Annotated in this window: 56 protein-coding genes (1 of these 56 running past the window's edge); 26 read left to right on the forward strand and 30 right to left on the reverse strand. The window is 71.7% G+C overall.

Going from position 1 to position 54,650, the window contains the following annotated elements; all coding sequences use genetic code 11:
• Positions 1–308 (forward strand): zinc ribbon domain-containing protein (locus AB0A94_RS32030; RefSeq protein WP_361749534.1); only part of this gene is annotated, 308 nt, incomplete at its 5' end.
• 30 nt (positions 309–338) lie between these two features.
• On the opposite strand, the gene AB0A94_RS32035 is transcribed toward AB0A94_RS32030, so the two are convergent.
• Positions 339–1,532: a histidine kinase gene (locus AB0A94_RS32035; protein ID WP_361749535.1), complete on the reverse strand. Its 1,194-nt coding sequence runs from the start codon at positions 1,530–1,532 to the stop codon at positions 339–341.
• A 153-nt stretch (positions 1,533–1,685) separates the two neighbouring features.
• On the opposite strand from AB0A94_RS32035, the gene AB0A94_RS32040 reads away from it, so the two are divergent.
• Both AB0A94_RS32040 and AB0A94_RS32045 read left to right on the forward strand, forming a co-directional pair.
• Complete coding sequence (locus AB0A94_RS32040) at positions 1,686–2,270, forward strand: hypothetical protein (protein WP_361749536.1); 585 nt, start codon at positions 1,686–1,688, stop codon at positions 2,268–2,270.
• The gene (locus AB0A94_RS32045) at positions 2,267–2,464 is read left to right on the forward strand and encodes a DUF5708 family protein (protein ID WP_361749537.1); all 198 of its coding nucleotides are present in this window, start codon (positions 2,267–2,269) and stop codon (positions 2,462–2,464) included. Before AB0A94_RS32040 ends, AB0A94_RS32045 begins: the two co-directional genes overlap by 4 nt.
• A gap of 3 nt (positions 2,465–2,467) precedes the next feature.
• Here the strand turns inward: AB0A94_RS32045 and AB0A94_RS32050 are convergent, their stop codons facing one another.
• The 3 genes from AB0A94_RS32050 to AB0A94_RS32060 are packed head-to-tail and all read right to left on the reverse strand — an operon-like array spanning position 2,468 to position 4,596.
• Positions 2,468–3,040, reverse strand: coding sequence for a cob(I)yrinic acid a,c-diamide adenosyltransferase (locus tag AB0A94_RS32050; RefSeq protein ID WP_361749538.1), 573 nt, complete (start codon positions 3,038–3,040; stop codon positions 2,468–2,470).
• 13 nt (positions 3,041–3,053) lie between these two features.
• On the reverse strand, positions 3,054–3,803 hold the full coding sequence (locus tag AB0A94_RS32055) for an ABC transporter permease (protein ID WP_361749539.1): 750 nt from the start codon (positions 3,801–3,803) through the stop codon (positions 3,054–3,056).
• 10 nt (positions 3,804–3,813) lie between these two features.
• Positions 3,814–4,596 (reverse strand): ATP-binding cassette domain-containing protein, encoded by a 783-nt coding sequence (locus AB0A94_RS32060; protein ID WP_361749540.1) that lies wholly within the window; start codon positions 4,594–4,596, stop codon positions 3,814–3,816.
• Positions 4,597–4,687: 91 nt separating this feature from the next.
• Here AB0A94_RS32060 and AB0A94_RS32065 point away from each other — a divergent pair, with 91 nt between their 5' ends.
• Positions 4,688–5,323 carry a TetR/AcrR family transcriptional regulator gene (locus tag AB0A94_RS32065; protein WP_361749541.1) on the forward strand — a complete coding sequence of 212 codons (636 nt, stop codon included), beginning with the start codon at positions 4,688–4,690 and terminating at the stop codon, positions 5,321–5,323.
• Positions 5,324–5,356: 33 nt separating this feature from the next.
• Here the strand turns inward: AB0A94_RS32065 and AB0A94_RS32070 are convergent, their stop codons facing one another.
• Positions 5,357–6,019: a 1,4-alpha-glucan branching protein gene (locus tag AB0A94_RS32070; RefSeq protein WP_361749542.1), complete on the reverse strand. Its 663-nt coding sequence runs from the start codon at positions 6,017–6,019 to the stop codon at positions 5,357–5,359.
• A gap of 228 nt (positions 6,020–6,247) precedes the next feature.
• Between AB0A94_RS32070 and AB0A94_RS32075 the strand changes: the two genes are divergently transcribed.
• The 3 genes from AB0A94_RS32075 to AB0A94_RS32085 all read left to right on the forward strand — a co-directional run bounded on the left by AB0A94_RS32075 (position 6,248) and on the right by AB0A94_RS32085 (position 10,485).
• The gene (locus AB0A94_RS32075; protein ID WP_361749543.1) at positions 6,248–7,096 is read left to right on the forward strand and encodes a 3-hydroxyacyl-CoA dehydrogenase family protein; all 849 of its coding nucleotides are present in this window, start codon (positions 6,248–6,250) and stop codon (positions 7,094–7,096) included.
• 157 nt (positions 7,097–7,253) lie between these two features.
• Entirely contained in the window at positions 7,254–7,577 is a 324-nt protein-coding gene (locus AB0A94_RS32080) for an STAS domain-containing protein (RefSeq protein ID WP_217131069.1), read from the forward strand.
• Between the two features lie 520 nt (positions 7,578–8,097).
• Positions 8,098–10,485 (forward strand): ATP-binding protein, encoded by a 2,388-nt coding sequence (locus AB0A94_RS32085; RefSeq protein ID WP_361749544.1) that lies wholly within the window; start codon positions 8,098–8,100, stop codon positions 10,483–10,485.
• 65 nt (positions 10,486–10,550) lie between these two features.
• On the opposite strand, the gene nucS is transcribed toward AB0A94_RS32085, so the two are convergent.
• Positions 10,551–11,222 (reverse strand): endonuclease NucS, encoded by a 672-nt coding sequence (nucS, locus tag AB0A94_RS32090; RefSeq protein ID WP_073932513.1) that lies wholly within the window; start codon positions 11,220–11,222, stop codon positions 10,551–10,553.
• Between the two features lie 289 nt (positions 11,223–11,511).
• Here nucS and AB0A94_RS32095 point away from each other — a divergent pair, with 289 nt between their 5' ends.
• On the forward strand, positions 11,512–11,904 hold the full coding sequence (locus AB0A94_RS32095; RefSeq protein WP_361749545.1) for an SCO5389 family protein: 393 nt from the start codon (positions 11,512–11,514) through the stop codon (positions 11,902–11,904).
• A gap of 86 nt (positions 11,905–11,990) precedes the next feature.
• Here the strand turns inward: AB0A94_RS32095 and AB0A94_RS32100 are convergent, their stop codons facing one another.
• Complete coding sequence (locus AB0A94_RS32100) at positions 11,991–13,019, reverse strand: LLM class flavin-dependent oxidoreductase (protein WP_361749546.1); 1,029 nt, start codon at positions 13,017–13,019, stop codon at positions 11,991–11,993.
• 240 nt (positions 13,020–13,259) lie between these two features.
• On the opposite strand from AB0A94_RS32100, the gene AB0A94_RS32105 reads away from it, so the two are divergent.
• Entirely contained in the window at positions 13,260–13,592 is a 333-nt protein-coding gene (locus AB0A94_RS32105) for an ATP/GTP-binding protein (protein WP_361749548.1), read from the forward strand.
• Positions 13,593–13,598: 6 nt separating this feature from the next.
• On the opposite strand, the gene AB0A94_RS32110 is transcribed toward AB0A94_RS32105, so the two are convergent.
• From AB0A94_RS32110 to mce, 7 genes are all read right to left on the reverse strand, one after another.
• A complete protein-coding gene (locus AB0A94_RS32110) occupies positions 13,599–14,471 on the reverse strand; it encodes an ABC transporter permease subunit (protein ID WP_361749549.1) in 873 nt (290 codons plus the stop codon).
• A complete protein-coding gene (locus tag AB0A94_RS32115; protein WP_361749551.1) occupies positions 14,468–15,787 on the reverse strand; it encodes an ABC transporter ATP-binding protein in 1,320 nt (439 codons plus the stop codon). Before AB0A94_RS32115 ends, AB0A94_RS32110 begins: the two co-directional genes overlap by 4 nt.
• Before the next feature lie 120 nt (positions 15,788–15,907).
• A complete protein-coding gene (locus AB0A94_RS32120) occupies positions 15,908–16,681 on the reverse strand; it encodes an ABC transporter permease (protein WP_361749552.1) in 774 nt (257 codons plus the stop codon).
• Between the two features lie 5 nt (positions 16,682–16,686).
• Positions 16,687–17,649: an ABC transporter ATP-binding protein gene (locus tag AB0A94_RS32125; protein WP_361749554.1), complete on the reverse strand. Its 963-nt coding sequence runs from the start codon at positions 17,647–17,649 to the stop codon at positions 16,687–16,689.
• 73 nt (positions 17,650–17,722) lie between these two features.
• Positions 17,723–18,661 (reverse strand): cellulose-binding protein, encoded by a 939-nt coding sequence (locus AB0A94_RS32130; protein ID WP_217131061.1) that lies wholly within the window; start codon positions 18,659–18,661, stop codon positions 17,723–17,725.
• 187 nt (positions 18,662–18,848) lie between these two features.
• The gene (gene scy, locus AB0A94_RS32135; RefSeq protein WP_361749555.1) at positions 18,849–22,793 is read right to left on the reverse strand and encodes a polarized growth protein Scy; all 3,945 of its coding nucleotides are present in this window, start codon (positions 22,791–22,793) and stop codon (positions 18,849–18,851) included.
• Positions 22,794–23,022: 229 nt separating this feature from the next.
• Entirely contained in the window at positions 23,023–23,463 is a 441-nt protein-coding gene (gene mce / locus AB0A94_RS32140) for a methylmalonyl-CoA epimerase (protein ID WP_361749556.1), read from the reverse strand.
• Between the two features lie 147 nt (positions 23,464–23,610).
• Here mce and AB0A94_RS32145 point away from each other — a divergent pair, with 147 nt between their 5' ends.
• The gene (locus AB0A94_RS32145; protein WP_361749557.1) at positions 23,611–24,843 is read left to right on the forward strand and encodes an acetyl-CoA C-acetyltransferase; all 1,233 of its coding nucleotides are present in this window, start codon (positions 23,611–23,613) and stop codon (positions 24,841–24,843) included.
• Positions 24,844–24,893: 50 nt separating this feature from the next.
• Positions 24,894–25,883: a methylmalonyl Co-A mutase-associated GTPase MeaB gene (meaB, locus tag AB0A94_RS32150; RefSeq protein ID WP_361749558.1), complete on the forward strand. Its 990-nt coding sequence runs from the start codon at positions 24,894–24,896 to the stop codon at positions 25,881–25,883.
• 87 nt (positions 25,884–25,970) lie between these two features.
• Here the strand turns inward: meaB and AB0A94_RS32155 are convergent, their stop codons facing one another.
• Positions 25,971–26,627, reverse strand: a complete 657-nt coding sequence (locus tag AB0A94_RS32155; protein WP_361749560.1) for a PepSY domain-containing protein — start codon at positions 26,625–26,627, stop codon at positions 25,971–25,973.
• 115 nt (positions 26,628–26,742) lie between these two features.
• Between AB0A94_RS32155 and AB0A94_RS32160 the strand changes: the two genes are divergently transcribed.
• A complete protein-coding gene (locus tag AB0A94_RS32160) occupies positions 26,743–27,408 on the forward strand; it encodes a response regulator transcription factor (RefSeq protein WP_361749561.1) in 666 nt (221 codons plus the stop codon).
• Positions 27,405–28,850, forward strand: coding sequence for a HAMP domain-containing sensor histidine kinase (locus tag AB0A94_RS32165; RefSeq protein ID WP_361749562.1), 1,446 nt, complete (start codon positions 27,405–27,407; stop codon positions 28,848–28,850). The genes AB0A94_RS32160 and AB0A94_RS32165 overlap by 4 nt, the downstream gene beginning before the upstream one ends.
• A gap of 6 nt (positions 28,851–28,856) precedes the next feature.
• Here the strand turns inward: AB0A94_RS32165 and AB0A94_RS32170 are convergent, their stop codons facing one another.
• The 4 genes from AB0A94_RS32170 to AB0A94_RS32185 all read right to left on the reverse strand — a co-directional run bounded on the left by AB0A94_RS32170 (position 28,857) and on the right by AB0A94_RS32185 (position 31,515).
• Positions 28,857–29,333: a MarR family transcriptional regulator gene (locus AB0A94_RS32170; protein ID WP_085571453.1), complete on the reverse strand. Its 477-nt coding sequence runs from the start codon at positions 29,331–29,333 to the stop codon at positions 28,857–28,859.
• 97 nt (positions 29,334–29,430) lie between these two features.
• On the reverse strand, positions 29,431–30,234 hold the full coding sequence (locus tag AB0A94_RS32175; protein WP_217131053.1) for an AIM24 family protein: 804 nt from the start codon (positions 30,232–30,234) through the stop codon (positions 29,431–29,433).
• The gene (locus AB0A94_RS32180) at positions 30,231–30,881 is read right to left on the reverse strand and encodes an AIM24 family protein (RefSeq protein WP_361749563.1); all 651 of its coding nucleotides are present in this window, start codon (positions 30,879–30,881) and stop codon (positions 30,231–30,233) included. Before AB0A94_RS32180 ends, AB0A94_RS32175 begins: the two co-directional genes overlap by 4 nt.
• Position 30,882: 1 nt before the next feature.
• Entirely contained in the window at positions 30,883–31,515 is a 633-nt protein-coding gene (locus tag AB0A94_RS32185) for an AIM24 family protein (protein WP_361749608.1), read from the reverse strand.
• Between the two features lie 195 nt (positions 31,516–31,710).
• Between AB0A94_RS32185 and AB0A94_RS32190 the strand changes: the two genes are divergently transcribed.
• Genes AB0A94_RS32190 through AB0A94_RS32200 form a run of 3 tightly spaced genes read left to right on the forward strand, consistent with a single transcriptional unit; the run spans position 31,711 to position 32,924 of the window.
• Complete coding sequence (locus AB0A94_RS32190; protein WP_361749564.1) at positions 31,711–32,055, forward strand: DUF3817 domain-containing protein; 345 nt, start codon at positions 31,711–31,713, stop codon at positions 32,053–32,055.
• Positions 32,052–32,393, forward strand: a complete 342-nt coding sequence (locus AB0A94_RS32195; RefSeq protein WP_361749565.1) for an MTH1187 family thiamine-binding protein — start codon at positions 32,052–32,054, stop codon at positions 32,391–32,393. The genes AB0A94_RS32190 and AB0A94_RS32195 overlap by 4 nt, the downstream gene beginning before the upstream one ends.
• Before the next feature lie 21 nt (positions 32,394–32,414).
• A complete protein-coding gene (locus AB0A94_RS32200) occupies positions 32,415–32,924 on the forward strand; it encodes a MarR family transcriptional regulator (protein WP_361749566.1) in 510 nt (169 codons plus the stop codon).
• A 44-nt stretch (positions 32,925–32,968) separates the two neighbouring features.
• On the opposite strand, the gene AB0A94_RS32205 is transcribed toward AB0A94_RS32200, so the two are convergent.
• Positions 32,969–33,883 (reverse strand): YceI family protein, encoded by a 915-nt coding sequence (locus AB0A94_RS32205; RefSeq protein WP_361749567.1) that lies wholly within the window; start codon positions 33,881–33,883, stop codon positions 32,969–32,971.
• A gap of 422 nt (positions 33,884–34,305) precedes the next feature.
• On the opposite strand from AB0A94_RS32205, the gene AB0A94_RS32210 reads away from it, so the two are divergent.
• The gene (locus AB0A94_RS32210) at positions 34,306–34,638 is read left to right on the forward strand and encodes a DUF3817 domain-containing protein (RefSeq protein ID WP_217131048.1); all 333 of its coding nucleotides are present in this window, start codon (positions 34,306–34,308) and stop codon (positions 34,636–34,638) included.
• A 79-nt stretch (positions 34,639–34,717) separates the two neighbouring features.
• Positions 34,718–36,418 carry a methylmalonyl-CoA mutase family protein gene (locus AB0A94_RS32215; protein WP_361749568.1) on the forward strand — a complete coding sequence of 567 codons (1,701 nt, stop codon included), beginning with the start codon at positions 34,718–34,720 and terminating at the stop codon, positions 36,416–36,418.
• A 216-nt stretch (positions 36,419–36,634) separates the two neighbouring features.
• Here the strand turns inward: AB0A94_RS32215 and AB0A94_RS32220 are convergent, their stop codons facing one another.
• On the reverse strand, positions 36,635–37,444 hold the full coding sequence (locus tag AB0A94_RS32220; RefSeq protein WP_361749569.1) for an SDR family oxidoreductase: 810 nt from the start codon (positions 37,442–37,444) through the stop codon (positions 36,635–36,637).
• Positions 37,445–37,545: 101 nt separating this feature from the next.
• On the opposite strand from AB0A94_RS32220, the gene AB0A94_RS32225 reads away from it, so the two are divergent.
• Complete coding sequence (locus AB0A94_RS32225) at positions 37,546–38,418, forward strand: helix-turn-helix transcriptional regulator (protein ID WP_361749570.1); 873 nt, start codon at positions 37,546–37,548, stop codon at positions 38,416–38,418.
• A 219-nt stretch (positions 38,419–38,637) separates the two neighbouring features.
• Complete coding sequence (locus AB0A94_RS32230) at positions 38,638–39,111, forward strand: nuclear transport factor 2 family protein (protein ID WP_361749571.1); 474 nt, start codon at positions 38,638–38,640, stop codon at positions 39,109–39,111.
• A 167-nt stretch (positions 39,112–39,278) separates the two neighbouring features.
• On the opposite strand, the gene AB0A94_RS32235 is transcribed toward AB0A94_RS32230, so the two are convergent.
• Positions 39,279–40,097 carry an SAM-dependent methyltransferase gene (locus tag AB0A94_RS32235; RefSeq protein WP_361749572.1) on the reverse strand — a complete coding sequence of 273 codons (819 nt, stop codon included), beginning with the start codon at positions 40,095–40,097 and terminating at the stop codon, positions 39,279–39,281.
• A gap of 126 nt (positions 40,098–40,223) precedes the next feature.
• Entirely contained in the window at positions 40,224–40,850 is a 627-nt protein-coding gene (locus AB0A94_RS32240) for a TetR/AcrR family transcriptional regulator (protein ID WP_361749573.1), read from the reverse strand.
• A gap of 231 nt (positions 40,851–41,081) precedes the next feature.
• On the opposite strand from AB0A94_RS32240, the gene AB0A94_RS32245 reads away from it, so the two are divergent.
• From AB0A94_RS32245 to AB0A94_RS32260, 4 genes are all read left to right on the forward strand, one after another.
• Positions 41,082–42,059, forward strand: a complete 978-nt coding sequence (locus AB0A94_RS32245; protein ID WP_361749574.1) for a tetratricopeptide repeat protein — start codon at positions 41,082–41,084, stop codon at positions 42,057–42,059.
• Positions 42,060–42,714: 655 nt separating this feature from the next.
• Positions 42,715–43,353 carry a DUF6230 family protein gene (locus AB0A94_RS32250; protein WP_217131042.1) on the forward strand — a complete coding sequence of 213 codons (639 nt, stop codon included), beginning with the start codon at positions 42,715–42,717 and terminating at the stop codon, positions 43,351–43,353.
• A gap of 186 nt (positions 43,354–43,539) precedes the next feature.
• Positions 43,540–44,115 (forward strand): DUF6114 domain-containing protein, encoded by a 576-nt coding sequence (locus tag AB0A94_RS32255; RefSeq protein WP_361749575.1) that lies wholly within the window; start codon positions 43,540–43,542, stop codon positions 44,113–44,115.
• A complete protein-coding gene (locus AB0A94_RS32260; protein WP_361749577.1) occupies positions 44,105–45,412 on the forward strand; it encodes a hypothetical protein in 1,308 nt (435 codons plus the stop codon). The genes AB0A94_RS32255 and AB0A94_RS32260 overlap by 11 nt, the downstream gene beginning before the upstream one ends.
• 97 nt (positions 45,413–45,509) lie before the next feature.
• Here the strand turns inward: AB0A94_RS32260 and pyk are convergent, their stop codons facing one another.
• The 3 genes from pyk to pta form a co-directional block, all read right to left on the reverse strand.
• Positions 45,510–46,937, reverse strand: coding sequence for a pyruvate kinase (pyk, locus tag AB0A94_RS32265; RefSeq protein WP_361749578.1), 1,428 nt, complete (start codon positions 46,935–46,937; stop codon positions 45,510–45,512).
• 73 nt (positions 46,938–47,010) lie between these two features.
• Positions 47,011–48,222, reverse strand: coding sequence for an acetate kinase (locus tag AB0A94_RS32270; RefSeq protein WP_361749580.1), 1,212 nt, complete (start codon positions 48,220–48,222; stop codon positions 47,011–47,013).
• Positions 48,219–50,321, reverse strand: a complete 2,103-nt coding sequence (gene pta / locus AB0A94_RS32275) for a phosphate acetyltransferase (protein ID WP_361749582.1) — start codon at positions 50,319–50,321, stop codon at positions 48,219–48,221. The genes AB0A94_RS32270 and pta overlap by 4 nt, the downstream gene beginning before the upstream one ends.
• A 202-nt stretch (positions 50,322–50,523) precedes the next feature.
• On the opposite strand from pta, the gene AB0A94_RS32280 reads away from it, so the two are divergent.
• Positions 50,524–51,549: an ATP-dependent 6-phosphofructokinase gene (locus AB0A94_RS32280; RefSeq protein ID WP_361749583.1), complete on the forward strand. Its 1,026-nt coding sequence runs from the start codon at positions 50,524–50,526 to the stop codon at positions 51,547–51,549.
• A gap of 58 nt (positions 51,550–51,607) precedes the next feature.
• On the opposite strand, the gene AB0A94_RS32285 is transcribed toward AB0A94_RS32280, so the two are convergent.
• From AB0A94_RS32285 to AB0A94_RS32300, 4 genes are all read right to left on the reverse strand, one after another.
• Positions 51,608–52,054 (reverse strand): hypothetical protein, encoded by a 447-nt coding sequence (locus AB0A94_RS32285; protein WP_361749584.1) that lies wholly within the window; start codon positions 52,052–52,054, stop codon positions 51,608–51,610.
• Positions 52,055–52,144: 90 nt separating this feature from the next.
• Positions 52,145–52,315 (reverse strand): hypothetical protein, encoded by a 171-nt coding sequence (locus AB0A94_RS32290; RefSeq protein ID WP_361749586.1) that lies wholly within the window; start codon positions 52,313–52,315, stop codon positions 52,145–52,147.
• Positions 52,312–52,989, reverse strand: a complete 678-nt coding sequence (locus tag AB0A94_RS32295; RefSeq protein ID WP_361749587.1) for a DsbA family oxidoreductase — start codon at positions 52,987–52,989, stop codon at positions 52,312–52,314. Before AB0A94_RS32295 ends, AB0A94_RS32290 begins: the two co-directional genes overlap by 4 nt.
• A 45-nt stretch (positions 52,990–53,034) precedes the next feature.
• Positions 53,035–53,997: a zinc-dependent alcohol dehydrogenase family protein gene (locus AB0A94_RS32300; protein WP_361749588.1), complete on the reverse strand. Its 963-nt coding sequence runs from the start codon at positions 53,995–53,997 to the stop codon at positions 53,035–53,037.
• A gap of 73 nt (positions 53,998–54,070) precedes the next feature.
• On the opposite strand from AB0A94_RS32300, the gene AB0A94_RS32305 reads away from it, so the two are divergent.
• Positions 54,071–54,650 carry the 5' portion of a TetR/AcrR family transcriptional regulator gene (locus AB0A94_RS32305; protein ID WP_361749589.1) on the forward strand. Its footprint extends 53 nt past the window's final position, so only the first 580 of its 633 coding nucleotides appear in the window; it begins with the start codon at positions 54,071–54,073; its stop codon lies off the right edge, out of view.

Raw genomic sequence — 54,650 nt, forward strand, 5'->3', positions numbered from 1 at the left:
CCGAGTTCCGGAGCATGCTGGAGTACAAGGCCCAGTGGTACGGCCGCGAAGTGATCGCGATCGACCGGTGGTTCCCCTCCTCCAGGCTGTGCTCCACCTGCGGCGCCCTGCAGGGCAGGATGCCGCTGAGCGTCCGCGAGTGGACGTGCGACTGTGGGACGACCCACGACCGGGACGTGAACGCGGCGAAGAACATCCTGGCTGCCGGGCTGGCAGTGTCTGTCTGTGGAGCTGGTGTAAGACCTCAACGGAGTACTCCGGGCGGGCAGTCGGCGATGAAGCAGAAATCCCTACGGCGCGAGCCGTAGGAATCCCCCTCCTTCGGGAGGGGGAGGAAGTCAATCCATCCCTCCTTGGGCGATGTCGGTGACGGGAAGACAGGCGCGTACGACCCACAGCTTGCCGTCCGGGCCGCTCTCCGGTGCCGCCTCGAACGTGCCGTCCAGCAGGGCCACCCGCTCCCGCATCCCGACGAGTCCGGCCCCGGACCCCGGCGCGCGGGGGGTGTCCCGGCCGCCGTACGGACTGGTCACCCGGATGTCGAGGCCGCCGTCGAGGCGGCGCAGCCGCACGGTGACCTTCCCGGGCGCGGCGTGCTTCAGTGCGTTCGTCAGCGACTCCTGCACGATCCTGTACGCGGCGAGCTCGACCGGTGCGGGCACGGAGTCGCAGGTGGCGTCGAGGACGACGTCCAGGCCGTTGGCGCGGGCGCCCTCGACCAGGGCGCCGAGGCCGTCGAGGGTGGGGGTCGCGGCGGGTTCCCGGTCGTCGGACCCGTCGCGCAGGATGCCGATGAGCCGCCGCATCTCGGACAGTCCCTGCACGCTGTTCTCCCGGATCACGGTGAGCGCGTCACGGGAGGTCTTCTCGTCGTCCAGGGAGAGCGCGGCCGTGGAGTGGATGGCGATCGCGGAGAGGTGGTTGGCGACCATGTCGTGCAACTCCCGCGCCATCCGGGCGCGTTCCGCGGTCACCGCCTGGACGCGGTCCATCTCCGCGAGCAGCGCGGTCTGTTCGGCACGCAGCCGGGCCGCCTCGGCGGCGTCGCGGTGGTTGCGGACGATCAGGCCGGTCGAGGCGGGCGTGAACGCCACGCCACCGACGACGAGACCGATCAGCAGCGCCTCCGGCACCCGCCACACGGCGTACGGCACCAGCGTCGCGGCGATCGTGAGCATGCCGGTGATCCACGGCAGGCGGCGGGCCGTGGCGGGCGTCCCGTACAGGACGGCGGCGTACATCAGGTCGGTGTACATCACGATCGTGGCGATGCTGCCCTGGGTCATCGTGTCCGCGGCCAGCGCCAGCGTGCCGGCCAGCAGCGCGGTGCGCGGAGCGGCACGCCGCAGCAGCTCGCAGCCGGCGATCACGGCGAGCGGCACGAGGAGCGGCCAGCGACCGCCGAAGAGCACGATCGGATCGTCGCCGCCGCGCACGCCCAGCCCGATCCCCCACAGCAGCAGTCCGCCGGCGAGCCCGGCCAGGGCGGTCCACACGTCGAAGCGGCGGGGACGGGGCGGTCGTACGGCCATGGCACCATCCAACACGGTGCGCGCCCCCCGGCGCCTGATCCCCGCGGACGGTCCTGGACTGCATCCTTCGATGTACCGCGGGTTCGTCGTCGGCGACGACGAAACGGGCGGCTCCGCACGGGAGCCTGAAAGGGTGACCGAAGGGAGCGAACCGTGATCGTCGCCTTGATCGCCGCCTGTGAGATCGGCTTCTGGGTGCTGCTGGCCGCCGGACTGGCCTGCCGCTATCTGCTGAGGATGCCGCGCACCGGCCTCGCGCTGCTGCTGTGCGAGCCGCTGCTGGAGGTCGTGCTGCTGGTGGCCACCGCGCTGGACCTGAAGAACGGCGCCGAGCCGAACTGGACCCACGGCCTGGCCGCGCTCTACATCGGCTACACCGTGGGCCACGGCCACCGCACCGTGAAGTGGCTCGACGGCCACGCCGCCCACCGGCTGGGCGGCGCGCCCAAGCCGCTCGGCCCGCCGCGCTACGGCATGGCCCGCGCCCGGCACGAGACCAAGGTCTGGCTGGGCACCCTGACGGCCGCCGCCGTGGCGACGGTGCTGCTCCAGCTCGCCATCTGGTACGTCGACGACCCGAGCCGGGTCACCTCCCTGGAGGACTGGCGCTTCACGGCCTGGCGGGCGGCCGGCATCCACGGCCTGGTGGCCCTGGCCTACTGGATCTGGCCGAAGAAGGCCCCGGCGGGTGAGCCGCAGGCCGGGACGGACGCCGGCAAGGAGCGTGTCGGCCGATGACGCGGGCGTCGAGGAACCTCCTGACGGGCGCCGCCACACTGGCGGCGGGCCTGGGGCTGTGGCTGTTCGCCGGGGGCGTGGACCTGCCGGTGGTCACGCCCGCCAAGGTGGGTGTGGTGATGATGTGCGTCGGCGGCGCCGAGGTCCTGCTGGGTCTGTACCGGGCCGTGCGCGGTCCGGCGGGGTCCCGGTAGGGCTCAGCGCTCCCCGCCCGGGACCCACAGCACGTCGCCGGTCTCCTTGTTCGCGATGCGGGCCAGGATGAACAGGAGGTCGGAGAGGCGGTTGAGGTAGGTGGCGGTGAGGGGGTTCATGGTGTCGCCGTGGACCTCCAGCGCCGCCCAGGTGGAGCGCTCGGCCCGGCGTACGACCGTGCAGGCCTGGTGGAGCAGGGCCGCACCGGGCGTACCGCCCGGCAGGATGAAGGAGCGGAGCTTCTCCAGCCGCTCGTTGAAGCGGTCGCAGTCCGCCTCCAGCCGGTCGACGTAGAACTGCTCGACCCGCAGCGGCGGGTACTCGGGGTTCTCCACCACGGGCGTCGACAGGTCGGCGCCCACGTCGAACAGGTCGTTCTGGACGCGGGTGAGGACCGCGGCGACCTCCTCCTCCAGACCGCCCAGCGCGATCGCCGTGCCGATCACCGCGTTCGCCTCGTTGGCGTCGGCGTAGGCGGAGATCCGCAGGTCGGTCTTGGGCACCCGGCTCATGTCACCGAGGTTGGTGGTGCCCTTGTCGCCGGTCCTCGTGTAGATGCGCGTCAGGTTGACCATGGGGCCAGCCTAGTTACGCTCCGGCCGTCCGGAACACGCGTGTGCCCACCGTCACGGCGAGGACCGCGAAACCGACGGCGACGACGGCGCCGTACAGCATGTGGGCCGTCGCGTAGGCGCCGACGTAGGCGTCCCGCACCGCGTCGACCAGGTAGCGGAACGGCGTCAGGTGCGACAGGACGTCCAGCCAGGCGGGGCCCAGGGTCATCGGGAGCATCAGGCCCGACAGCAGCATCGACGGCATGGTCAGGGCGTTGATCGTCGGCCCGAACGTCTGCGGGGTGTCCATTCTCATGGCGAGCGCGTAGGACAGCGCGGCCAGGGACACGGTCAGCAGGGCGACGAAGGCGAAGCCGATGAGCACCCCGGGCAGCGGGGCCCGCAGCCCCATCACGAGCGCGGCCAGCACCAGCAGCACCGCCTGGAAGACGAACAGCGTGGCGTCCCGCAGCACCCGGCCCAGCAGCAGGGCGAGACGGCTCACGGGCGTGACCCGCATCCGCTCGACCACCCCCTGACCCTTCTCGATGATGATCGAGAAACCGGCGAACGAGGCCCCGAAAAGGCCGAGTTGCAGCAGCAGCCCCGGGACCAGCAGCTGCCAGGAGCTGCCCGGCCCGCCGAGCGGCAGACCGGTCAGCAGCGGGCCGAAGAACAGCAGGTACAGCAGCGGCATCAGCACGCCGAAGAGCAGGGCGAAGCGGGAGCGCAGGGACTGGCGCAGATAGCGCCCGTAGATGAGCGCGGTGTCGTGGAGCAGCATCGTGGGGGTCCTATACGGCTACGGGGGTGGCGTCGGCCGGCGTCGCGCTGCGGCCCGTGATGGCGAGGAACGTGTCCTGGAGCGAGGCGTCGACCGAGCCGCCGTACTCCAGCTTCAGGGCGCCCGGGGTGCCCTCGGCGGCGACCACGCCCCGGTCGACGACGACCAGCCGGTCCGCGAGCGCGTCCGCCTCGTCGAGGTAGTGGGTGGTCAGGAACACGGTGGTGCCGTGCTCGTCGCGCAGCCGCCGCACCAGCTCCCACAGGCCGGCGCGGCTGCCGGGGTCGAGGCCGGTCGTCGGCTCGTCCAGGAACAGCACCTTCGGGCGGTGGGTGAGCGCCATCGCGATGTCCAGGCGGCGCCGCTGGCCGCCGGAGAGCGCGGCGCACGTGCGGTCGAGCAGCCCGGTGAGGTCCAGGTCGCGGGCCAGCTCCTCGGCGCGCTCGACGGCCCGTGCCGTGCCGAGCCGGTACAGGCGGCCCTGGGTGACCAGTTCCTCCCGCACCGTGATCTGCGGATCGACCCCGCCGGACTGGGCCACGTAGCCGCAGGCCCGCCGCACGCCGGCCGGGTCGGTCGCCAGGTCGTGTCCCGCGACGGTGGCCGCGCCGCCGGTGGGGGCGAGCAGGGTGGTGAGCATCCGCAGGGTGGTGGTCTTGCCGGCGCCGTTGGGACCGAGGAGGCCGAGGATCTCGCCCTCGCGGACCGTGAGGTCGATACCGCGCACGGCCTCCACCGGGCCGCGTTTGGTCTGGAAGGTACGGGCCAGTCCGGCCGTACTGATGATTGGCATGACCCCAGAAAAACAGAGTCACTGAAACTTTGCAACCACCCCAAAATTACAGAGACACCAGTGATCGCCGGGCCGACCTACGATGAGAGACATGACAGAAGGGCTCAGGGAGCGGAAGAAGCGCGAGACCAGGCAGCGGATCTCGGACATCGCCACCGGGCTCTTCCTGGAGCACGGCTTCGTGACCGTGACGATGGCGGAGGTGGCGGAGGCCGCCGACGTCTCCGTGAACACGGTCTACAACTACTTCCCCGCCAAGGAGGACCTCTTCTTCGACCGCTCCAGCGGCGTCGTCGACCAGCTGGCCCGCTGGGTCCGGGGCCGGGGCACGGGGGAGTCGGCCGCCCGCGCCGTGCTGCGCGAACTGCGCGCCGACATCGAGGCGGTGTCACCCCGGGTCGGCCTGATGGAGGGTTACGACCGCTTCATGCGGGTCATCCACGACTCCCCGCAGCTGCGCTCCCGGCTGTGGAGCCTGCAGCAGGAGGTCCAGGACAACCTGGAGGCGGCGCTCCGCGAGGAGACGGAGGCCGCCCCCGGCGACCCGATGCCGGGCCTGGTGGCCGGTCAGATCTGCTGGATCCACGGCACCGTGTTCGTCACCATCGGCCGGGAGATGATGAAGGGCCGCGCACCGGCCGAGGTCTCGCGCGAGGTGCTCGGACTGGTCGACGACATCGAGGAGCTGCTGAGCGACCGGGTGCTCGGTTACGCGACGCGCGGCTGAACCGGGCCGCGCCGGAGGGGGCGTGCGACCGGGCTACGCCGGAGGGGGCGTGTGCAGGACGCACAGCAGGCCCCGCACGCGGGTGCCGTCGGGCAGGTCCCACGCGCCGGCGACATGGCCCGCCGCCCCCGGGCCGGGAAGCGGTGTGCCGTCCGGGGCGGGCAGCAGGGTGCGCAGGACCCGCAGGGCCGTGCCGTCCGGTGCGGACAGCTCGGTGTGCTCCGGGGTGTCCTCGACGGCGGTGAACTCCGCCGGGACCGGGGTCTCACCCGCGCAGGCGCGGGTGACCTCCTGGTCGGGGGTGTCGCTGACGCTCTGGGCCTGGGCCCGCACGCGGCCCTCGACCAGCGCCGCCAACTCGGCGACCGCCACCGGGTCGTGGCAGCCGTCGTAGACCCAGCGTCGCCCGAGGACACCGTGCTCCGCGGTGCCGACGAGGGCGTGCTCCGCCCCGTCGAGCGGAGCGCCCCGGTAGGTGAGCGGCACCAGGTAGGCGGCCGGCTCGGCGCCGGAGGCGTCGGTGACGACCATGAACTCGACGCCGACCTCCCCCTCCGGGTCGTCGAGCCGGAAACCACCGGCCCTGGCCAACCGCGGTCCTTCCGCGCCCCCGTGGTACCAGGGGCGCGAGGGCAGCCAGGCGGTCAGCAGTTCCAGCTTGGTCGGCTCGAGGGTGGTGCGGTGGATCACGGCCATGCCGAGGTTCTCCTCCGTCGATCGGACACCGGCCCCCACACCCTCGCATCCGCCGCACGTGCGGTGTCCGCCTTTTCCACCGAGTCGCCGGACCCGCCGGGCGGGACGTGACAGGGGTCTCACTAGGTGAGACGTGAAACGCGTTACTAAGTCGCTCACACGGCCCCTCGCGCCCGCTAATGTCCGCCCGTAGAGAACAACGACAGCGCGTATCAGGGGAGTCGCACAGTGGCACGCAAGCTCGCCGTCATCGGGGCCGGTCTCATGGGGTCCGGCATCGCCCAGGTCTCCGCCCAGGCGGGCTGGGAGGTCGTCCTGCGGGACGTCACCGACGAGGCGCTCACGCGTGGCACCGACGGGATCAAGGCGTCGTACGACAAGTTCGTGAGCAAGGGCAGGCTGGAGGCGCACGACGCCGACGCCGCCCTCGCCCGGATCACCCCGACCACCGACCTGGACGCCTGCGCGGACGCGGACGTCGTGGTCGAGGCGGTGTTCGAGAAGCTCGAGGTCAAGCACGAGATCTTCCGGACGCTCGACAAGATCGTGCGCGAGGACGCCGTGCTCGCCTCCAACACCTCCGCCATCCCGATCACCAAGATCGCGGCCGTGACGGAGCGCCCGGAGCGGGTCGTCGGCACCCACTTCTTCTCGCCGGTCCCGATGATGCAGCTGTGCGAACTGGTCCGCGGTTACAAGACCAGCGACGAAACCCTCGCCAAGGCACGGGAGTTCGCCGAGTCGGTCGGCAAGACCTGCATCGTCGTCAACCGCGACGTCGCCGGTTTCGTCACCACCCGGCTCATCACCGCCCTCGTCGTCGAGGCCGCCAAGCTGTACGAGTCGGGCGTGGCGAGCGCCGAGGACATCGACCTGGCCTGCAAGCTGGGCTTCGGCCACGCCATGGGGCCGCTGGCCACCGCCGACCTGACCGGCGTGGACATCCTGCTGCACGCCACCGACAACATCTACACCGAGTCCCGGGACGAGAAGTTCGCCGCTCCCGAGCTGATGCGCCGGATGGTTGACGCCGGTGACATCGGCCGCAAGAGCGGGCAGGGCTTCTACGAGCACTGACACCGAGCACTCGCCCCGGCGCGCATCACACGCCGGGGTGAATTCGGTATCGGTTCGCTCACAGGCAGCAACTTCGGCCGCCGCCACGCAGTCAGAGGTTGCGTCACCGGCCGTTTCAGAAAACCGCGGAGCACGAGACGTAACACGGGGAGCGCATATGTACATCAGGGGCGACCACGCCGAGCTGGTCGTCGAGGGCCGCCTCGACATCCGCAGCGCGGCGGACGCCCGTACGGTCCTGCACTCGGCCGTCGACGACGGAGTCGGCGACCTGGTCCTCGACCTGTCCGACCTGGACTCCTGGGACGCCACCGGACTCGGTGTGATCATGGGGGCCCACCGACGGGCCGGCCGCTGCGGCCGGCGCCTGGTGCTGCGCGACGTGCCGCCGCAGATGCAGCGCCTGTTGGTGGCCACCCGGCTGCACCGGATCCTGGCGATCGAGGGAGGCATCGGGGTGGACACGCTGCCCCGCGTATGAGGGCGTACGGGTGCGGGACGGGCGACCCCCGAAGAACCCGGACCGACCTCGACGAACCCTTCGACGCGCGCACAATCCTCACGAGACCGTGACCTCTCGGACCGCGCGGCACCCCGGACTGTCGTGGATACTGAGCGAAGGTTTAGGGTTCGGCTGCCCGCTGTCCTGCAAACCCTGAGCGGGCCCGGACCAGAAGCGACAGCGCGGTGTGCGGCGAGGTCGGGAGGGGCTTCCACCACACGACGCTTTTGGGGGGCTAGGACCTATGGACCCGAACAACCCGGGACCCGAGGAGTACGGCCACGAAGGAGGGGGCGCCTCCCGGTCATGGGGGTCCCCCCGCTCATGGGGGTCCCCCCGCTCGAGCGAAGCCGAGAGTGGGGGAGAAGCCGAGAGTGGGGGAGAAGCCGGGAGTGGGGGAGGATTCGAGACCGGGGGAGGTTCGGCGCCGCGCCAGCGTCCGCCCCGGGAGTCCCTCACTTCCGACTTCGGACAGCACGCGCCCGCGCTCGCCCGCACGGTGCAGCTCGTCTCCGGCGACTTCCTGCTGACCGTCAACCCCGTCGACGGCAGCGAGATCGAGGCCTGCCCGCCCGCCGAACGGCCGGCCCGCCCCGTGAAGCTGACCGAGGCCGAGCGGGCCGAGGTCGAGCGGGCGGCCAGGCCGCCCGTCCCGCCGGGTCCCGCGCAGCTCCCGCTGCCGCTGCTGGCCCGTCAGGAGGAGCGCGAGAAGCTGGTCCGGCTGCTGGCCCGCGGCCGCTCCGTGCGCCTCACCGGCCCGGCCGGCTCCGGCCGCACCCGGCTCCTCGACGTCGTCGCCGAGGACTGCGCGGACCTCGCCCCCGACGGCGTCGTCCGTCTGAACGGCCACCGCCGCTCGGCCGACGACCTGCTGTACGACCTCTTCTACGCCGTTTATGACGCCCCGCTGCACCGCCCGGACCGGGACGGACTCGCCGACTGCGTCCGCGAGATCGGTGCCGTCGTCGTCCTCGACGACCTGGAGTTCGGCGGCGCCGCCCTCGACGAGCTGCTGGACGCCACCCCCGAGTGCGCCTTCCTGTTCGGCGCCACCCCGGACGTGCCCGAGCCGTCCGCCGGCGCCGACATCGAGGAGGTCGCCCTCCCCGGTCTCGACCGTGCGGCCGGTCTCGACCTGCTCGAGCACGCCGTCGGCCGGCCCCTCACCGAGGACGAGTCGAACTGGGCCGGCGACCTCTGGTTCGAGTCCGAGGGCCTGCCGCTGCGCTTCGTCCAGGCCGGTGCCCTGCTGCGGCAGCGCGACCGGCTGCGGGCCGGCGCCGACGCCGTCGACGAGTTCGGCGTCTTCGAGGACGTACGGCCCGACGAGGCCGCCTACGACCCCGCGAACGGCGACGAGGTGCCGCTGCCCTCGCTCGGCGAGGCCGCCGCACCCGCCCCGCTGCTCGCCTCCCGGCTCAGCGCCTCCGCCCGCGCCACCCTGCGGTTCGCCGTCGCGCTCGGCGGCGAGGTGCCCCACCAGGCGCATCTGCCCGCCCTGGTGGGCGACACCCACGCCGACGCCGCGCTCGGCGAGCTGGCCGCCTGCGGACTGGTCTCCCCGGCCGGTTCCCGCTACCGGCTCGCCGCCGGAGTGCCGGCTCAGCTGGAGGCCGCCGGATACGCCGACGAGGCCGAGGACCGGGCCCGGGCCGCCGCCCAGCACTACGCCTGGTGGACCGGGCACCCCTCGGTCACCCCGGAGCGGGTCTGCGCCGAGGCCGACGCGGTGCTCGCCGCGCTCGCGGTGCTGTCGCCGCTCACCACGGCCACCACCGAGGGCGAGCAGAGCACGGCCGTACGACTGGCCCGTACCGCCGCGCCCGCGTTCGCCTCGGGCCTGCACTGGAGCGCCTGGGAGAAGGCGCTGCGGGCCGGCGCGGAGGCCGCCCGGCTCACGGGGGACGTGGCGGAACAGGCCTACTTCCACCACGAACTCGGCGTCCACGCGCTGTGCGCCGGACAGCTCGACCGGGCGCGCGCCGAACTGGAGGCGTCCATCGGGCTGCGCGGCGCCCTCGCCGACAAGCGCGGCACCGTCGCCGGACGCAGGGCGCTGGCCCTGGTCGCCGACCGCTCCGGAACCCCGCTGACGCTCATGCCGACCGCGGGGGAGGAGGTGCCCGAGGCCCACTACGAGGAGTCGGCCCCACCGCCCCGCGGGGTGCCGACGGCGTTCCCCGAGCTCCAGCCGCCCGCCGACACCGCCCTGGTCGTCCACCGCGCGGCACCGGCGCCGGCCAGGCCGCCGGCCAGGCCGGGCGGCGGTCTCAAGGCACTGGCCAAGCGCAACCTGGTGGCGGCCGGCGCGGGCGCGCTGCTCGTCGCCGTGCTGGGCACGGTGGTCACGCTCGGCGCCACGTCGGAGAACGACGCCGGCACCCCGTCGGAGAACGTCGGCGTCAACCCCTCCGCCAGCCAGGGCGTCGACGACGGCAGCCTCGGCGCCGAACGGGCGGCCGAGGAGGACGACGGCGACACCGGCGAGGCCACCAGCCGGCCGACCGACCCGGGTCCGGACGGCACCCTGGGCACCTCGGACGACCCGACGCCCACGGCCGGTGAGTCGGGGAAGCCGTCGGACGGGCCGAGCGGGACGACGAAGCCGGGCGATCCGACCGAGTCCCCCTCCACACCGCCTTCGAAGTCGCCGACCGTGAAGCCCACGACGCCCAAGCCGCCCACGTCCTCCGGCACGACCGAGCCGGAGCCGACCGAGACCGAGACCACACCGGAGCCGACCGAGACGGAGACCACGCCTCCGGAGGAGCCGTCCACCACCGACTCCGCGAGCGGCTCCGTCTCCTCCGCCCCCGTGGAGACGAGCGCGAGCGCCCCGCAGAGCAGCGACGCGGACACGCCCGGCAGCTCGGAGAAGGTGATCTGACCCATGAGCACGCGTGAGGGCCGGGTTCCCGACGGAACCCGGCCCTCGGCCCGTACGGGCGCGGCTCAGAACAGCCGCAGCTTGTCGTCCTCGATGCCGCGCATCGCGTCGTAGTCGAGGACCTGGCAGCCGATGCCCCGGTCGGTCGCGAGGACCCGGGCCTGCGGCTTGATCTCCTGTGCGGCGAACACGCCCCGCACCGGGGCGAGATGGGGATCGCGGTTCAGCAGTTCCAGATAGCGGGTGAGCTGCTCCACGCCGTCGATCTCGCCGCGCCGCTTGATCTCCACCGCGACGGTCCGCCCCTCGGCGTCCCGGCACAGGATGTCGACCGGGCCGATCGCCGTCATGTACTCGCGGCGGATGAGGGTGTAGCCCTCACCGAGGATCTCGATGCGGTCGGCGAGTAGTTCCTGGAGGTGCGCTTCCACGCCGTCCTTGATCAGGCCGGGATCGACGCCCAGTTCGTGCGAGGAGTCGTGGAGGATCTCCTCCATCGTGATGATGAGCTTCTCGCCCGCCTTGTTGACGACGGTCCAGACGCCCTCCTCGTCGCCGGTGCCCTCCTTCAGCGTGCAGGGCGGCGACATCCAGTTCAGGGGCTTGTAGGCCCGGTCGTCGGCGTGGATCGAGACGCTGCCGTCCGCCTTGACCAGGATGAGACGGGGTGCCGACGGCAGGTGCGCGGTGAGCCGCCCGGCGTAGTCCACGGAGCAGCGGGCAATGACGAGACGCATGGTCGGCAACGCTACTCGACCGGCCCGCCCCGACGCGATTCGTCACCCCACACGACCCTCGGGGCCCACACGACGCGTCCTGAATCTCCGGGAAAGCAGGTGTTTCGGCGATGGCCGATTACCGGCCCACAGGAAGTCCCGCATCCGGGCATTCGCCTGGTGCCGTCACCGTCCGTTGCTTACGGTGTTCAACGGGAGGTCGTGGCCTGTGTACGCAGCGTGTCCGTTGTCGCGCACTCCCTTATCTGTCAGGCAACCCCTGATCGTTGGGGGTGCGAGAGGAGAACCCATGTCGCTCGACGTCTCACCGGCCCTACTCGAACAGGCCGAGCGAGGCGAGGTCGACGAAGCTGAATTCGTCGACTGCGTCCGGACCTCCCTGCCCTTCGCATGGGAGATGATCAGCTCCCTGGTGGCCCAGCTGAAGGTGGACGGCGGAGCCTTCGCCGACAACCAGACGCCCCCGCCGGACGAGCAGGCACGCGGTCAGCTGCTGCGTGCACTCGCGAGTGACGCGATACGCGGCGCGCTGCAACGCCACTTCGGTGTACGGCTGGCCTTCCAGAACTGCCACCGGGTGGCCGTGTTCCCGCTTGACTCCTCGGTCGACGAGAAGCTGGCCCGCTTCACCTCGGCGCGCGCCCAGGTGCTGAACCAGTCACCGGAACTGCGCGACTGCTGACGCGTTCCATCGTTCGCTTGCCGCTCCGTACGCGGGGGGTGCGGTCCGTACCGGGGCGGCAAGCCTTCTTGGAACCCCCGGCTCGCTCAGCCGAGTTGGGGCAGGACCTCGGCCCCGAGCCGCCGTACGTTCTCCTCGGTCGCCGCCAGGTCGCCGGAGCCCTCGACGAGCAGGGCGAAGCGGGAGATACCGGTCCGCTCGCTGGTCGCGGCGAGCCGGTCGGCGCACAGCCGCGGGGGGCCCACCGGGTGCAGTGCGCAGAGGAGTTCGGTGTACTCCAGGGGGTCGCGCATCCGCCGCTGCCGCCCGTCCACCGTGACATGGGCCTCGAGACCCTGCTTCAGCCAGCCGGGCATCGCCTTCGTCAGGGTCTCCGCCGCGTCCGCGCGCCGGTCCGCGATCTGGCAGACGCCGGCCGAGACGTGGGCCGCGCGGTGGATCTCCCGGGACGGCCGCCCGCAGGCACGCGCGTGCTGCCGCCACAGGGCGACCATCTCGGCCTTCTCCTCGTCCCCGACGTGCATGCCGAGCAGCATCGGCAGCCCGCGCTCGGCGGCCAGCCGTACGCTCGCCGGGGAGGTGCAGGCGACCACGACCTCCGGTCCCTCGACCTCGTGCAGGGCCTCCGACGGGCGGGGGACGACGGGCACCTCGCGGAAGCGGAACCGCTCGCCGTCGGCCCCCACGGACGGTTCACGCAGCCAGCGCACCAGCAGATCGAGTGATTCCGGGAACCCCTTCTCGTACGCCTCCAGGCCGGCCCCGAACACCTCCAGGTCGACCCACGGTCCGCCGCGCCCGAGGCCCAGCGAGAACCGGCCGCCGCTCGTGATGTGCAGCAGCGCGGCCTGCTCGCCGAGGGTCACGGGGTGGACGGTGGGCAGCACGCTGACCGCCGTACCGACCCGCAGCCGGCGGGTGCGGCCGAGCAGCAACGCGGCCAGGGTGACGGCCGACGGGCAGGTGCCGTAGGGCACGAAGTGGTGCTCGGCCAGCCAGACCGTGTCGAGCCCCGCTTCCTCGGCGACCTCGGCCGAGCGGACGGCGCGGTGCAGCGCCTCTCCCTCGCCCTGCCCGGGGAACTGGGCGGCCAACACGAAACTTCCAACGCGCATCGCTTTCCTGCTTCCTTGGCTCCGACGCGGAGCTCCCCCGCAGGGCATAACCGCCCGACACGTGCCGAGGACACGGCCGGGCGAGGGATTTTGCGGATTGTCTGCAGAATCGACCGCTCGGGAGGGGTGCCGCATCGCCACGGGGGGACTTGTAACGATTGGTGCCGTACGCGTACCCTCGCGCGCGCCGCGTAGGCTGGACGCGGCCCCAGCATCCTGTATAGCCCCGTGAGGTGTCCTGTGTCCCCGCGTCGCAACCGACCCAAGGGAGCCGGTCCGTCCGGCCGGAGCGCCGAGGAGGACGGCTCCGGCCGCTACGGCGGCTGGCAGTCCACGGAGAGCTGGCAGGGCGAGGAGTGGAGCGTGCGGCACGTGGCGGGCTCCAGTGCCCAGGGCAAGGCCTACCGGTGCCCCGGCTGCGACCAGTTGATCCCGGACGGGGTGCCGCACGTGGTGGCCTGGCCCGAGCACGCGGGCGTCGACGACCGCCGGCACTGGCACAAGGCGTGCTGGAACGCCAGGGACCGCCGCACCACGCGGGTGCAGCGGTCCCGTAACGCGCCGAAGTTCTGAACGCCCTTACACGTCCCGCTTCCGCAGCAGGGCGAAGGCGCCGCCGAGCGCGGCCGCCGTGGCGGCCAGCATGATCCACAGCGGGTCCCAGTCCGACGGGCCGGACTCGGTCAGCGAGTTGGCGTAGAAGATGCTCATCTGGTTCGGGATGGAGTACTCGAACAGCGCCTGCTGCACGTCCTCCAGCGAGGACGAGAACATGAACAGCGCGATCACCAGCGGGGCGAGCACGGCACCGATCATGATGGTGATGGCGCCCGCGGAGTGCCGGATGACCGACCCGATCGCCAGCGACAGCGTGCCGAGCAGCGCCACGTAGAGCGAGACGCCGACCGTGCCCTTCAGCCACTCCTCGCCGGTGGGCTCCTTGGCGTTGTGGCCCTCCAGCAGCGCCACGTGCAGGAAGCCGATCAGCGTCGCGCACACCAGGGTCATCACGAAGGCGATCAGGAAGAACACCACGGCCTTCGCCGCGAGCACCCGTCCGCGCGAGGGACAGGCGACCATCGTGGTGCGGATCATGCCGGTGCCGTACTCGGACGCCGTGGTCAGCACGCCCAGCGTGATGATGCACATGCTGCCGAGGAGCAGCCCGAAGAAGCCGAGGGACAGCGGGCTCTCGCCGCCCATGTCGGGTTCGGCGCTCGACACCACCAGGCCGGTCAGCAGACCGATGCCGACCACGAGCAGCACGAACACGCCCAGCGTCCACATGGTCGAGCGCACGGACTTGATCTTCGTCCACTCGGAGGCGAGCGCGTGCCCGAGGTGCGTACGCACCACGGGGATCGGCGAGGTGTAGGTGGGGTACGGGGAGCCGGGAGTCGCCTGCCAGTCGGGTGCGGCGGTCTGCGGCATCGGGGGCGGGGGCGTGCTCATCGGGCGTCCTCGGGCTTGGTCAGGTCGGCGGCGGGAGCGGTCGAGGGGGCTGCGGGAACGGCCGGGGATGCGGCGGGAACGGCCGGGGATGCGGCGGGAGCGGCCGGGGATGCGGCGGGCGGTGCCGCCGGAGCCGGTCCGGGCGGCGCCTGGGGCGCCTGCGGGGCGGGCTGCGCGTACGGGTTGGGCGCGGGGGCGCCCGCGGCCGCTCCAGGGGCGCCCGGGGCGCCGTAGGGACCCGCGGGGGCCGCTACGGGCGCGCCCTGCGGCGCGGCGAAGGGCTGCCCGCCCTGCTGGGGCGGCGGCGGGGCGTACCAGCCGGGCTGGCCCTGTCCCGGGACCGGCACCGGCGGCTGCGCGCCGGGCGGCAGCGGCTGCTGGAGCCCGGCCTTCTGGTCGGTGGTCGAGCGGTAGTCGACGGCGCCCTGCGTCATCCGCATGTACGCCTCCTCCAGCGAGGCCTGGTGCGGCGACAGCTCCCACAGCCGTACGCCGGCGTCGTGGGCGACGTCGCTGATGCGCGGCAGTGCCAGTCCCGTCACCCGCAGCGCGCCGTCCTGCTCGGGCAGCACGTGGCCGCCGGCCTCGGTGATCGCGGCGGACAGCTTCTCGCGCTGCTGCGGCTCGGTGTCGGGGGTGCGCACGCGCGCGAAGTCGGCGGAGTTGGCGGAGATGAAGTCCGTCACGCTCATGTCGGCGAGCAGCTGTCCGCGCCCGATGACGATGAGGTGGTCGGCGGTCAGCGCCATCTCGCTCATCAGGTGGGAGGAGACGAACACCGTACGGCCCTCGGCGGCCAGCGCCTTCATCAGGTTGCGCACCCAGAGGATGCCCTCGGGGTCGAGGCCGTTGACCGGCTCGTCGAACAGCAGCACCTGGGGGTCGCCGAGCAGCGCGGCGGCGATGCCGAGCCGCTGGCCCATGCCCAGCGAGAAGCCCTTGGGCCGTCTGCGCGCCACGTCGTGCAGGCCCACCACGCCCAGCACCTCGTCCACGCGCCGGGCCGGGATGCCCGACAGCTGGGCCAGGCTCAGCAGGTGGCTGCGGGCGGACCGGCCGCCGTGCACCGCCTTCGCGTCCAGCAGCGCGCCGACCTGGCGGGGGGCGTTGGGCAGCTTGCGGTAGGGGTAACCGCCGATCGTGACCCGTCCCGCGGTGGGGTTGTCCAGGCCGAGGATCATCCGCATCGTCGTCGACTTGCCCGAGCCGTTGGGCCCCAGGAACCCGGTGACGGCGCCGGGCCGCACCTGGAAGGAGAGGTTGTACACAGCGGTCTTGTCGCCGTACCGCTTGGTCAGGCCGACTGCCTCGATCATGCTCCGCACCCATCGAAAGGTTCAGGACAGCGGGGCACACGCCCCCGTAAGGGTTAGGAGCTTATCGAGGCGCTGACGGTTCCGCCCGAGCCGAGGTGAAAACCGGTCCCGCGCGGTCGCTCACTGCGCGTCGCGCCTCTTCAGCAGGACATAGCCGCCGACGACCGCCGCGAGCACCCACAGCGCCATGATCCCGAGGCCGCCCCAGGGGCCGTACGGGGTGTCGTCGTCCAGGGGCGTCACCACCTGCATGATCTTGCTGCCCGCCTGGTCGGGCAGGAACCGGCCGATCTTCTCCGTGGCGTCGACGTTGCCGAGGATGTTGGAGATCAGGAAGAAGAACGGCATCAGGATGCCCAGCGACAGCATGGGGGAGCGCAGCATCGCGGCGACGCCCATCGAGAACAGCGCGATCAGCGTCATGTAGAGGCCGCCGCCGATCACCGCCCGCAGCACCCCGTCGTCCCCGAGGGACGCCTTGTGCTCGCCGAGCATCGCCTGGCCCAGGAAGAACGCGGCGAAGCTGGTCGCCATGGAGACGACCAGGGCGAGCGCGGTGGCGACCGCCAGCTTGCTCAGCAGGAACGTGCCGCGCCGCGGTACTGCCGCCAGCGAGGCGCGGATCATTCCGGTGCTGTACTCGTTCGACACCACCAGCACCCCGAACACGATCATCGCGAGCTGGCCGAGGCTCATCCCGGCGAAGCTGATGAACGTCGGGTCGAAGGAGAGCCGGTCCCGCGCGCTCATGGTCTCGAACTCGTTCTTCGACAACGCCGCGATCAGCATGCCGAGCGCGATGGTGACGACCACCGCCAGGGAGAGCGTCCACACGGTGGACGCCACCGACCGGATCTTGGTCCACTCGGACCGGACGACCTGTGCCGCCGCCATGTCGCTCAGCCCCTCTTCCAGCTCTCGCCCCACTGCTGCCGCGGGGGCGCGGGCGTGCCGGCGCCGGTGTGCGCGTGGTACTCCACCGACTCCGCGGTCAACCGCATGAACGCCTCCTCCAGGGAGGCCTGCTGCGGGCTCAGTTCGTGCAGCACCAGCTGGTGCCGGGCCGCCAGCTCCCCGACGTACTCGGCCTTGGAGCCGTCGACCTCCAGCGCCCCGTCGCCGCTCTCCACGGCGGTGACCCCGGCCTGGCGCAGCACGTCGAGCAGCCGCTCGCGCTGCGGGCCGCGGACCCGGACGTAGGAGCGGGAGTTGTGCTCGATGAACTCGGCCATGGAGGTGTCGGCGAGCAGCCGGCCCTGGCCGATGACGACGAGGTGGTCGGCGGTCAGCGCCATCTCGCTCATCAGGTGGGAGGAGACGAAGACCGTGCGGCCCTGGGCGGCGAGCGATTTCATCAGCGTGCGGATCCAGTGGATGCCCTCGGGGTCGAGGCCGTTGACGGGCTCGTCGAACATCAGGATCCGCGGGTCGCCGAGCAGCGCCGCCGCGATGCCCAGCCGCTGGCCCATGCCGAGCGAGAACCCCTTGGCCTTCTTCCGCGCCACCGCCGTCAGCCCGACCTCGTCCAGCACCTCGTGCACCCGCCGCCGCGGGAGACCGTTGCTCTGCGCGAGGCACAGCAGGTGGTGGTAGGCGCTGCGGCCCGGGTGCACGCCCTTGGCCTCCAGCAGGGCGCCGATGCGGGTCAGCGGGTCCTTGAGCCGGTCGTAGCGCGTGCCGTCGATCCGCACGTCCCCGGCGGTCGGGTGGTCCAGGCCCAGGATCATCCGCATGGTGGTCGACTTGCCGGCGCCGTTCGGGCCGAGGAAGCCGGTGACGACGCCCGGTCTGACGGTGAAGGTCAGGTGGTCCACCGCCACCTTCTCGCCGTACCGCTTGGTCAGCCCCTCGAGCTCGATCATGCGGCCACGCTAAAACAGGACAAAGCCCCCTGCCACTCAGTGGCAGAGGGCTTCGCCGGTACGCCGGTCGCCGTTACCGGGACTGCTGGGCCGGGACCCCGCGGGAGATCGGCTCGTCCTCGGTGGCGGGCGCACCGGTCGCGGCCACCGCGGCACCCGTGAGCGTGGCGAGCATCTCGCGGACGTTCGTCAGCTGGGCGTTGATGGAGTCGCGGCGGTTGGTCAGCGCCGCCAGCTCGCGCTCGGATTCCGAACGGATCCGGTCGGCCTTGGCGTTGGCGTCGGCCACGATGTCCTCCGCCTGACGCTGGGCCGTCTCCACCGTCTGGCGGGCGCGGCGCTCGGCGTCGGTGCGCAGCTTCTCGGCCTCCAGGCGGAGCTGCTCCGCGCGGTGCTCGATCTCCGCGAGGCGCTTCTCGGCCTTCTGCTGCCGCGACGCCAGGTCGCGCTCGGACTGCTCGCGGCGCTTGGCGAGGTTCGTCTCGAAGTCGGCGGCGGCCTGCGCGGCCTTGGCGCGGGTCTCCTCGAAGAGGGCGTCCGCCTCCTCCCGCTTGGACTGCGCGTCCTTCTGCGCCTCGGAACGCAGCTGGGACGCGTCGCCCTGGGCCTTCTCGACGATCCGGGCGCCCTCGTCCTCCGCCTTCGCCTTGCGCTCGGCGGCGTACGACTCGGCGTCGTTGCGCACCTGCTGGGCGGCCGACTCGGCGAGCTCGCGGTGCTGCTCCGCCGCGCGCCGGGCCTCCTCGCGCAGGTCCTTCGCCTCCTCCTCGGCGAGGCGGAGGATCTTCTCCACGCGCGCGCCGAGACCCGCGTACGACGGCTCGGCGTCGTTGACCTGGGCCTGGGCGTTCTGCGTCTCGAGGTGGAGCTCTTCGATGCGCTTTTCCAGAGCGGTGATGCGGGCGAGAGCGCTGTCACGGTCGGAGACGAGCTTGGAGATACGTTCGTCCACCTGAGCGCGGTCGTACCCACGCCGCACAAGCTCGAAGCCGTAGGGGGAAGTGTCGCTCATGGGGTTCCTGTCGAATGAGACCGGTGAGGTGATAGGTGGAATCCTAGGGGCCGAAGCGCTGTGTCATCGAGCGGATGCACGTTTGATACGGAGAATGACACCCCTTTTGAGTGGCTCGCCGCCGGAAGGCTTGCCAATGCCATGGTCAAAGCCCTCACCGTACAGGGGATTTCGTCCGCTTTGCCAACTATTCCGATGACTTGCCACTCGTACGGGTAGCACCGGCCGCGGCCCCCGCCTTGACCCCGTTGTCCTTCGCACCCCCCGGCGCCTCGAAGGACTCCAGCGCCTCCAGCACGTCCTGCACGCGGGAGATCTCGGCGTTGATGTCCTCGCGGCGCCGCACCAGCACCTCCAGCTCGCGCTTGCCCTCCTCGACCGTGCGCCGGGCCTCCCGGACCGCCTCGGCCTTCAGCTCCTCGGCCTCCTTCACCAGGCTGGCCTTCTTCTGCTCCGCCTCCTTCAGCAGGCCCTCGGCCTTCTTCACGGCGGCGATGCGCACCTTGCCGGCCTCGGAGTTGGCCTCGGAGACGATCTCCTTGGCCTTCGCCTCCGCCTTGGCGAGCTGTTCCTCGGCGGCCTTGATGAGCGCGTCGCAGCGGTCGCCCGTCGACTTCATCGTCTCCGCCGCCTCACGGCGGGCCCGCTCGTGCAGCTCCTCGATCTCGCGCGTGATCCGGTCGCGCAGCTCCTCGGCGCGCTCCCTGATCTGCGTCGCGTCCCGGCGCGCGCCGACCAGCAGCTCGTCCGCGTCCGTACGGGCCTTCTCCACCCGGGTGTTGCCCTCGACGGTCGCCTCGGAGACGATCCGCTCGGCCTCGCTGCGGGCCGCGCCGACCATCGTGTCCGCCTGCGACTCGGCGTCCGCCGTCGTCTTCAGCGCCTGCTGCTGCGCCTCGGTGAGCAGCTTGTCCGCCTCGGCGGTGGTCTCCGTGATGAGCGTGTCCACCTGCTCGGCCGCCTCGGAACGCCGCTTGTTGGCGTCCTTGCGGGCCTCGTCCAGCGTCCGCTCGGCCTCCTCGCGCGCGACGGACACCATCCGCTCGGCCTCCGACTCCGCGTCGGCCTTGACCCGCTCGGACTCCCGGCGGATCCGCTCCGCGTGCGCCTGCGCCGACCCGACCGTCTCCGCGGCCTCGGCCCGCAGCCGCTCCGCGTCCCCGGTGGCGTCCGCGATCAGCTTCTCCGCCTTGGACACCGACTCCGACCGCACCCGCTCGGCCTCGGCGACCGTCTCCGTGCGCAGCCGCTCGGCCTCGGCGACCGACTCCGACCGAACCCGCTCGGCCTCGGTGACCGTCTCCATGCGCAGCCGGTCGGTCTCCGCGATCGTCTCTTCGGTGAGCCGCTCCGCCTCGCTGCGGGCCTCGGTGATGAGGGTGTCCGCCTGCGTCGCCGCGTCCGAACGGATCCGGTTGGCGTCCTCACGGGCGTCCGCCCGGGTGCGCGCCGCGGCCTGCTCCGCCTCGGCGATCGTGTCCGACGCCTCCGTACGCACCCGCTGGGCGTGCTCGGACACGTCCGTACGGATCCGCTCGGCCTCCGTGATGGCCTCGGACACCGTCCGCTCGGCCAGCGCCTTCGCGGCCTCCGTCTCCTCCCGCGCCTCGCGTCGCAGCCGGCCCGCGTCCTCGCTCGCCCGCTCCCGCTCCGCGTAGGCGTCGGCGCGGACCCGGTCCGCCTCCTCCTCGGCCTCGCGGCGGGTGCGCTCCGCCACGTGCTCGGCGGCGCTGCGCAGCCCGGCGATCTCCTCCTGGGCCTGCTCGTGCAGCCCCGCCACGGAGTCCCGCACCTGCTGGGCGTGGAGCTCGGCCGCCGACACCATCTCGGTGGCGCGCCGGTCGGCCTCCTCGACCAGCCGTACGGCCTCGGCCTGCGCCTCCTCCACGCGGGTGCGCGCCGACGCCAGCAGCTCCTCGCTCTGCTCGCGGGCCCGCTCGCGCTCCTGGTCGGCCTCCTGCCGGGCCGCGCCGAGGAGTTCCTCGGCCTCGCGGCGCCGCCGGGCGGCCTCCTCCTGCGCGGCGGCCAGGGCCTGGGACGCCTCCGCGCCGATCCGCTCGGCGGCGGCCTGCGCCTCCGCGCGCATCCGGTCGGCGCTGTCCTGCGCCTCCGACTTCAGCCGCTCCGCCTCGGCCGCGGCCTCCGACCGCAGCCGCACGGCGACGGACTCGCCCTCCGCGCGGGACGCCGACGCGTCCGCGGCGGCCTCGTCACGCAGCCGCTCGGCCTCCGCCTCCGCCTGCTGCCGGAGCGTACGGATCCGCTCGGCGGCCTCCGTGCGCAGCCGCTCGGTCTCCTCGGACGCCTCCCGGCGGATCCGGGCGGCCTCCTCCCGCGCGTCGCTCAGCGCCTGCTCGGCGGCGGCGAGCCGCTCCTCGGCCTCCGTGTGCAGCCGCGTCAGTTCCCCGGCGGCCTCCGCGCGGCGGGCCTCCACGGCCCGCTCGGTCTCCTCGCGCAGCTCGCGCGCGGCCCGCTCGGCGTCCTCCTTGAGCGCGTCGGCCTGCTCGACGACCTCCGCGCGGTGCCGCTCGGCCTCCTGGCGGGTGCGCTCCAGCGTCTCCTCGGCCTGCCGGCGCAGCGTCGTGGCGCGCTCGATGGCCTCGGTGCGGACCTTCTCGCTGTCCGCCTGCGCGGTGGAGCGCAGTTCGTCGGCGTCCGCCTTCGCCTTGGCGAGCAGCTCCTCGGCGGACTTCGCCGCCTCCTCGATCTGCGCCACGGCCTCCTTGCGGGCCTCCGCGCGGATCCTCTCGCCCTCGGCGACCGCGTCGGCGCGCAGCTGCTCGGCCTCGCCGCGCAGCCGGCGGGCCTCCTCCTGCAGCTCGACCGTCTTGGCGCGGTACTCCTTGGTGTCGTCCTTCGCCGCGCCCTTGAGCTGCTCGGCGATGTCGTGCGCCTCGGCGCGCAGCCGGTCCGCCTCGGCCTCGGCCTCCCGGCGGATCCGCTCCGCCTCCTCGGCCGCCGCCCTGGTGGTCCGCTTGGCCTCCTCCGACGCCTTGTTGAGCACGTCCTCGGCGGTTTTGGCCGCCTTGGACAGCTGCGTCGCGGACTCCTCCGCGGTGATCGTGCGGGCCTTCTCCGCGGCCTCGGCGACGATCTTCTCGGCCTCCGCGCGGGCGTCCGCGACCAACTGCTCGGCGTCCGCCTTGGTGGCCTCCGCCTCCTTGGTGGCCTCGCTGACCAGCCGCGCCACCTGCTCCTTGGCGGTCCGCGTACGGGTCTCGTTGGCGGACTCGGCGGCGGCGAGCGCCTTCGCGGCGGACTCCTTCGCCTCGGCGAGCACCTTCTCCGCCTCGGCGCGGGCCTCACGCAGCGCGGACTCCGCCTGCGACATCCGCTCCTCGGCGGCCCTGCTGAGCTCCTGCGCCTGACGGCGCGCGGACTCCGACTCGGTGGCCGTGGACGTCCGCAGCTGCTCGGCGTGGTCGGTGGCCTCCTGGGCCTGTGTGGAGGCGGCGTTCAGCAGCCGCTCGGCGTCCGCGCGGGCCCGGCGCAGGATCTGCTCGGCCTCCGCGCGGGCCGTCTCCGCCTCGCTCTGCAGCCGCTGCCGGGCCTCGGCCGTCAGCCGCTCCGCCTCCGCGCGGGCGGCGGCCATCGCCTGCTCGGTCTCCGCGCGGGACTCGTCGAGGAGCCGGCGGGCCTGCTGCTCGGTGCGGGCGCGCAACTGCTCCGCCCACGCGACGTTCTCGTTGACGTGCGACTCGACGGTCTGCCGGCGCTCCGCCAGCTCCTGGTCGAGCTGCTGGCGCCGCGTCACGGCCTCCTGGTGCAGCTCCGCCTGGAGCCGGGCCGCCTGCTCCGCGTGCTCCTGGAGGATCCGCTGGGTCTGCGCCCGCGCCTGGCTCAGCTCCCGCTCGGCGTCCGCGCGGAGCTGGTCGGCCTGCAGCTGCGCGTTGCGCAGCAACTGCTCGGCCTGGTAGCCGATGTCACCGCCGTCGTACGCGGGCCGGGACATGATGGTGCGCCGCGCCTCGTGCAGCTTGGCGCGCAGCACCTCGACCTGGTAGCCGAGGTCCTCGGCGTGCTGGATCGCCTTTTCCCGCTCGGTCTTCAGCCGCTTCATCTCGGCTTCGAACCGAGAGAGGTGGTCGACGTCAGCCGCCGGCTCTCGCTCCTGGCTCTCGTAGCCCCGCACTGCGCGGTCCCATCCGTCCCCTGGTCGCAAGTCTGGCCGGGCTCCGTCCATCCGCCGGACGGGGCCCCCGGGGAATGGTGTCAGATCAACGGCGGAGCATGGGCTGCTGCCCCGCGCTCGCCCCCCGAAACCCGGACCCCGGCGATCCCGCCGCCGAAGACGGCGGGACTCGGTCACCGCACATCGAGCGGTGACCGGACCCAACCCTACCGGCCCTTATGTACGTGGGTCAGTGCTCGGACGACTCAACGGGCGCCGAAGTGACCAGTTCCGTCAGTACGCCGTGGCAGTCCTTGGGGTGCAGGAAGGTGATTCGTGACCCCATGGAGCCGCGCCGGGGCTCTTCGTACAGCACGCGTACGCCCTTGTCCCTGATGTCCGCGGCCTCCGCGTCCACGTCCGCCGTACCGAAAGCGATGTGGTGGACGCCCTCGCCGTTCTTCGCCAGCCACTTGGCGACGGTGGAGTCCTCCCGGGTCGGCTCGAGCAGCTGCAGGTAGGAGGCCCCGCCGTCGGAGGTCCCGTTGATCTTGAGCATGGCCTCGCGCACGCCCTGTTCCTCGTTGACCTCGGAGTGGAACACCTCGAAGCCGTAGGTGGCCCGGTAGAACTCCACGGTCTTGTCCAGGTCGAAACAGGCGATCCCGATGTGGTCGATTCGCGTCAGCATGGATTCAGTGCAACGCCCCCGCGATGGTTACGCAACGTGCGCGCGATCACACCGAAAGGGCGATGACGTGGTCCACCGCACGTCAGTACATTCGCAGTAAACCCTCGTTCACTCCTCGGCTGTGCAGCCGGAAGGGGACCGCAGCTCATGACTTCCGCATCTTCGGCATCTCCCGCACCTTCCGCATCGAACGGCACCACCTCCGTCATCGTCGCGGGCGCCCGCACCCCGATGGGTCGGCTGCTCGGGTCACTGAAGTCCTTCTCCGGAGCCGACCTCGGCGGCTTCGCGATCAAGGCCGCCCTCGACCGTGCGGGGATCGGCGGCGACCAGGTCCAGTACGTGATCATGGGGCAGGTGCTCCAGGCCGGCGCGGGCCAGATCCCGGCCCGCCAGGCCGCCGTCAAGGCCGGCATCCCGATGAACGTCCCGGCGCTCACCGTCAACAAGGTGTGCCTGTCGGGCCTGGACGCCATCGCGCTCGCGGACCAGCTGATCCGGGCCGGCGAGTTCGACGTGATCGTCGCCGGCGGCCAGGAGTCCATGACCAACGCCCCGCACCTGCTGCCGAAGTCCCGCGAGGGCTTCAAGTACGGCGCGGTCCAGATGCTCGACGCCATGGCGTACGACGGTCTGACCGACTCCTTCGAGAACATCGCCATGGGCGAGTCCACCGAGAAGCACAACACCCGCCTCGGCATCGCCCGCCCCGAACAGGACGAGATCGCCGCCCTGTCCCACCAGCGGGCCGCCGCCGCGCAGAAGAACGGCGTCTACGAGGCCGAGATCACCCCGGTCGAGATCCCGCAGCGCAAGGGCGACCCGGTCCTGTTCAGCAAGGACGAGGGCATCCGCGGCGACACGACGGTCGAGTCCCTCGGCAAGCTGCGCCCGGCCTTCTCGAAGGACGGCACGATCACCGCGGGCTCCTCCTCGCAGATCTCGGACGGCGCGGCGGCCGTGGTCGTGATGAGCAAGGCCAAGGCGCAGGAGCTGGGCCTGGAGTGGATCGCCGAGATCGGCGCCCACGGCAACGTGGCCGGACCCGACAACTCCCTCCAGTCGCAGCCGTCCAACGCGATCCGGCACGCCCTGAAGAAGGAGGGCCTGGAGGTTTCCGACCTCGACCTCATCGAGATCAACGAGGCCTTCGCCGCGGTCGCCGTGCAGTCAATGAAGGACCTGGGCGTTTCCACCGAAAAGGTGAACGTCAACGGCGGCGCCATCGCGCTGGGTCACCCGATCGGGATGTCCGGCGCGCGGCTCGTGCTGCACCTCGCCCTGGAGCTGAAGCGGCGCGGCGGCGGCGTCGGCGCGGCGGCGCTGTGCGGCGGCGGCGGCCAGGGTGACGCGCTGATCGTGCGGGTACCCAAGGCCTGAGCCGGGTTTCCCCGAAGGTTGCCGATTTCCCTCTCGTGAACGGAGCTGTGATGCAGGACGTCTCCTCGCTGGTCGCCCAGGCCAGGGACGGCAGGCCACGGGCCGTGGCCCGGCTGATCTCCCTGGTGGAGGGGGCGTCCCCACAGCTCAGGGAGGTCATGGCGGCCCTGGCGCCGCTGACCGGGAACGCGTACGTGGTGGGCCTCACCGGCTCCCCGGGCGTCGGCAAGTCCACCTCGACCTCGGCCCTGGTGAGCGCGTACCGCAAACAGGGAAAGCGGGTCGGCGTCCTGGCCGTCGACCCGTCCTCCCCCTTCTCGGGAGGCGCCCTGCTGGGCGACCGCGTCCGCATGTCGGAGCACGCCTCCGACCCCGGCGTCTACATCCGCTCCATGGCGACGCGCGGCCACCTGGGCGGCCTCGCGTGGGCCGCCCCGCAGGCCATCCGCGTCCTGGACGCGGCCGGCTGCGACGTGATCCTGGTCGAGACGGTCGGCGTGGGCCAGTCGGAGGTGGAGATCGCCTCCCAGGCCGACACCTCCGTGGTGCTGCTGGCCCCCGGCATGGGTGACGGCATCCAGGCCGCCAAGGCCGGAATCCTGGAGATCGGCGACGTCTACGTCGTCAACAAGGCCGACCGCGACGGCGCCGACGCCACCGCCCGCGAGCTGAACCACATGCTCGGCCTCGGCGAGTCCCGTGCCCCCGGCGACTGGCGCCCCCCGATCGTCAAGACGGTCGCGGCCCGCGCGGAGGGCGTCGACGAGGTCGTCGAGGCCCTGGAGAAGCACCGCGCGTGGATGGAGGAGCACGGCGTCCTGACGACCCGCCGCCTGGCCCGCGCCTCCCGCGAGGTCGAGACCATCGCGGTCACGGCCCTGAGGGAACGCATCGGCGACCTCCACGGCGACCGCCGCCTGGACGCGCTGGCGGAACGCATCATCGCCGGGGACCTGGACCCGTACCGGGCGGCGGACGAACTGGTGGCGGGGCTGACCTCGACCAGCCCGTCCGGGGGTGCCCCCTCTGGGGGAGTTTGAGGACGAGGCCCGTCCAGGGCCGAAGGGGGGTCCGGGGGCGCAGCCCCCAGGGAGGGGACGGGAAGGGGCGGCGGGGGCGGGAAACAATCAGTCGTCGTCCGAGTCGCCCCCGTCGTCACCCCGGTCCGCCGTGACGGATCCGCTGCTCGGATCGACCCGCCAGTCCCGCTCGTCCCCGCCGGAGGCACGCGTCTCGGCCTCCCACCCCTTGTCATCGTCGTCCAGGTCCACCGACGTCACCGTCCCCTCGGCGGCAGCCGCCTTCGCGGCCTCCCCGGCCGTCACCGAGGCGCCCTTCAGCGCGGCCCGCACCTCATCGGCGTCGTCCTCGTCGTCCTCCGAGGCGCCCAGGACCTTGCCGCTGCCCGGGTCGATCCGCACGCTGTGCCAGGTGTCCCCGCCGCCGAGGACGTCGACCTCCCAGACCCTGTCGTCCAGTTCGGCGGAGACGGCCGTACCCGGCGTGTGCTTCAGCGCGGCGGCGATGGCGTCGGCGGCGGTGACGTCACCGGAGGAGGCGCCGCGGCCGTCCCGGTCGTCGCCGTCGTCGTCCTGATCGTCGGTGTCCGCACGCCCCCGCTCGTCGTCGCGTCCGTCGTCGTCGCGCCCGTCGTCGTCCGCCGCCCGGTTCTCCGCCGCCCGCGTCGTCGGCGCGTCGTCCCCCGAGACCGCGAGGGCCGTGGCCGTACCGCCCCCGACCAGGGCTGCGGCCGTGACGACGGCGATCACGATGTTGCGCTTCATGCTGGTTCCTCCCGAGCTGCTTCGTTTTCGACGCCTTCAATCTCGCCGACCGACGCTGAGAGGAACCTGAAACCGCCTGAAGGGATCTTCAGGTTCCCTTTGCGACCCTTGACCCATGCGCCTGTTGATCGTGGAGGACGAAAAACGCCTCGCCCTCTCCCTCGCCAAGGGCCTCACCGCCGAGGGCTACGCCGTGGATGTCGTCCACGACGGCCGGGAGGGCCTGCACCGGGCCACGGAGGGCACGTACGACCTCCTGATCCTCGACATCATGCTGCCCGGCCTGAACGGCTACCGCGTCTGCGCCGCCCTGCGCGCCGCCGGCCACGACGTGCCGATCCTGATGCTCACGGCGAAGGACGGCGAGTACGACGAGGCCGAGGGCCTGGACACGGGGGCCGACGACTACCTCACCAAGCCGTTCTCGTACGTCGTCCTCGTCGCCAGGATCAAGGCGCTGCTGCGCCGCCGCCAGGGCGCCGGGGCCTCCCCGGTCCATGTGCACGGCGACCTCAAGGTGGACACCGCCGCCCGCCGGGTCTTCCTGGGCGAGGACGAAGTGGCCCTGACCACCAAGGAGTTCTCGGTGCTCGAGCACCTGGTGCTGCGGGCCGGCGAGGTGGTCTCCAAGGCCGACATCCTCGAACACGTCTGGGACTTCGCCTATGACGGCGACCCCAACATCGTCGAGGTCTACATCAGCGCCCTGCGCCGCAAACTGCGCGCCGGTCTCATCCGCACCGTGCGCGGCGCCGGTTACCGTCTGGAGACGGCGCCGTGAGCCGGCTGTTCGGCTCGGTCCGCGCGCGGGCGACGCTCGGCGCCACCCTCGTGGTCGCGGTCGCCCTCGTCGCGGCCGGCACCGCCGTACTGCTGTCGCTGCGCTCCAACCTGACCGCCGAGGCGGGCACCCGGGCGGAACGCTCCGCGCGGGCGGTCGCCGCCGAGCTCGCCGTCCGGACGCCGTACGGCGACTTGTCGGGGCTGGACGGCGGCGACGGCCCGGTGCAGATCGTCGACGAGGACGGGAAGCTGGTCGCGGGCAGCGAGGACCTGGAGCGGATCAGCGGCACGGCGACGACCGAGGTGAAGCCGCAGCCGTCGGCACCGGGCGACGACGATGACGACGACTCGGACGACTCCGAGGAGGCCGGCGACTCCGGTGACTCCGGTGACTCCGGCGAGTCCCTGGCCCCCGGCGAGATCGGCCACGAGACCACCTTCAGCAACGGCTCCGCCACCATCGACGGCGACGCCGAGGACTACCGCTTCGCCGCCGTGGAGGTCGAGACCCCCGACCACGGCCGCCTCACCGTCCACGCGGGCGCCCCCCTGGCCGCCGAGCACAGCGCCGTGCGGACCGCGCTGACCGTGATGCTCATCGGCTTCCCGCTGCTCCTGGTGGTCGTCGCCGCGGTGACCTGGCTGGTCACCGGCCGGGCGTTGCGCCCGGTGGAGGGCATCCGGAGCGAGATGGCCGCGATCACCGCCTCCGAGGACCTCGCCCGCCGCGTCCCCGAACCGGCGACCCACGACGAGATCGCCCGTCTGGCCCGCACCACCAACGAGACGCTCGCCGCGCTGGAGGCCTCCGTGGAACGGCAGCGGCGGTTCGTCGCCGACGCCTCGCACGAGCTGCGCAGCCCGATCGCGTCCCTGCGCACCCAGCTGGAGGTGGCCGCCGCCCACCCCGCGCTGCTCGACCTGGACGGTGCCGTCGAGGACACCGTGCGGCTCCAGCACCTCGCCGCCGACCTGCTGCTGCTCGCCCGGCTGGACGCGGGGGAGCGGCCCGCCGATGCCCGGGTCGACCTGTCGGCGCTGGCTCGCGAGGAGGCCGCGGGACGTACGGGCGTGACGGTGGACGCGGAGCCGGCGGAGGTGACCGGATCGCGGGGGCAGCTCGGCCGGGTGCTCGCCAACCTGCTGGACAACGGCCGGCGGCACGCCCGCGAGCGGGTCACCGTGACCGTGCGGCGGGAGGGCGACTGGGCGGTCCTGGGAGTGGCCGACGACGGCGAGGGGGTGGCCGAGGCCGACCGGGAGCGGATCTTCGAGCGGTTCGTACGGCTGGACGCCGCCCGCAGCCGCGACGACGGTGGCGCGGGGCTGGGGCTGGCGATCGCGCGGGACGTCGCCGTACGGCACGGCGGGACGCTCACGGCGGGTGCGGCGCCGGCCGGCGGAGCCCTGTTCGAACTCCGCCTGCCGCTCGCCCGCTGAGAGGCGTCAGTGACGTCCCCGCTGCCCGCGCAGGTGCTCCGCGATGGGCTTGAGGGCCTTGTCGAGCTCGGTGAGCGCCTCGGGGGAGAGCAGGTCGATGAAGTGCCGGCGCACGGACGCCACGTGATGGGGCGCGACCTTCTGCATGGTCTCCATGCCGTGGTCGGTGAGGACCGCGTAGAGCCCGCGGCGGTCGGACTCGCAGTTCTCCCGCCGGACCAGGTCCGCGTTCTCCATGCGGGTGATCTGGTGCGAGAGGCGGCTCTTCGACTGCATGGTCGCGGAGGCGAGGTCGCTCATCCGCATCCGCCGGTCCTCCGACTCGGACAGGTTCACCAGGATCTCGTAGTCGTTCATCGTCAGGCCGAACGGCTGCAGATCCTTCTCGAGCTGGTACGTCAACAGCCTGTTGACCTCCAGGTGGGTGCGCCAGGCGCACTGCTCCGCATTGGTCAGCCAGCGGGTGGCCGTCTCGGTCTCCATGAATGAAGTCTACCTAAGAAAGTTGAATGGCGAACTAATAAGGCTTCCGCGTGACACCGCGTTCAGGCGTTCGATGTCACACCCCGCACACTACCGCTCACAGCCCGAAGCGACGCTGAAGGTCTCCCAGCTGTCCGGGAAGGCGCGGTGTGCCCGACCCCTGCCCGTGGCCTCCTGGAACCCCGCCCCCGGGCACCCCCGGCTCGTGCGGAGTCACCCCCGTGGCCTGCTCCGCCATCAGCGTCTCGGAGGACTGGAGCAGCACCGTGCCCGCCCCCACGAACTCGAACTGGTGCTCCTCGCCGGAGGCCCCGCCGAGGCCCGTCAGCGCACGTAGACCGCCCATCAGGCCGGTCATGTAGCCGTGGTCGTAGTGGTGGCACGGGGACGGGCAGTCCGCCCACCCGACCAGCGCCTGCGGGTCCACCCGGATGGGGGGTTCCATGAACACCACCGGACCGTTCGACGCGGCCACGAACTTTCCGGTTCCGATCAGCGTCAGGAAACCCGGCACGATCGACTGCTTCAGCGACAGACTTGGCTGAAAAGCTAGGAGGTTGCCCGAGCGAATGGTCAGGTTGCCGTCCTCGAGGTCGTACGAATTCACGTCGAAGGCCCGGTCGGCCAGGAGCATCTTGCCCGAGCCCTCCGCCACGACCCAGTCGCTCGCGTGCAGAGGCGAATGGAACGACGTACGGACGAGCCGGTCGAGTCGCCCGTGCCCGATGCCGTTGAACTCGATCGAACCGTAGTAGGCGATCATCTTCCCCTTCTGCATGAACCACTGGGTGCCCTTGAGCTCCACGCAGAAGGTGTAGTGATCGACGTTGTCGTCGGCCGGCAGCGTCGTCGGGTCGAAGACCGTGGGGCCGGCGCCGCCCGGGGTTCCGTAGGTGCTCACAGCTTCTCCTCCGAGGCCTGCACGTACACGGCACCGCTGCCGCTCAGCTCCAGCTGGAAGGCCTCGCCGGAGCCGCGGCCCACCATGTCCCGCCAGCCGAGGGCCGTGGACAGCTTGTTGCGGACGTCGCCGTGGTGGGCGACGTACGCCTGCGGGTCGACGTGCACCGGCCGCTGCGGGGTGATCGGGACCTCGATCACCCCGCCGTGCGCCATCACGGCGACGGAGCCGTGCCCCTTGAGCGAGGTCGTGAACAGTCCCTGCCCGGAGACCTGCCCCCGGACCATGCCCATCACCCCGCCCTGCGAGCCGAGGAACACCGTGCCCTGCTCCAGCGTGCCCTCGAAGGCCAGCAGCCGGTCGGCCTCGACGTACAGCGTGTCCCCGGCGAGGTCGATCACCTGCACGTGGTGGCCGCCGTGCCCGAACAGCACGGTGCCGCTGCCCTCCACGGTCATCAGGGGCGTGTCCTCGTCGGCCACCCGCCGGCCGATCATCGACATCAGCCCGCCCTGGCCACCGGCCCTGTTCGGGGTGAAGCTCACCTCCCCCTTGTACGCGAGCATCGCGCCGCGCTGGCTGAACAGCCGCCGACCCGGCGACACCGTCGCCTCGATCATCTTCGCGTTGATCTCCCGGAAGCCCATGTCAGACGTCCCCCGCGATCGTGTTCCGCTCACTGGGCTGCACGTAGACCAGCCCGTCGCCCTCGAACCGGATCTGGAAGGCCTCGCCGCCGCCCTCGCCCAGCAGCGTGCGGAAGGTCACACCCGACTGGAAGGACTGCCGCAGGTTCCCCTGATGGGCCACGTAGGCGCCCGGGTCGACCGTCAGCGGGTACTGCGGGCTGACCCGGAGCAGCACGGCCGGCCCGTCCGACAGGAGCGCCGCCTGGCCGTGACCTTCGACCGTGGTCGTGAACAGCCCGTTGCCCTGCGAGGCCCCGCGCATCCCCGTGAACGTGGTCCCGGTGCGCAGACCACCGTCCGTCGCCAGCAGGTTGCTGGACTCCACGTACAGCTTGTCGCCCTGCAGACCCACCAGATTGATCTCGGAGGCGCGGTCCGCGAAGAAGCAGGTCCCGTGCCCTTTCACCTCCATCAACGTCATCTGCTCACCCGTGAGCCGCCGGGTCACCATCCCCCTCAGGCCCTCACCGCCGCCGCTGAGCTTCTTGAAGGCCATGTCACCGTCGTACGCGACCATGGAGCCGTTCTTCGCCTTCACGGCATCCCCGGTCATGTCGACGGCGAGCACCTTGCTGCTCTGAAGTCGGAACATCGCCACGCTTGCGACGGTAGCCGCACCTTCGCCCCCGCCGACAGATCCCGAAGGTGGAGTCGCACCCCGATCGCCCCCCATGGCCCCCCTCCCGGGGTCGCGGACGGGGTTTGCCACAATGGACGCGCGCTTGTGCGTGCGTTCACAAGCCGTCCGACCCGTCAACGCCGACGTCTCTCCCACCGAAGGTGACCCGTGGACATCAAGACCGCCTCCGCCCTCCGCCGCCTCCGCCTGGTCTCGGGCCCCGAAGCGATCTCGTTCCTCCTCCTGCTCGTCTGCTCGGTCCTGAAGCGGACCACGGACTTCAACGCCGTCCCGGTGATGGGGGCGATCCACGGCTTCCTCTTCGTCGTGTACGTGCTCTTCTGGGCCGACGCCTGGAACCGCGCCAAGTGGCCGCTGGGGACCGCCGCCTTCTACTTCCTGATGTCGGTCCTGCCGACCGGCGGCTTCTTCGCCGACCGCCGCCTCAAGCGCGAGGCCGAGGACGCGGTGATCGCCTCCCGCGCCCGCGCCGAAGGGGCCGTGAAGGCATGATCGTCGCCTTCTCCGTGACGCCGCTCGGCGTCGGCGAGGACGTGGGGGAGTACGTCGCCGACGCCGTGCGGGTGGTCCGCGAGTCCGGCCTGCCGAACCGCACCGACGCCATGTTCACCTCGGTCGAGGGCGACTGGGACGAGGTCATGGACGTGGTGAAGCGCGCCGTGGCCGCCGTGGAGGCACGCGCGCCGCGCGTCTCCCTGGTCCTCAAGGCGGACATCCGCCCGGGCGTGACGGACGGCCTCACCTCCAAGGTGGAGACCGTCGAGCGGCATCTGGCGCGGGCGACGGACGGCCGGGGACCGATGAGTGAGACGGGGCTGACCGACATATGACCGGCCGGTAGGGTCTGGTCCGTGCCGAAGCCGCTCAGTCTCTCGTTCGATCCCATCGCCCGCGCCGACGAGCTCTGGAAGCAGCGCTGGGGAAACGTGCCGTCGATGGCCGCGATCACCTCGATCATGCGGGCGCAGCAGATCCTGCTGGCCGAGGTGGACGCGGTGGTCAAGCCGTACGGGCTCACGTTCGCGCGGTACGAGGCGCTGGTGCTGCTGACCTTCTCCAAGGCCGGTGAGCTGCCGATGTCCAAGATCGGCGAGCGGCTCATGGTGCACCCCACGTCGGTGACGAACACCGTGGACCGCCTGGTGCGCTCGGGACTGGTGGACAAGCGGCCCAACCCCAACGACGGCCGCGGCACCCTCGCGACCATCACCGACAAGGGCCGCGAGGTGGTCGAGGCCGCCACCCGCGACCTGATGGCCATGGACTTCGGCCTGGGCGCGTACGACGCCGAGGAGTGCGGCGAACTCTTCGCGATGCTCCGCCCGCTGCGGCTCGCGGCGGGGGACTTCGTGGAGGACTGAGGACCGCCGCGGCGGCCGGGCGGTCCGGACTCCGGACGGCGCGCCTAGCGGGGCGGGGTCGGGGTGTCGTGGGTCCGGTACATGGCCTGTACGTCGAGCGCCAGCTGGACCGTCGGCCCGACGACGGCGATGCCGCGGGCGAGCATCGAACGCCAGTTGAGGGTGAAGTCCTCGCGGTGCAGTTCCGCCTTCGCGAGGGCGGCGCAGCGCAGCTCCTGCTCGTAGCCGCCGTTCACGGTGCCGAGGTACTCGGTGTCGAGACCCACCGAGCGACTGGTGCCGTGCATCGTGAGGGTGCCGTGCACGGTCCACTTGGAGCCGCCGTGGTAGGCGAACCGCGTGCTGGTGAAGTCGATGTACGGGTAGTTCTCGACGTCGAGGAAGTCGGCCGACCGCAGGTGGTTGTCGCGGGTCTGGTTGCCCGTCGAGATGCTGGAGGCGTCGATGCGCACCGAGACCTGGGAGGCGCTCATGTCCTCCGCGATCCGGATGCCGCCCTCGAACCGGGTGAAGCGGCCGTGGACGTGAGCCATGCCCACGTGCTTGGCGATGAACCGGATCGCGGTGTGCGGAGGATCGAACATCCAGGCGCCGGTGGGCGGCAGCTCCAGTTGGCGTCCGGGCGTCAGCGTGACGCGTGCGGGGGCGAGGGCCACCCCGGCGGCTATGTCGACGGTCTCGCGGACGGGTGACAGGCCGTCCGCCGCCAGCATCACGCTGTACCTGCCCGGGGGCAGGGCCGCCATGTAGTAGCCGTAGGGGTCGGTGGTGCCGCGGGCCGCGACGCGGTGGCTGTCCAGCGCGGTCACCGTCACCTCGACCGCGCCCAGCGGCTGCCCCATGACGTCGACGGCCTCGCAGCCGAACGCCCCCGCGCCGGCCGGCAGGGGGACCGAGAGGCCCGGCGCGGCGTCGGAGGCGCCGTGCGGACGCAGGCGTCGCAGCAGTCCGAGGACCATGGTGTTCACCTTTCTTCACGCGTGCTTCCGCCCGGCCCGTACGGCAGACGACGTTCGCGGCTGCCAAGAGAACGGGGAACAGGCCATCGGTACGAAGGGGCGGCCTGTTGTTGATCTTAAAACCATCGGAAGGGGAGAGTGGCTGCTCCGGGCGTCGGCACGGGTGCCCGGCGGTGTCGGGTGGGCCGTCAGTGAGGAGGCTTTATGTGGGACGATGTGCTGATTTGTGATGTCATTACTTTGCGGTGACGCTCCGGCAAACGGTGGAGAGCGTCCCAGAGTGTTCATGCGGCACTCGCGGTTTCGGTGCACATTGCACACGTTCCTCGCACACATCGCCGGAGGTGCCCCGGGCGAGGGGGCTCCGCAGAGGGGCCGACCCCTGACGAGATCTCCCGGAACGGCCCGTTACGCTCGACTCCATGAAGAAGAGCGTGCTGACCCGCTACCGGATCATGGCCTACGTCACCGGTGTTCTCCTCGTCGCGCTGACCTTCGGCATGATCGGCAAGTACGTGCTCGACATGGGTGGCGCGGCCGACTTCACGCAGGTGGTCAGCATCGCCCACGGATGGCTGTACGTCGTCTACCTGATCTTCGCCTTCGACCTCGGCTCCAAGGCGAAGTGGCCGGTCAAGAAGCAGCTCTGGGTGCTGCTCGCCGGGACCGTCCCCACGGCCGCGTTCTTCGTGGAGCGCAGGATCAGCCGTGAGCTGGAGGGCAAGGTCGCGGACGAGGCCCCCGCCGTCGCGTAACGCCTCCCACCGCCGTACGGAGCAGCGTGCGGCGGTCCGCCATCGACATTTACTTGGACGTCCTAGTAAATTTGAAGGCATGGACGCTGACGCCATTGAGGAGGGCCGCCGACGCTGGCAGGCCCGGTACGACGCCGCGCGCAAGCGCGACGCGGATTTCACCACGCTCTCCGGCGATCCCGTGGAGCCGGTGTACGGGCCCCGGGCCGGGGACACCTATGAGGGTTTCGAGCGGATCGGCTGGCCGGGGGAGTACCCCTTCACCCGCGGGCTGTATCCGACCGGCTACCGGGGGCGGACGTGGACCATCCGGCAGTTCGCCGGGTTCGGCAACGCGGAGCAGACCAACGAGCGGTACAAGATGATCCTCGGCAACGGCGGGGGCGGCCTCTCCGTCGCCTTCGACATGCCGACGCTCATGGGCCGCGACTCCGACGACCCGCGCTCCCTGGGCGAGGTCGGCCACTGCGGGGTGGCGATCGACTCGGCCGCCGACATGGAGGTCCTGTTCCGGGACATCCCGCTCGGTGACGTCACCACGTCGATGACCATCAGCGGGCCCGCCGTGCCCGTGTTCTGCATGTACCTCGTCGCCGCCGAGCGCCAGGGCGTCGACCCGGCCGTGCTCAACGGCACGCTGCAGACGGACATCTTCAAGGAGTACATCGCGCAGAAGGAGTGGCTCTTCCAGCCCGAGCCCCATCTGCGCCTGATAGGCGACCTGATGGAGCACTGCGCGGCCGGCATCCCCGCCTACAAGCCGCTCTCCGTCTCCGGCTACCACATCCGCGAGGCCGGGGCGACGGCCGCGCAGGAGCTGGCGTACACGCTCGCGGACGGCTTCGGGTACGTGGAACTGGGCCTCAGCCGCGGGCTCGACGTGGACGTGTTCGCGCCCGGCCTCTCCTTCTTCTTCGACGCGCACGTCGACTTCTTCGAGGAGATCGCCAAGTTCCGCGCGGCCAGGCGGATCTGGGCGCGCTGGATGCGGGACGTCTACGGCGCGAAGAGCGACAAGGCGCAGTGGCTGCGGTTCCACACCCAGACCGCCGGTGTCTCGCTGACCGCGCAGCAGCCGTACAACAACGTCGTACGGACGGCCGTGGAGGCGCTGGCGGCGGTGCTCGGCGGGACGAACTCCCTCCACACCAACGCCCTCGACGAGACCCTCGCGCTGCCCAGCGAGCAGGCCGCCGAGATCGCCCTGCGCACCCAGCAGGTGCTGATGGAGGAGACCGGCGTCGGCAACGTCGCGGACCCGCTGGGCGGTTCCTGGTACGTCGAGCAGCTCACCGACCGCATCGAGGCGGACGCCGAGAAGATCTTCGAGCAGATCAAGGAGCGGGGCCTGCGGGCCCACCCGGACGGGCGGCACCCGATCGGGCCGATCACCTCCGGCATCCTGCGCGGCATCGAGGACGGCTGGTTCACCGGCGAGATCGCCGAGTCGGCGTTCCGCTACCAGCAGGCGCTGGAGAAGGGCGACAAGCGGGTCGTGGGCGTCAACGTCCACACCGGGTCCGTCACCGGCGACCTGGAGATCCTGCGGGTCAGCCACGAGGTGGAGCGCGAGCAGGTGCGGCTGCTCGGCGAGCGCAAGGCCGCCCGTGACGACGCGAAGGTGCGCGGCGCGCTCGACGCCATGGTCGCGGCCGCCCGCTCCGGCGCCAACATGATCGAGCCGATGCTGGAGGCCGTACGCGCGGAGGCGACGCTCGGCGAGATCTGCGGCGTCCTGCGCGACGAGTGGGGCGTCTACACGGAGCCCGCCGGGTTCTAGACGTACTGACCACGAGCGCCGTCGCCGGCGTCCTCACGTCGTCCGAGCGCTGAGGGCGCCGGCTGAAGACGCCGGCCAAGCACCTCGAGGCGAGCGCGCCGCTGCTTTCCACCTTCCGCACCGCGAACGCCACCGCCAGGTCCCGCAACGGCGGCCGGGCGCAGGACGCGACAAGGCGCCCGCCCGGCCACCGCGGTGGGCGCCCGCTCGCCGTTCTCAGCCGAGCTCGGTGGGAACGACCGTCAGTTCGGCGATGTTGACCCGGGCCGGCACGGCCACCGAATACGTGAGGGCGTCGGCCACGTCCTCCGCGGTGATGGCCGTGATGGCCGACCGCATCTCGTCCAGCCCGGCCCGAGTGGCCTCGTGCGCCATGCCGGCGCCGAGCTCGGTGACGGCGAAGGCCGGGTCGACGGACCGCACCCGCACGCCTCGGGGTCCGAGCGAGGCGCGCAGGTTGCGGGTCAGCTGGGTGACCGCCGCCTTGGTCGCGCCGTAGACCGGGTAGTCGGCGAAGATCACCTCCGCCGCGATCGAGCCGAGGTTCACCAGGTCCGCGGCCCGTCCGGCTTCGGCCGCGGCGAGCAGGTCCGCGACGAAGACCCGGCCGGTCGCCAGCAGACCCCGGAGGTTCACGTCGATCATCCGGTCCCACTCGGCCGCGTCCGCCTCGTCGAACGGCGCTCCGAGCATCACCCCCGCGTTGGCGACGACCAGGTCCGGCCGGCCCAGGGTGGCGCGGATCGTCGACGCGGCCGCGGCCAGCGCGGCGGAGTCGGTGACGTCGACCGCGAGCGCCAGGACTTCGGCGGAGTGTTCCTCCCGCAGGGTCGCGGCGAGGTCGTCCAGCAGCCCGGACCGCCGGCCGAGCAGAGCGACCGCCGCTCCGGCGGCGGCGAAGCGCCGTGCGGTCGCGGCGCCGATCCCGGCACTGGCGCCGGTGATCACCGCGATCCGGCCGGCCAGCAGGCCCGCGGGCACAGCGGCGGCGGGCGAGGAGAAGGTGTCTGCAGCGTTGTCCATCATGAGGCCGAGCGTGTCCGGTGGGCCGGAGGCCGACCAGGGCGGCCCTTTCCTGGGTGTGGCACACCCAGGCGACCGGTCGCGCGCATGCTTATCGTGACGGCATGGACAGTGCCAACCCGTTGGGCCGGTTCCTCCGTGCCCGGCGCGAGATGACCAGCCCGTCCCGGGCCGGGCAGCCCTGGTCGGGCCGGCGCAGGACGCCGGGCTTGCGCCGCGAGGAGGTCGCCCAGTTGTCCGGAGTCAGCACCGACTACTACACCCGGCTGGAACAGGGACGGGAGAGGCGCCCTTCCGCGCAGGTGGTGGACGCTTTGGCCCGGGCCTTCGGACTGAACCCCGAGGAGACGGCGCACCTCCACCGACTGGCACGAACGGCTCGTGGCCCCGTCCGGCGAGGCGGCGACAGGACCGTCGGGCCGAGTCTGCTGCGCCTGATGGACGGCTGGCACCACACGCCCGCGCTGATCCTCGACCGCCGACTGGACGTACTGGCCGGCAACCGCCTCGGACGCGCCCTCTTCGCCAGGATGCTGGACCAGGGCGAGACCAACCTGGTCCGGTTCACCTTCCTGAGCCCGGACGCCCGGGACTTCTACCCCGACTGGGAGCGGGTCGCCAGGTCCGGACTCGCGGCCCTGCGCGCGGGCGGCGGCGATCTGACGGAGGATCCGAGGCTCACCGAACTGGTCGGCGAACTGTCCCTGAAGAGCCAGGAGTTCCGCAGCCTGTGGGCCCGGCACGATGTCCGGGGCAAGGCCCATGAGGCCAAGTCCTTCCACCACCACCAGGTCGGTGAGCTGACCCTGACCTACGACTCGTTCACCGTCGACAGCGCGACGGACCAGCAACTCGTCGTGTACCAGGCCGAGCCCGGCAGCGCTTCCCGGCAGGCCCTCGCGCTGCTCGGCACGCTGGCCGCCGACCTGCCCGACCTGCCGCCCGTGCCGCTCGGCGACTCCGTCCGGGAGAATTGAGGTCCCTGCCGGGGGTGCGGCGTCGCCGCGAGGAGCACGAAGCGGGAGCGCCCGTTCGACGGCGCCGCCGACAAGCCGGCCGAAGCCCGGACGGCCGTGTCACGGCACGCGGCCGCCCTGTTCCGGGCGCACGGGAGGGGCAGCCACCAACGACCACGGACGGGTGGGTGGGTGTGATGGAACCTCCCTGAACCTCGCTCGCAGCCCTAGCGTCGAGGGATGACCGATGAACAACTGATCGCGGACCTGCACAGCCGATGGGTGTTCGGATGGGAGCGCAACGAGGGGGACGCACCGTTCGACTTCCGGCGCACCTTCGGTGACTTCTACGACTTCAGCTCTCCGGACGTCCGGCTCTACGACGACTTCGACCCCGAGCAGCGTGTGGCGACGACAGCCGCCGAATACGGCTCCATCTGGGAGCCCAGCTTTCGGAGAACAGTCTCCGTGCACCACGCCGTCGACGACGGCCCTCACGTCATCGCCGGCCACGACGTGGCGGCGTCCACTCTGACCTTCGTGGCACGGATCACCCTGCCCGACGCCACCACGGACATCCGTACCACGACCTCGCTGGTCTGGCGCCGCACGCAGGACGGCTGGCGGATCGTCCGCGAACACAATTCCTCCAGGACCCTGCCCGCGGGAGACCTCGACGGCAGGCTGCCGGCCCCCGGGGCCCCGGCCCGCTGACGAACCGGTGGGCCGGGACCCGCGGGTCGTCCAGGGGTCCGGTCCCCGGTGCGGGTCGCGGCCGGCCGCAGGGCCGGGCCCCTGACCGATCGGCCGGACCGAGTCGCCGGGCACGCCACTCGCACACGGACCCGGCCAAGCACTGCCGGCCCCGGACGGCCCGCGGGTCACGGCTTGCGGGCCACCGCGCCGTACAGCGAGATCACCGCCTTCTCGTCGGTGGTCTCGCCCTCCGCGAGCTCGGGATGCCAGTCGGTCAGCTGGACCAGGCCCGGCGCCACCGGCTCCAGCCCTTCGAAGAAACGGGCGATCTCCGCGCGGCTGCGCGGGGCGAGGGTGACGCCGCCCGCCTTGTACATCTCGACGCCGCGGCCGACCGCCTCCGGGTCGAAGTCCGCCGTGAGCTGCGACAGGACCAGGTGACTGCCGGAGGGCAGCGCCTCGACGAGCCGCGCCACCAGCCCGTACGGGTCGTCCTCGTCGCCGAGGAAGTGCGTCAGCGCCACCAGGGACAGCGCCACCGGCCGCTCGAAGTCCAGGCTCTCACGGGCCTGTTCCAGGATGCGGCCGGGCTCGCGCACATCGGCCTGGACGTAGTCGGTGACGCCCTCGGGGCTGCTGTGCAGGAGCGCCTCGGCGTGCTTCAGCACGATCGGGTCGTTGTCCGTGTAGACGACGCGGGACTCGGGCGCGATGCCCTGCGCTATCTGGTGCAGATTGGGCTCGGTGGGGATGCCGGTGCCGATGTCCAGGTACTGGCGGACGCCCGCCTCGCCGGCCAGCCACCGGGTGACCCGCTGCATGAACCAGCGGTTGGTGCGGGCGACGTGCCGGGCCGTGCCGTCGACGCCCATGATCCGCCGGCCCAGTTCCTCGTCGACCGGGTAGTTGTCCTTGCCACCGAGGAACCAGTCGTAGACCCGGGCCGGGTGCGGTCTGGAGGTGTCGATCCGTGCGGTGACGGGTTCGGTTCCGGTCCCGGTCATGCGCGCCTCCCCGGCTGCTCGGCGTCCCGTACGTCCCCGGTGGGGATGATCGTGATCCTCGCAGCGCGCCGGAGGCGGCGACAGGCGACTACCGGCCGACCGTGGCCGGTTCGCGGCCGGCGCCGGTCAGCCGGTGCCGGGGGCGGCGGCGAGGCCCGACAGCAGGACGCGGGTGAAGCCGTGCACCCACTCCTCGTCGGCCGGTTCCGCGCTCACCAGGGTGCGGTGCACCACCGCGCCGGCCACCATGTCGAAGATCAGGTCGACCGTGCGGGCCGCTTTGGCGGCGTCGGACTCCGGCGGCAGCTCGCCCCGCGCCTGCGCCCGTGCCCGGCCGGCGAGAACGAGACGCTTCTGCCGCTCGACGATCGAGGCGCGGATGCGTTCCCGCAGGGCCTCGTCCCTCGTCGACTCCGCGACCACCGCCATCAGCCCGCTCCGGGCCTCCGGGCGGGCCAGGATCGCCGCGAACTGGAGCACCACGCCCTCGATGTCGGCGGCCAGCGAGCCGCGGTCGGGCAGGGTCAGCTCGTCGAAGAGTTCCGCGACCGCGTCCACGACCAGTTCGTTCTTGCCGGCCCAGCGCCGGTAGAGGGTGGTCTTCGCGACCCCGGCGCGGAGCGCCACGTCCCCCAGGGTGAGCTTGGACCAGCCCAGCTCGACCAGGGCCGCACGGGTCGCGGCCAGGATCGCGGCATCCGCGGCGGCGCTGCGCGGGCGCCCGGTGCGACTGGCTGGGGTGCGGCTCTGCATGGTCCGACGATAACCGGCCGGTTCCGTGCGGTCGTGAGGGAGATCACCGGGACATGGTGTCCGGCGAGCCCCGGCCGGTATTACGCTACGACTCGTAGCGAAAGCGCGCACGACCGGCGCGCCGAGCGACGACCACCGGCGCAGGGTGGGGACCCGGCGCCAACAGCACACGTACGCCTGGCTTTTCCGGGCGTTTTCACGCGCGGGCGGAGTACGGGGGAGGATAGACGCATGCAGCCACGGAACATGTCCATGAGCGGAGTCGTCGACCTCGCCGCGGTGAAGGCGGCCCAGGAGGCCAAGGCGAAGGCGGAGCAGGCGCGCGCGGAAGCGGCCCGGCAGGGCGGCGGGGGCGCGATCTCCCCGGCCGATCTCGTCATTGACGTCGACGAGGCCGGCTTCGAGCGCGACGTTCTGCAGCGGTCCACCGAGGTCCCGGTCGTCATCGACTTCTGGGCCGAGTGGTGCGAGCCCTGCAAGCAGCTGAGCCCGCTCCTCGAGCGGCTCACCGTCGAGTACAACGGACGCATCCTCCTCGCCAAGATCGACGTCGACGCCAACCAGATGCTGATGCAGCAGTTCGGGATCCAGGGGATCCCGGCGGTCTTCGCGGTGGTGGCCGGACAGGCACTGCCGCTCTTCCAGGGGGCCGCGGGCGAGGCGCAGATCCGCCAGACCCTGGACCAGCTGGTGCAGGTCGGTGAGCAGCGCTTCGGTCTGACCGGCCTCGCCGTCGACCCCGACGCCGAGCCGGGCGGCGGCGCGCAGACGGAACCGGGTGAGGCCGCCGGTCCGTACGACGCCCTGCTGGAGGCCGCCGTACGGGCGCTGGACGGCGGTGACTTCGCCGGCGCCGTCCAGGCGTACCGGAACGTCCTCGCCGACGACCCGGGCAACCCCGAGGCCACGCTGGGCCTCGCCCAGGCCGAACTGCTCCAGCGGGTGCAGGAGATGGACCCCCAGCAGGTGCGCAAGGAGGCCGCCGAGAAGCCGGGGGACGCCGAGGCGCAGATCGCCGCCGCCGACCTGGACCTGGCGGGCGGCCATGTCGAGGACGCCTTCGGCCGGCTCATCGAGACGGTGGGGCGCACGGCGGGCGACGACCGCGAGACCGTACGGGTGCGGCTGCTGAAGCTGTTCGAGGTGGTCGGCGCCGACGACCCGCGGGTGATCGCCGCACGCCGGGCGCTGGCGCGGGCCCTGTTCTGAGCAACCCGGGCACCGTGCCCGATTCCGGTTGATTTGCCGGGGGTTCGGGTTCGTGTGGTTCGAGTTGTCGAACGGATCACGGATGCCGATGCGGCCGCGCTTTGCCAAATCTTGGTAATCGCGGCCGTTGTTACTGCGAGTAAGTCGCGGTCGGTGATCTGTCGGATTATGTCCAGCGATCAACGGTTTCGTACGGTCCCTGCGGTGCACCCAGCGTCGCCGAACGGAACCGGCGGGTCGTCGTGCGGTTATCCGGCCGTTACTAGCCAGTAACGAACCCCCTTGTGCCGACGGCGAGAATGCACCACGATCGGCGACGCTCGGTCCATTGCCCGTACCCCGACAGCCGGTCGGGCCGCGGGAACTCCTGGGTCCCCACCGAGCAGAACCGGCGGCAGTGACGCCGGTTCTCGGACAGGGGGGTCTTCGCCCACCCGGCGAAGCCTGTCCAGCAGGGTTGTGCGTGATGCGTGTCAGGCGCGACCAGTGGTTGTCGCTCGGGGGTGATCGCCGGTGATCGGGCGCGTCGTACGCGCCGCCGAGCTCGGGCGCTCTCCTTCCCGAGGACGTAGCACTTCTCCCATCCCTGCCCGGCCGAGCCGCCGTTCACGGCGACGGGCCGGAGCAGGAGATGTACGTCCGAGAAGGAGGAAATATGGAGTCCCAAGTGCGTGGCGGGACCAGATGGAAGCGGTTCGCTGTGGTCATGGTGCCCAGCGTGCTCGCGACGGCGGCGGTGGGTGTCGGCCTGGCGCAGGGCGCGCTCGCGGCGTCGTTCAGCGTGTCCGGCCAGCAGTTCAAGGTGACGGCCGGTCACCTGCACGGTGAGGGTTTCGCCCAGTACGGCGGCATCGACACCGTCTACACGTCGACCGACGGCGAAAAGAAGACGCAGGTCCCGGTTGCGATCTCGTCGTTCACCGACGCGACGATCACCAAGATGTGCCAGTCGGTGGCGACGAAGATCCCGGTCCTCAACAAGACGATCTACCTTCGTCTTGACGCGGGCAGGGACAAGCCGGTCACGGCCAAGAACCTCTACATCGACGTCGCCCAGCTCGACGCCGATGCGAAGTTCAGCAACATCGACATCGGTGTTGCGGTCAAGGACAAGACCCTCGGCCCCGACGTCAAGCAGGGCGAGAGCGTGCTGCCGGGCGGCTTCGCCCAGCAGGCCGAGTCGGCCGACCTCTACGGCGTCGAGCAGACGGCGTGGGCGACCACGGCCGGCACGTTCACGCTGAACGGCCTGTCGATGCGTCTCGGCACGGACGCCAAGATGGAGTGCTACTAGACGGCTTCCGTCACCGGGGTGTTCCGGGGCGGCTGAGCCGTCCCGGGGGCGGAGAAGCCGTCGCTTCTCCGCCCCACCGCCCGGCCGGTCCGCGCGCCGGGCCCCCCTCACAGACCCACACTTCCGGCTTCTTCGCGCCTACGGCCGAGCCGGTACGTACCTCCACCGGACCCAGGGAGCTTTTCCATGAGTGCCGAGACTCCGGTCCAGAGCGCCGGTGCCTTCACCCGGCTGCGTCTGCGATTCCGTGACTGGCGGGGCACCCGGCCGTTCTGGGCCGGTCTGTTCACGCTGCTGGGCGGAATACCCATCGCGTACTTCCCCTACGCCACGCTCAAGCTGGGCCACATGTCGCTCGCCATGGCGACGACGGCCGGCGCGGGGTCACTGATCATCGGCGTCCTGCTGTTCACGCTGGGCCTGACCATGTGGTTCCAGTCGGCCACCCGGGTCTTCGCCGGTGTCGCGACGATCCTGCTGGCCCTGGTGTCGCTGGTGGTCTCCAACATAGGCGGCTTCCTGATCGGCTTCCTGCTCGCGCTGGTCGGCGGTGCGCTCGCCCTCTCCTGGGCGCCGGGCGAGCCGCCGGTCGAGGCGGCGGGGGAGCACGACGACGCCGACGCGCCCACGGGTGAGGCGGCGCCGGACGGCGCGCCCCAGGACCCCGCCGTGGCACCGCGGTTCCCGGCCGCTCCCTACGAGAAGGGGGAAGACGGCGAGGCGGACGGCGTCCGGGCCGCAGGGGGGCACCGTGTCGGCTGAGCAGGTGCGCGGGCCGCGTCACGCGGCCCCGAAGAAGCCGCTGTTCACCAGATTCCACGTGCCGAGCGGCAAGGCGATAGCCCTGGCGGCGATGCCCACGGCGGTCCTCATGGGGATGGGGTTCACGCCGACGCTGGCCCTCGCCGACGGCAACGACGGGAAGCCGACGGCGAACAGCCTGACCGTCGACGAGTACCAGGCCTGCCTGGAGGTCGTCGAGGGCGCCGAGAAGGACGACGCCTCCGCGTCGCCCACGCCGTCCGCGTCGGCGGGTGAGAGCGGGGCCACGGACGAGGAGCCCTCGGCGGAGGCCCCCGAGCAGCAGGCCCCGGAGGCGGACCGGGGCACGGACCAGGACACGTCCTCGTCGTCCTCTTCGTCGGATTCAGGTTCCGACGACGAGGACGAGCCGGCGCCCGCGCCTTCCGCCCCCGCCGCCGAGGACACGGCCGAGCCCGAGTCGGAGCCCTCGGAGACCGACCGCAACGTCCTGGAGGACCTCGGGGACGCCCTCAAGGACGTCTTCACCCCGAAGGACAAGGAGGCCGAGGCGAGCCCCACCCCGTCCGCCTCCGCCACGGAGGACGCGGCCGGGGAGACGGCGGACGACGCGGCCGAAACCGTCGAGGAGACCACCGAGAAGGTCACCGACACGGCGAAGGACACCGCGAAGGACACCACCGACAAGGCGTCGGACGCCGCCGGGGAAGCAGAGGAGACGGTCGAGGAGACGGTCGAGGAGGACGCCGGGGACGGCACCGCGACCCCCGGGGCCACCGCCTCGCCGAGCCCCTCCGCGTCGGCCACGGTCGACCCCGAGGACTGCCCGGTCGCCACCGACGCCGAGGGCGGCGTCGACAACGAGCTCCTGCTGCCCGACGAACCCTGGACCCTCAACGCCAGCTCCCTGCTGCTGAAGGGCGCCGACTACAAGGGCATCGTCCAGGTGCGGACCGCCGGCGGCGCCACCAAGAAGGTGCTGAAGTACGTCATCTCCGACGGCACCGACATCGGCGACCTGCACCAGACGGTCGAGGACAAGCAGTCCGGCGCGACCCACCACGTGCAGGCGGCCGAGGGGTCGACGTCCACCATCCGCGACGGCGACACCGTGATGTACACCGAGAGCATCTCCGGCAACCTGCTCGGCCTGATCCCGGTCACGTTCGACCCGGAGCACCCGCCGCCGCTCAACATCCCGCTGATCTACTTCACCAAGGTGACGGTGAAGCAGGCCGGCCAGTTCGGCGGCACCCTGCACGTGCCCGGACTGCAGCAGTACGTCACCACCGGCTGAACGCCGCCAGGACCCTTCCGGGAGCCGCAACACACCGAGGGCGCCCCCTGTGTGAGACCACGGGGGGCGCCCTCGGTGCCGTACGGACCTCTCACGGTCAGCCGGTCGCCTCGCCCAGGTGGTGGACGCGGACCATGTTGGTGGTGCCGGGGACACCGGGGGGCGAGCCGGCCGTGATGATCACGATGTCGCCCTCGCTGAAGCGGTTCAGCTTGAGCAGCTCCTGCTCCACCAGCTCGACCATCTCGTCGGTGCTGTTCACGAACGGCGCGACGTACGGCTCCACGCCCCAGCTGAGCGCCAGCTGGTTGCGGGTCGACTCGTCCGTGGTGAACGCCAGGATCGGCTGGGCGGCGCGGTAGCGGCACAGCCGCCGGGCCGTGTCGCCGGACTGGGTGAAGGCCACCAGGCCCTTGCCGCCGAGGAAGTCGGCGATCTCGCAGGCGGCGCGGGCCACCGAACCGCCCTGGGTGCGCGGCTTCTTGCCCGGCACCAGCGGCTGCAGGCCCTTGGAGAGCAGCTCCTGCTCGGCCGCCTGGACGATCTTCGACATCGTCCGCACGGTCTCGATCGGGTACGCGCCCACGCTCGACTCGGCCGACAGCATGACCGCGTCGGCGCCGTCCAGGATCGCGTTGGCCACGTCGGAGGCCTCGGCGCGGGTCGGCCGGGAGTTGGTGATCATCGACTCCATCATCTGGGTCGCCACGATCACCGGCTTGGCGTTGCGCCGGCACAGCTCGATCAGGCGCTTCTGCACCATGGGGACCTTCTCGAGCGGGTACTCGACGGCCAGGTCGCCGCGGGCGACCATGACGGCGTCGAACGCCGCCACGACGTCCTCCATGTTCTCCACCGCCTGCGGCTTCTCCACCTTGGCGATGACGGGGACGCGGCGCCCCTCCTCGTCCATCACGCGGTGGACGTCGGCGACGTCCTTGGCGTCCCGGACGAAGGAGAGCGCGACCAGGTCGCAGCCCATCCGCAGGGCGAAGCGCAGGTCCTCGATGTCCTTCTCGGACAGCGCGGGCACGTTCACGGCCGCACCGGGCAGGTTGATGCCCTTGTGGTCGGAGATGACGCCGCCCTCGATGACGATCGACTTCACCCGGGGGCCGTCGACGTCCAGGACCTTCAGCTCGACGTTGCCGTCGTTGATGAGGATCTGGTCGCCGCGGGAGACGTCGCCCGGCAGGCCCTTGTAGGTCGTCCCGCAGATCGTCTTGTCGCCCGGGACGTCCTCGGTGGTGATGGTGAACTCGTCACCGCGCACCAGCTCGACGGGACCCTCGGCGAAGGTCTCCAGGCGGATCTTCGGGCCCTGGAGGTCGGCGAGGACGCCGATGGCCCTGCCCGTCTCCTTGGCGGCGGCACGGACCCGGTCGTACCGGCCCTGGTGCTCGGCGTGCGAGCCGTGGCTGAAGTTGAAGCGGGCCACGTTCATGCCGGCTTCGATCAGAGCGACGAGCTGCTCGTGGGAGTCGACCGCGGGGCCGAGAGTACAGACGATTTTCGAACGGCGCATGGGGCGATCCTATCGGTTTGTTTCGCAGCGGAATATTCCGTCTGACGGAAAGTACATATGAGGAAGTCCCTGCTCAGTTGTTCTTTCCGACCAGTGCGTATGTCTGCTGAGCGATCTCCATTTCCTCGTCCGTCGGTACCACCGCGACCGCGACCCGCGCGCCCTCGGGCGAGATCAGCCGCGGCCCGCCGCCGCGCACGGCGTTGCGCCCGTCGTCCACCGCCAGGCCCAGTCCCTCCAGGCCCGCCACGGCCGCCTCCCGCACCGGGGCGGCGTTCTCGCCGACCCCGGCGGTGAAGGCCACCGCGTCCACCCGTCCGAGAACGGCGTAATAGGCACCGATGTACTTCTTCAGACGGTGAATGTAGATGTCGAACGCCAGCTTCGCCTGTTCGTCGCCCTCGTCGATCCGGCGCCGGATCTCCCTCATGTCGTTGTCACCGCACAGTCCGACCAGACCGCTCTTCTTGTTGAGAAGAGTGTCGATCTCGTCGGCGGACATTCCGCCAACACGCATCAAATGGAAGATGACGGCCGGGTCCATGTCTCCGGACCGCGTACCCATCACGAGCCCCTCCAAGGGCGTCAGCCCCATGGAGGTGTCCACGCAACGACCGCCCCGCACGGCCGAGGCGGACGCCCCGTTGCCCAGGTGCAGCACGATGACGTTCACCTCCTCGGGCGCCCTGCCCAGCAGCTTCGCGGTCTCCCGGGAGACGTACGCGTGCGAGGTGCCGTGGAAGCCGTAGCGGCGGACGCGGTGCGCGTCGGCGGTCTCGACGTCGATCGCGTAGCGGGCCGCCGACTCCGGCATCGTGGTGTGGAAGGCGGTGTCGAAGACGGCGACCTGCGGCAGGTCCGGGCGCAGCGCCGTGGCGGTGCGGATGCCGGTCAGGTTGGCCGGGTTGTGCAGCGGCGCCACCGGGATCAGCCGCTCGATCTCCGCCAGCACCCGGTCGTCGATCACCGTCGGCTCGGTGAAGCGCTTCCCGCCGTGCACCACCCGGTGGCCGATCGCGGCCAGCTCGGGGGAGTCGAGGCCGAGACCGTCGGCGGCCAGCTCCTCGGCCATCGCCTTCAGGGCGGCGTCGTGGTCGGCGACCGCTCCGGTCCGCTCCCGGGTCCCGCCGCCCGACGCGAGCGGGATGTGCCGGACGAGGGAGGTCCGCTCACCGATCCGCTCGACCAGCCCGGAGGCCAGCCGGCTGCTGTCGCGCATGTCCAGCAGCTGGTACTTCACCGACGAGGAGCCGGAGTTGAGGACGAGGACGCGGGACGGGCTCACTGGGCGGCCGCCTTCTCGGTCGGGGACTGGGCGGAGGACTGGGCCTGGATCGCCGTGATGGCGACGGTGTTGACGATGTCCTGGACCAGGGCGCCCCGGGACAGGTCGTTGACCGGCTTGCGCAGACCCTGGAGCACCGGCCCGACGGCGATGGCGCCGGCCGAGCGCTGCACGGCCTTGTAGGTGTTGTTGCCGGTGTTCAGGTCGGGGAAGACCAGCACCGTCGCCTGCCCGGCCACCTCCGAGCCCGGCAGCTTGGTCGCCGCGACCGACGGCTCCACGGCCGCGTCGTACTGGATCGGCCCCTCGATCCGCAGATCGGGCCGGCGCGAGCGCACCAGCTCGGTGGCGGCACGCACCTTGTCGACGTCGGCGCCGGAGCCGGACGTGCCCGTCGAGTACGACAGCATCGCGATCCGCGGCTCCACCCCGAACCGTGCGGCCGTGACCGCCGACTGCACGGCGATGTCGGCGAGCTGCTCGGCGTCCGGGTCGGGGTTGACCGCGCAGTCGCCGTAGACCAGCACCTTGTCGGCCAGGCACATGAAGAAGACGGACGACACGATCGAGGCGTCCGGCTTGGTCTTGATGATCTCGAAGGCCGGCCGGATCGTCGCCGCCGTGGAGTGCACCGAGCCGGACACCATGCCGTCGGCGAGGCCCTCCTGCACCATCAGCGTGCCGAAGTAGTTCACGTCCGAGACGACGTCGTAGGCCAGCTCCACGGTGACGCCCCGGTGGGCGCGCAGGGCCGCGTACTTCTCGGCGAAGGAGTCGCGCAGCTCGGAGGTGGCGGGGTCGATCAGCTGGGTGTCACCGAGGTCGACGCCCAGGTCGGCGGCCTTCTTGCGGATCTGGTCGACGTCACCGAGCAGGGTCAGCTCGCACACGCCCCGGCGCAGCAGCACCTCGGCCGCGTGCAGCACCCGCTCCTCCACGCCCTCGGGGAGCACGACCCGGCGCAGGTCCGAGCGGGCCTGCTCCAGCAGCTTGTGCTCGAACATCATCGGGGTGACGCGGTCGCTGCTGGGCGCGGAGACCCGCTTGGTGAGGTCCGCCGTGTCGGCGTACCGCTCGAACAGGCCGAGCGCCCGCTCCGCCTTGCGCGGGGTGGCCGCGTTCAGCTTGCCCTCCAGGGAGAACAGCTGCTCGGCGGTGGGGAAGCTGGTGCCCGGCACCGACAGCACCGGCGTGCCGGGGGCGAGCCGGTCGGCGAGGGTGAGGATGCGCTCGGCCGGGACCTCGTCCAGGGTGAGCAGCACCCCGGCGATCGGCGGGGTGCCGGCGCTGTGCGCGGCCAGCGAACCGACGACCAGGTCGGCGCGGTCGCCCGGCGTGACGACGAGGCAGCCCGGGGTCAGGGCGGCGAGGAAGTTCGGCAGCATCGCACCGCCGAACACGAAGTCCAGGGCGTCGCGGGCGAGCCCGGAGTCGTCGCCGAGCACCACCTTCGCGCCGAGGGTGTGGGCGATCTGGGAGACGGTCGGGGCGGACAGCGCCGGCTCGTCCGGCAGCACGTAGCAGGGCACCGGCAGCCGGGTGGCGAGCCGCTCGGCGATCTCGTCCCGGTCCTCGCGGTCGACCCGGTTGACCACCACGGCGAGCACGTCGCAGCCCAGCGTGTCGTAGGCGCGGTAGGCGTTGGTGGTCTCGGCGCGCACCGACTCGGCGGTCTGCTTGCGGCCGCCGACGACCGGGATCACGGAGGCGCCGAACTCGTTGGCGAGCCGGGCGTTCAGGCTGAGCTCGTCCGGGAACTGGGTGTCGGCGTAGTCGGTGCCGAGGACGAGGACCACGTCGTAGTCGCGGGCGACCCGGTGGAACCGGTCGACGAGGGTGGACACCAGCTCGTCCGTGCCCTGCTCGGCCTGGAGGGCGGACGCCTCGTGGTAGTCGAGGCCGTAGACGGTCGACGGGTCCTGGGAGAGCCGGTACCGGGCGCGCAGCAGTTCGAAGAGGCGGTCGGGCCCGTCGTGCACCAGGGGACGGAAGACGCCCACCCGGTCGACCTGCCTGGTCAGGAGCTCCATGACCCCGAGTTCGACGACCTGACGGCCGTCGCCGCGGTCGATACCGGTCACGTACACGCTGCGGGTCACGCGCGCTCTCCGTTTCGTCGAGGGCCGCAAGGGTCTTCGGCGGGGCCACAAAAATCGCCCACCCAGGTGAGCGGACCCCTCTTGACAATACCTCCGACACTGGCTAGGCCGCCCACCCGTACGGCGTCGGCGGCGCCCCGGGGGACGTGAAACAATCGGGACTGGCTCACCGGTATCGACAGCGACCAGGAGACACAGCACGATGCGTATAGGAGTGCTCACCGCAGGCGGCGACTGCCCTGGATTGAACGCAGTGATCCGGTCGGTCGTACACCGGGCGGTCGACAACTACGGCGACGAGGTCATCGGCTTCGAGGACGGCTACTCGGGCCTGCTCGACGGCCGCTACCGCACGCTCGACCTCGACGCGGTCAGCGGCATCCTGGCCCGCGGCGGCACCATACTGGGCTCCTCCCGGCTGGAGCGCGACCGGCTCCGCGAGGCCTGCGAGAACGCCTCGGACATGATCCGCGACTTCGGCATCGACGCGCTGATCCCGATCGGCGGCGAGGGCACGCTCACCGCGGCGCACATGCTGTCCGACGCGGGCCTGCCGGTGGTCGGCGTCCCGAAGACGATCGACAACGACATCTCGTCCACGGACCGCACCTTCGGCTTCGACACGGCGGTCGGCGTCGCCACGGAGGCGATGGACCGCCTCAAGACCACCGCCGAATCCCACCAGCGCGTGATGGTCGTCGAGGTCATGGGCCGGCACGCGGGCTGGATCGCCCTGGAGTCCGGCATGGCCGCCGGCGCCCATGGCATCTGCCTGCCGGAGCGCCCCTTCGACCCGGCCCAGCTGGTCAAGATGGTGGAGGAACGCTTCGCCCGCGGCAAGAAGTTCGCGGTGATCTGCGTCGCCGAGGGCGCGCACCCGGCCGACGGCACCATGGACTACGGCAAGGGCGAGATCGACAAGTTCGGCCACGAGCGCTTCCAGGGCATCGGCACGGCCCTGGCGTACGAGCTGGAGCGGCGGCTCGGCAAGGAGTCCAAGCCGGTCATCCTCGGCCACGTCCAGCGCGGCGGCACCCCGACGGCGTACGACCGCGTCCTCGCCACCCGCTTCGGCTGGCACGCGGTGGAGGCGGCGCACCGGGGCGACTTCGGCAAGATGACGTCCCTGCGGGGGACCGACATCGTGATGGTGCCGCTGGCGGAGGCGGTCACCGAACTGAAGACGGTCCCGAAGGACCGGATGGACGAGGCGGAGTCGGTCTTCTAGGCAGTACTGCCCGAGGGGTGGCCCCGAACCGTCGAGCGGTGGGGCCATCTGCGCTCACTCACACGGTGATGACGCCGATCGAGGGCTGTCCCGGCAGGTCCAGGGCGGCGGCACACAGCTTCGGTATGTGTGATCTGTCGGACGTCGCAAGGCGGACGGGCGGTGTGCACAGTGCCGCGGTGGCCACGACGACGGCGTCTACCAGACATTCGTGACCGTCCAGGCCGGTCGCGTCCAGCAGTCGGCCGGCCGCCTGGAGGACGCTGTCGTCGACGGCCCTGGTGCCCAGCCGGGACAGCAGGAACGCGAGGCGCTCGCCCTGCTGCCCCGAGCGCCGCACCTCGAGCGGCGTGAGAGCGGACAGCGTCACCCTGCGACCGTTCCGCCCGGCGGACTCGATCCGGGCCCGCATCCCGTCGTCACCGTCGACATACAGGGACAGGCCCTGGGCGTCCAGCACGAGAGTGCCTCCGGCCTGCACCCTGTCCTTGAGGCGTTTGCTCACCACTCGGATTCCACCCGCCTCATCGCCGACCGGCCCGAACTCGCGCTCGTCGGCCTCGATGATCCGCCGCCGGGCGGCCGACAGGAGAGGTCAGACGGGCTCCCGGCCGTCCTGGCTCCCTTCGCCGTGCTTCGACGGGTCCGCCTCCCCGGCCGATGGCGGCATCGCAGGCAGCGGTACGGCACAGACCCCTGTGCCGGGATCGCAGAAGGCGTCGGTGGGGACGTCGAGGATCGTGAAGGGCTGGGAGTCGGTGCTCATACGGTCTGCTCCTTGTCCTGTCGGACCGCACGGAGGGCGTCACGGTAGGCGTCGGCGGTCGCGACGCCGGGGATGGCGAGCCGGTGGTCGAACACGGTGAAGGGGACGCCGGTGACGCCTGCCTGGAGAGCGGTGCGCCGGTCGGCGCGCACGGCGTCGGCGTAGGCGTCCGTCCTCGCCGTCGCCTCGGCCTCCTCGGCCGGAACACCGAGCCGGGTGGCGGTCTCCACCAGGTAGGCGGTGTCGTAGATGTCGACCGCCTCGGTGAACAGGTCGCGCTGCAGGCGGACGAAGAAGGCGTCGCCCTGACCGTGCGCCTGGGCCAGGTGCAGGAAGCGGTGCGCGTGGAAGCCGTTGGAGCTCGGACGGTGCAGCCGGTACTCCTGGCCCTGGTCGCCCGCGAGGCGGGCCATGCCCCGCTCGTGCCGCTCGGCCGCGGCCTGGTCACCGCCGTACTTGTGCAGCACGTACCCGAAGGAGTCGACGCGTGTGTCGTCGACGTCGGGCAGCAGCTCGAAGGAGTGACGCACCACGGTGATCCTCGCGGCTCCGCCCTCGGCCGCCACGGCTTTGTCCAGCCGTGGCTCGGCCAGGTAGCAGGCGGGACAGCAGAAGTCCATCCACACGTCGACGCGCAGGGTGGTGCCGGGGCCGGGGGGTGCCGGTGCGGACATGGGGCGTCCTTTCCGTTTCGGGCGGGTGAAGGCGGGCGGGAAGGGTCAGGGCGTGAGCACGATCCGGCCGAAGACCTCACCGGCGTCCATCCTCCGGTGCGCCACGACCGCCTGGTCCAGCGGGAGAACGTCGTGCGTCACCGTGACGAGTTCGCCCCGTGCCGCGGCCGCGAACTGGTCCTCGCGCACGGCCCGCAGATCCGCCGCGGGAACCGTGGCGGCGCTGAAGGTGGCGAACGACAGCGACCGCTGGAACTGCGCCATCAGCGTCATCCCGAAGTCCGCGGGCGGTGGACCCCCGACCGCGCCGACGGTCACCAGGCGCCCGTTCGGGCGGAGCCGGTCGAACAGTTCCGGCAGCCCGTCGCCGCCCACGACGTCGAGGATGACGTCGTAGCCCTCCGGGGCGTCGGGGCCGCCGCGCCCGGAACGGTCCAGCACGTGCGTCGCACCCAGCCGGCGCAGGCGTTCTCCGCGTTCGGCCGACGAGGTGGTCACGGCCACCGCGGAGGCGCCCGTACGGGCCGCCAACTGCACGGCGAGGACACCGATGCTGCCCGCCGCCCCGCGTACCAGGACCGCCTCGCCGGGCGTGAAACGGGCGTGCTCCAGGGCGAAGTGGGCCACCGCCCCGGAGCTTCCGAGGGTGACCGCGTCGGCTGGCTCCAGGCCCTGGGGCAGGGACAGGACCTGGTCGAGCGGCACGCACGCCTGCTCGACGTAGCCGCCTCCCATACCGGTGAAGGCCCACACCCGCCGGCCGGTCCAGGACGTGTCGACGCCCTTGCCCACGGCCGTGATCGTGCCCGCGACCTCGCTGCCCGGGACGAACCCCGGCTCGAAGCCGTAGGCGGCCAGGTCCCCCCTGCGGATCACCACATCCGCGCCGGCGACCCCCACCGCCTCGACGTCGATCAGTACCTCCCCCTCGGCCGGGGAGGGAGTCGGCAGGTCGACGACGGTCAGTCCTTCCGGGGCGCCGTACGCGCGAATCTTCACGGCCTTCACAGTGTTCTCCTCCAGGTGGGTTCCGTTCCGGACGCTAACGGACGCCCCCGTCCGTTTCTCCTAAAGCGAGAGCATGACCCGGAAAGTGACTCACACCCTGAGGGCCGACGCCCGCGACAACCGCGACCGGCTCCTCGACGCCGCCAGGGCGCTGTTCTCGGTGGAGGGCCTCACCGTCCCGATGCGGGAGGTCGCGCGCCGCGCCGGCGTCGGACCGGCCACGCTGTACCGGCACTTCCCAACGAAGGAGGCACTGGTCACCGCCGCCTTCGAGGACCAGTTGCGGGCATGCCGGGACATCATCGACGAGGCCTGCGCGGATCCCGACCCCTGGCGCGGGCTGTGCCAGGTCATCGAGCGCATCTGCGTACTGCACGCACAGGACCGGGGCTTCACCGAGGCGTTTCTGTCGGCCTACCCCCGCGCCTTCACGGCGGCCGTCGGCCACGGCCACATGCTCAAGGCGATCGCCGACCTGGCCGGCCGCGCGAAGCGCACGGGACGGCTGCGCCCCGACTTCGTACCGGACGACCTCATCCTCATGCTCCTGGCCAACAAGGGCCTGCAGACGGCCTCCCCCACCGCCCGCCCAGCCGCATCCCGCCGCTTCGCGGCCTACATCGTCCAGGCCATCACCCACGGCCCCCACAACA

It is taken from the genome of Streptomyces sp. NPDC044984 (genome assembly GCF_040646935.1).
Classification (GTDB): Bacteria; Actinomycetota; Actinomycetes; order Streptomycetales; family Streptomycetaceae; genus Streptomyces.

What these genes read in the sequence shown, in the direction of transcription:
- AB0A94_RS32035 (WP_361749535.1), bottom strand. Translation starts at nt 1,532, where the DNA reads ATGGCCGTACGACCGCCCCGTCCCCGCCGCTTCGACGTGTGGACCGCC.
- AB0A94_RS32045 (WP_361749537.1), top strand. Translation starts at nt 2,267, where the DNA reads ATGACGCGGGCGTCGAGGAACCTCCTGACGGGCGCCGCCACACTGGCG.
- AB0A94_RS32050 (WP_361749538.1), bottom strand. Translation starts at nt 3,040, where the DNA reads ATGGTCAACCTGACGCGCATCTACACGAGGACCGGCGACAAGGGCACC.
- AB0A94_RS32055 (WP_361749539.1), bottom strand. Translation starts at nt 3,803, where the DNA reads ATGCTGCTCCACGACACCGCGCTCATCTACGGGCGCTATCTGCGCCAG.
- AB0A94_RS32060 (WP_361749540.1), bottom strand. Translation starts at nt 4,596, where the DNA reads ATGCCAATCATCAGTACGGCCGGACTGGCCCGTACCTTCCAGACCAAA.
- AB0A94_RS32065 (WP_361749541.1), top strand. Translation starts at nt 4,688, where the DNA reads ATGACAGAAGGGCTCAGGGAGCGGAAGAAGCGCGAGACCAGGCAGCGG.
- AB0A94_RS32070 (WP_361749542.1), bottom strand. Translation starts at nt 6,019, where the DNA reads ATGGCCGTGATCCACCGCACCACCCTCGAGCCGACCAAGCTGGAACTG.
- AB0A94_RS32080 (WP_217131069.1), top strand. Translation starts at nt 7,254, where the DNA reads ATGTACATCAGGGGCGACCACGCCGAGCTGGTCGTCGAGGGCCGCCTC.
- nucS (WP_073932513.1), bottom strand. Translation starts at nt 11,222, where the DNA reads ATGCGTCTCGTCATTGCCCGCTGCTCCGTGGACTACGCCGGGCGGCTC.
- AB0A94_RS32095 (WP_361749545.1), top strand. Translation starts at nt 11,512, where the DNA reads ATGTCGCTCGACGTCTCACCGGCCCTACTCGAACAGGCCGAGCGAGGC.
- AB0A94_RS32100 (WP_361749546.1), bottom strand. Translation starts at nt 13,019, where the DNA reads ATGCGCGTTGGAAGTTTCGTGTTGGCCGCCCAGTTCCCCGGGCAGGGC.
- AB0A94_RS32110 (WP_361749549.1), bottom strand. Translation starts at nt 14,471, where the DNA reads ATGAGCACGCCCCCGCCCCCGATGCCGCAGACCGCCGCACCCGACTGG.
- AB0A94_RS32115 (WP_361749551.1), bottom strand. Translation starts at nt 15,787, where the DNA reads ATGATCGAGGCAGTCGGCCTGACCAAGCGGTACGGCGACAAGACCGCT.
- AB0A94_RS32120 (WP_361749552.1), bottom strand. Translation starts at nt 16,681, where the DNA reads ATGGCGGCGGCACAGGTCGTCCGGTCCGAGTGGACCAAGATCCGGTCG.
- AB0A94_RS32125 (WP_361749554.1), bottom strand. Translation starts at nt 17,649, where the DNA reads ATGATCGAGCTCGAGGGGCTGACCAAGCGGTACGGCGAGAAGGTGGCG.
- AB0A94_RS32130 (WP_217131061.1), bottom strand. Translation starts at nt 18,661, where the DNA reads ATGAGCGACACTTCCCCCTACGGCTTCGAGCTTGTGCGGCGTGGGTAC.
- mce (WP_361749556.1), bottom strand. Translation starts at nt 23,463, where the DNA reads ATGCTGACGCGAATCGACCACATCGGGATCGCCTGTTTCGACCTGGAC.
- AB0A94_RS32145 (WP_361749557.1), top strand. Translation starts at nt 23,611, where the DNA reads ATGACTTCCGCATCTTCGGCATCTCCCGCACCTTCCGCATCGAACGGC.
- meaB (WP_361749558.1), top strand. Translation starts at nt 24,894, where the DNA reads ATGCAGGACGTCTCCTCGCTGGTCGCCCAGGCCAGGGACGGCAGGCCA.
- AB0A94_RS32155 (WP_361749560.1), bottom strand. Translation starts at nt 26,627, where the DNA reads ATGAAGCGCAACATCGTGATCGCCGTCGTCACGGCCGCAGCCCTGGTC.
- AB0A94_RS32160 (WP_361749561.1), top strand. Translation starts at nt 26,743, where the DNA reads ATGCGCCTGTTGATCGTGGAGGACGAAAAACGCCTCGCCCTCTCCCTC.
- AB0A94_RS32170 (WP_085571453.1), bottom strand. Translation starts at nt 29,333, where the DNA reads ATGGAGACCGAGACGGCCACCCGCTGGCTGACCAATGCGGAGCAGTGC.
- AB0A94_RS32180 (WP_361749563.1), bottom strand. Translation starts at nt 30,881, where the DNA reads ATGGGCTTCCGGGAGATCAACGCGAAGATGATCGAGGCGACGGTGTCG.
- AB0A94_RS32185 (WP_361749608.1), bottom strand. Translation starts at nt 31,515, where the DNA reads ATGTTCCGACTTCAGAGCAGCAAGGTGCTCGCCGTCGACATGACCGGG.
- AB0A94_RS32195 (WP_361749565.1), top strand. Translation starts at nt 32,052, where the DNA reads ATGATCGTCGCCTTCTCCGTGACGCCGCTCGGCGTCGGCGAGGACGTG.
- AB0A94_RS32205 (WP_361749567.1), bottom strand. Translation starts at nt 33,883, where the DNA reads ATGGTCCTCGGACTGCTGCGACGCCTGCGTCCGCACGGCGCCTCCGAC.
- AB0A94_RS32210 (WP_217131048.1), top strand. Translation starts at nt 34,306, where the DNA reads ATGAAGAAGAGCGTGCTGACCCGCTACCGGATCATGGCCTACGTCACC.
- AB0A94_RS32215 (WP_361749568.1), top strand. Translation starts at nt 34,718, where the DNA reads ATGGACGCTGACGCCATTGAGGAGGGCCGCCGACGCTGGCAGGCCCGG.
- AB0A94_RS32220 (WP_361749569.1), bottom strand. Translation starts at nt 37,444, where the DNA reads ATGATGGACAACGCTGCAGACACCTTCTCCTCGCCCGCCGCCGCTGTG.
- AB0A94_RS32225 (WP_361749570.1), top strand. Translation starts at nt 37,546, where the DNA reads ATGGACAGTGCCAACCCGTTGGGCCGGTTCCTCCGTGCCCGGCGCGAG.
- AB0A94_RS32230 (WP_361749571.1), top strand. Translation starts at nt 38,638, where the DNA reads ATGACCGATGAACAACTGATCGCGGACCTGCACAGCCGATGGGTGTTC.
- AB0A94_RS32235 (WP_361749572.1), bottom strand. Translation starts at nt 40,097, where the DNA reads ATGACCGGGACCGGAACCGAACCCGTCACCGCACGGATCGACACCTCC.
- AB0A94_RS32240 (WP_361749573.1), bottom strand. Translation starts at nt 40,850, where the DNA reads ATGCAGAGCCGCACCCCAGCCAGTCGCACCGGGCGCCCGCGCAGCGCC.
- AB0A94_RS32245 (WP_361749574.1), top strand. Translation starts at nt 41,082, where the DNA reads ATGCAGCCACGGAACATGTCCATGAGCGGAGTCGTCGACCTCGCCGCG.
- AB0A94_RS32250 (WP_217131042.1), top strand. Translation starts at nt 42,715, where the DNA reads ATGGAGTCCCAAGTGCGTGGCGGGACCAGATGGAAGCGGTTCGCTGTG.
- AB0A94_RS32255 (WP_361749575.1), top strand. Translation starts at nt 43,540, where the DNA reads ATGAGTGCCGAGACTCCGGTCCAGAGCGCCGGTGCCTTCACCCGGCTG.
- pyk (WP_361749578.1), bottom strand. Translation starts at nt 46,937, where the DNA reads ATGCGCCGTTCGAAAATCGTCTGTACTCTCGGCCCCGCGGTCGACTCC.
- AB0A94_RS32280 (WP_361749583.1), top strand. Translation starts at nt 50,524, where the DNA reads ATGCGTATAGGAGTGCTCACCGCAGGCGGCGACTGCCCTGGATTGAAC.
- AB0A94_RS32290 (WP_361749586.1), bottom strand. Translation starts at nt 52,315, where the DNA reads ATGAGCACCGACTCCCAGCCCTTCACGATCCTCGACGTCCCCACCGAC.
- AB0A94_RS32295 (WP_361749587.1), bottom strand. Translation starts at nt 52,989, where the DNA reads ATGTCCGCACCGGCACCCCCCGGCCCCGGCACCACCCTGCGCGTCGAC.